Raw genomic sequence first — 55,421 nt, forward strand, 5'->3', positions numbered from 1 at the left:
CGCCGCTGCGCGATGCAGTCGCGGGGTCCAATAACCAGCCGCTGATCGCGGTGCTGCTCGGCCACGCGCTGATCGCGACCGAAGACAGCGCCAATTTCGCCGAAGCCGAGAAAGTCCTGCGCAACGCTGTGGCGCGCGATCGGGAGAATCCGTTCGCCTGGTATCAACTTGGCGTCGTCTACGAACAGCGCGGCGATATTCCACATGCGGCGCTGGCCACGGCGGAGCGCTATTCCATGCAGGGCCAGAACGAGATGGCACTGCGGAGCGCCGACGCCGCGATGCAGGGTCTCAAGGAAGGCACGACCGATTGGCTGCGCGCGCAGGATATTTCCATGGTGTCGCGCGCCGCCATCGAGTCACAGGGCAAGAAAAGACGATGAGTGAAACACCGGCGACGCTGCGGGCGGCCCTTAAAAACGGAAAGATACAAATGATGCTGGGCGGAACGGCCTTTGTTGCGGCGGCTGCGGTCGCTGCTTTCTTCATGCAGGGGGCTGCCCCCGCTGCACAAGTCGACACGAAGGACCGGGCGGCGATCGAGGCGATCGTGCGCGATTATATCCTCGAACATCCCGAAATCCTGCCGCAGGCCATGGAGCGTCTCGCGTCGAAGCGCATGGGCGCGGTAATCGATCAGAACCGCTCGAAGATCGAAACGCCCTACGCCGGCGCATGGGAAGGCGCAGAGAATGGCGACGTTACGCTGGTCGAATATTTCGACTATGCCTGCGGCTATTGCCGCGCGACCCTGCCCGAAATCGCAAAGCTGGTGACGCAGGACAGCAAGCTGAAGGTCGTGTACCGCGAACTGCCGATCCTGTCGGAGCAGAGCACTGACGCCGCCAAGGTGTCGCTGCTGGCCGCTGAAAAGGGGCAGTACATGCGCTTTCACAAGGCGCTGTATGGCGCCGGGCAAGTCACCCGGGACACGATCTTCGCCGCTGCCGCGTCCGTAGGCATCGACCGCAAGGCCGCCGAGGCCGCGATGGTCACGGCCAAGTATAACGCTGAAGTGGAGTCCAATATCCGCATTGCCCAGACGTTGCAGGCGACCGGCACGCCGACCTTCGTCGTCGGCAATCAGGTACTGAACGGTGCGGTCGGATTCGACGCGCTCAAGGCGGCGGTGGCGGCAGCGCGCGCCAGATGACGGTGAAGTGGACGCTTGTGCTGTTGTTCGCCACAGGCATCATGGCTTCACCCGGATTTGCGCAGGGCCTTCGCCCTTTATGCCCCGAGCGGCCTGGTCTTGGTACAACGCCATGCATTGTGGACAAGGGGCATGTGCTGGCGGAATTGGGGTTGGCCGATTGGACGCGCGACAAAGATGAGGCGACGAAATCCGATACTCTGATCGCAGGCGACCTGCTGATGCGCTATGGGCTGGATGCCGTGAGCGAAGTGCAGGTCGGCTGGACAGCCTATGGGCACCAGCGGAACAAAGATATCCCGAGCCGCCTTATCGATAAGTCGAGCGGCGTCGGAGATATTCTGATCGGCTATAAACGTAGCCTGTCCGAATCGGAAGGCTCCGGTTTTTCTGCCGCCATCAAGCTATCTGCGACCTTGCCCGCTGGCGAATCTGCCATAGGCGCAGGCGATTGGGCCGCAGGGTTGATCGTGCCCGTCAGCGTGGATATCGGCGCAGGTCTTTCATTGGCCGTCACACCGGAAATCGACGCGAACGTGGATGAGGATCGCGACGGTCGCCATCTCTCCTATGGCACTGTGGCGGGGTTAGGGGTGGATTTGTCGAAATCCATCAATGCTGCGTTCGAAGTCTCCGCCTTCCGGGACGATGATCCATCCGGACACACGACCGAATTGCTCGCGGCGGCTTCGCTCGCCTGGCAGGCTTCGGACAATTGTCAACTGGATGCGGGCAGCGCCTTCGGCCTCAATGCGGATAGTCCGGATGTGCGCGTCTATGCCGGAATATCGCGCCGCTTCTAATCAGCCACCGGGATGCCGCTGCGGGCCTTAAAGCCCTGCGCTACGACATACCATTCGCTCGATCCTTTGCGGCTGGCGGGCGGCTTGGCGTGCTTCACGGTGGTGAAGTGCTTCTTGAGGATCGTCAGCAACTCGCGGTCGGTGCCTCCTGCGAAGACCTTCGCCACAAACGTACCGCCGGGCTTCAACGTCTCGATCGCGAAATGCGCGGCGGCCTCGACCAGGCCCATGGTGCGCAGGTGATCGGTCTGGGCATGGCCGACGGTGTTTGCCGCCATGTCGGACATCACCAGATCGGGCGCATCGCCCAATTCCGCGCGCAGGATGTCGGGCGCCTTGTCGTCCATGAAGTCCATTTCGAGCAGCGTCACGCCCTCGATCTCATCGGTCGGCAGCAAGTCGATGCCGACCACGCGCGCCTTGGGCGATAGCTTCCGCACCACCTGCGCCCAACCTCCCGGCGCTACGCCCAAGTCGATGACGTGCCGCGCCTGCTTCACGAAATGGAACTTCTCGTCCAACTCGATCAGCTTGAAGGCCGCGCGGCTGCGCCAACCTTGTGCACGCGCCTGATGTACATATGGGTCGTTCAATTGGCGCTCCAGCCAGCGCGTCGATTGCGCTGTCCGCTTCTTCGCGGTTTTCACGCGGATATGCCCGACGCCGGTGCCTCTCGTCATGACGCGGCCCTTTGCCCGGAAATGTCGTCGCGGTCCATCAATCCGCGCAAGATGCCCTCGCGAATGCCACGATCCGCCACGCCCAGCCGCTCGGCGGGCCAGATGTCGAGGATGCTTTCCAGGATCGCGCACCCCGCCACCACCAGATCGGCGCGTTCCGACCCGATGCAGGGCAGCAATCGCCGCTCGGCTATCGCCATGCTAGCCAGCCGCGTGGAGATCGCGCGCATCGAGACCGAGGGAACGATCAGCCCGTCTATCGCAGCGCGGTCATAGCGCACCAGTTCCAGATGCAGGCTGGCCAATGTCGTGACGGTGCCCGAAGTCCCGAGCAGCCGCACCGAACCCTCCGGCGCGGGCAAACGCGCGGCGAAACCGCTGAAGGCTTCCGTCACTCGAGCGCGCATGCGCGCATAAGCAGCAATGCGTGCTTCCGCGTCATCAGGATCAAACTGTTCCGATTCCGTCAGCGACACCACACCCCACGGCGCACTCTGCCAGTCAAGGATGCGCGGCGCTGGGCCTTCTGTGTCCACCAGCACCAGCTCGGTCGATCCGCCGCCAATGTCGAAGATAAGAGCAGGGCCTTCGCCCGGCTCCAGCAGGGCATGGCAGCCAAGGACCGCCAGCCGCGCTTCCTCTTCTGCCGTGATGATATCGAGGGCAATGCCGGTTTCGCGGTAGACCCGATCGATGAAAGCAGGACCGTTGCTCGCCCGGCGGCAGGCTTCGGTGGCAACCGATCGCGCCAAAGTCACATGGCGGCGGCGCAGCTTGTCCGCGCAGATGGACAATGCGGCGATGGCGCGCTCGATCGCGACGTCGCTGATCCGGCCGCTCGCCGCCAATCCTTCGCCAAGGCGCACGATGCGGGAGAAGGCATCCACGACAATGAATCCGTCAGCCGAAGGCTTGGCGATCAGCAGACGGCAGTTGTTGGTGCCAAGGTCGATAGCGGCATAGGACTTGCGACTGGGCCAACGGCTGCCGGTCGTAGGGCGCATGGCATTAGCCCCGTCGCGGAGAGGCGAGGTCGGAGATTTGGCGGAGGACGAAGCCGCAGGGGCGCCATTGTCCCTCTGGCCGGGGTTTGGCGAAAGCTGCGGCGATGGGCGGCTGTGCTGCACCATGGCCGGGATTACTCACTGTTCTGTTTTCCGTGCGCCGCAACAGGCGCCGGTACTTGGAGCCAAGAGTAAGGCGATATGTGCAAAAGCGCAAGCTACTGACCCCGCCCGGCAAATCCAGTCGGTAAGAGTGCATGAGCATTGCATCGGTGGCACTTGGCTACGGCATTGACAGGCAGGAAGCGCCTGCCTATTTGCCGCTCTCCGGTCGCCGCGCGCAGGCATGGCGTTCTCCGGCTGATGCCCCGTCGTCTAATGGTAAGACAGCGGATTCTGACTCCGCCAATCGTGGTTCGAATCCACGCGGGGCATCCAATCTCCACCACATCCTGCAAGGCTCCCATGTGGGTGGCTGTGATAGCCCCTACGCAGCCCTACGTAATTGCTGGAGATCGCCGCGTTCAGTAGCTTTGGCCACAATCCAATGAGAATTGTGGGGGCCAAATGCTGGTGGAAGATCGTCTGCTTGACGAGACGGTGGGTGCTGGCAGACCCTTGGTCGTGGATCTGGACGGCACGTTGATCCGATCTGATCTGCTCATCGAGACGATGTTTTCCGCGATTGGCCGTGACTTCCGCCTGTTGCTGCCGATGCTCGGTGCGCTGAGGCATGGCAAGGCGGCGGTCAAGCATCACCTCGCTACCGCGACGCCATTTGACGCAGCAAGTTTGCCCTACGATCCCGACGTGCTGCGGCTCATCGGCATCGCGCGTAGCGAAGGTCGGCCCGTCTATCTCGCGTCCGGGGCATCGGAAAGCCTAGTGTCGGCCATCGCGGAGCATGTCGGCCTGTTCACAGGCTGGTTCGCATCGTGCGATCGATCGAATTGCGTGGGCGAGGTCAAGGCCGCGCGACTGATCGAAGCGTTCGGCACGGGCGGTTTCGACTATATCGGAAACGAAGCGGCGGACCTGCCGATCTGGCGCCATGCGCAGGAAGCGATCGGCATTCGCGTCCCCCGCACCGTAGCATCACGCGCCTCCCGCGCAGGCAAGCCGCTGCGCCACATCGGTGGCAGCGAGTCTCGCGCGAAGGCGTGGGTGCGGCAATTGCGTGTCCATCAATATGCGAAGAATGCTCTCGTCTTCGTGCCGATGATTACGTCCGGCCTGATCGACGCAGAGGCGCTGCTGCTTTGCGTGGTCGCCTTCGTCGCTTTTTCGATGATGGCGTCATCCATCTACATCATCAACGATCTCGTCGATCTTGGCGCAGATCGACGCCATCCGACGAAGAGCCGTCGCCCACTCGCCGCCGGTATATTGCCGATCAAGCAGGCGTTAATGGTTTCAGGGTTGCTCGGCGTCGGCGCGATTGCTGTCGCTGCCCTGACATCTTTGCCGTTTCTCGCGGTGTTGGTGGCTTACGGGGTTCTGACCACCAGCTATTCCTTTGTCCTGAAACGCAAATTCCTGATCGATGTGCTCGCTCTTTCGATGCTTTACACGATCCGGGTGATCGGCGGCGGTGTCGCGACCGGCATCGCGCTGTCGGAATGGCTGGGCGCGTTTTCGATGATGGTGTTCACCTGTCTCGCGCTGACCAAGCGCTACACCGAACTTGCGATGCGCGTGGATTCGCAGCTGCCTGAGGCGGACAATCGCAATTACCGGACGAGCGACATGGGGATGATAATGTCGATGGCGGTCGCGGCGGCTTATGTGTCGGTGACGGTGTTCGCGCTGTACCTGGCTTCGCCGGATGTCCATGCGGCGTATCGCCACCCCCTGTTTCTCTGGGCAATCTGCCCGACCTTGCTCTATTGGCTCGGGCGGATGCTGATGCTCGCGCATCGCCGCTTCATGCATGACGATCCGGTCGTGTTTGCCCTTCGTGACCGCACCAGTGCGGTGACACTCGGCCTGGTGCTGATAATCATGGTGAGTGCGCGCTGATGATGCGAAACACGGTGCCGCTCTGGTTTCTGCCGGTCTTGCTGAGCGTGCTGCTTTCCGCAGGGTCGCAGATACTGCTTAAGATCGGGGTTTCCACACCGGCAGTGCAGGCCGGGATGGCAAGCGGCGTCGGCATGGACATGTTCCGCGCCGTCGCCACCTCACCCATGGTGCTCATCGGCTTCGCGAGCTTTGGCCTCAGCGCTGTCGTCTGGCTTTCGGTTCTGTCGCGGCTGGACGTGTCGCAGGCCTACCCTTGTGTCGCGCTCGGCATCCTCATCACGTCGCTGACGGGACACCTGTTGCTGGGTGAGGCGCTGCCGCCGATGCGGATCGCAGGGATACTCACGATATTGATGGGCGTCATCCTGACGGGGCTGAGTTGAGGATGCAGCCACGCACAAATCCGGCGATTCCCGGTGCGTTAGATGCAGAAGATGGCGAAAGCGGTTCGCGCTGGCTGAACTGGTTGCCAGCTTACGCACCTGCACGCTTGTCGCGGACGGACTGGCTGGTTGCGGCAGCAGTCGGCATCGTCGCCGCGTGTATCATCCTTTGGAACCACGCAGCCATCGATCCCGCCGTATACCGCACTTACAACATCTTTTTCCAGGCTGACCCGCCCCGCGTGATATCCAACCTGACCGAACGATGGAGCCACTCGCAGAACCGCAACGTCGCGCATCCGCTCTTCTCGATCCTGGGACTGTCCGCAGTGAAGGCTGCGGGCGCGGTGGGGATTGCCCCGATGCACGCGATCGCCGTGCTGCTGGCCGCGATGGCGGCGATAAGCGCGGGCGCTTTCCTGCTGGCGATGCGCGGGTTGGGAATGGCGATGAGACCGGCGTTGGGATTCACCGCTGCTTATGTGTCGAGCGCAGCGTTTCTCCACTGGTATGCGTTTCCCGAGACCTACGCCGCAAGTGGCATGACGGTCGTTGTAATGATCGCGATACTGTCATGCGCGCGTGGATCGACGCTCTGGCTCTGGGCCTTGGGTTCCGCGGCCAGCCTGTCGATGTTGCTCACCAACTGGAGCATCGGCCTTGCCGCCAGCATAATCAGATTGCGTTGGAACAGATTTCTGGTGGTCACGATAGTCGCCTTCGCCAGCGTGGCGGCGCTGTCCTTCGTTCAGCACAAAGCGTTGCACAACGCGCGCTTCTTCCTGGACCCGGTAGGCATTGCGCGCGAGCACACCTTCTCCGGTCCGCAGATGCAGAAGCTGGGTATGCGATGGAGTCCTGTCGCAAGCTTCCGTAACGCGCTGGTGACGCCCGCGATCGTGCCGCTGCCGGAGGTCGTAACGGAACCCACAGAGTCCGGCCCGTTTACGATGGTAACCAATCAATTCGTGCCGCTTTCCAGTTTTGGCATTACAGGCGGCCTGACGTTACTTGCATGGATTATCCTGATCGCGGCAGGTACGCAGGCTGCGGTCAGCATTCCGCATCTGCGTCGGATTGGTGTCCCGCTGATCGCGTTCATCGGGTTCCAGGCCGCTTTCCATACCGTGTATGGCGAGATCGCGTTTCTCTATGCGGCTGACACGCTGCCCGCGATGATGGCGCTTGCGGCGCTGGGCTGGTTCAGTCCTGCACGGAAGATCGTCCTTGCCGCGCTGTTGCTGTTCATCGGAACAGCCTTGATCACCAACGAATTGCGCTTCCGGCAGGCAGCGGCCATGTCGCATGACATCGCATTGGATAAGGAAAAAGGCTTGGCTTTCGGCTTCTGATCGCCAGCATCTTCTTTGTTGCAGCGCAACCCAACGTGCCCAAAGCCGGCTGCCCTTAAGAATTTCCCTGAGCAATCTCCAGATGATGCGAATATGACACAGGTTGTCATTTATCTCGCTCGCGCGGAAACACTTTGCGCAACCGGCTGTTTCAGGGGGCACCGCCGAAGAAGGCGCGTTGTACGTTTGGAGTGAATACATGAAGAAGTATCTGTTGGCGGCTGCCGCCCTTGCCATCCTTCCCGCCACCGCCATGGCGCAGACCGAAACCGCGCCTGACGGCACGCCTGCTTTCGGCATCGAGCCGTATGTCGGCGTCCTTGGCGGCTACCACAGCTTCGATCGCAGCAGCGAATTCGGTTCGCCTCTTGGTGGCCGGATGAACGGCGGCCTCGTCAGCGGCGTGGCCGGTGTTAACATTCCACTTGGCCCCGTATTCGTGGGCGCGGAAGGTAACGCAACTAAGGGCTTTGGCGACATCGATTGGGAATATGGCGTGCGTGGCCGCGTCGGCGCCCGCGCTGGTGACAGCGGCATGATCTTCGCATCGGCCGGTTATCAGTGGGTCAACGGCAAGCGCTCATACAGCGACCATAAGGATTGGATCTATGGCGTTGGCGTCGAAGTCGGCCCCAAGGACATCGGTCTTGGCGGCCTGACCGGCAACTCGGGCGTGCGTCTTCGCCTGCAAGCCGAAACCTATGATTTCGACAGCATCCGTCCGATGGCTGGCGTAATCTTCCACTTTTAATAAAAGGACGGGGCAGGCTCTCGGGTCTGCCCCATTCTTTAACTTCTGCGGCTGCGGAATACCGATGCAGCCGCCCAGCCGACACCTAATATGCCGGCGATGCCGCTTCCGATCATCAGCAGCGCCCACCCGCCGGCTTCGATAAGCCCGGTGAGCAGATCGACCAATATCAGCGTCAGGTGGATCACGCCGCGTGCCTGACCGAAGAGGGACTCTGCGCTGCTACTGGTTTGACCCCGCCTTGATGTCAGGCTCCGGCGCGCCTAACTGCTTCGCTTCCTGATATTTCAGTTCCAGAAACCGGGTATGTGTGGCGAGGTCGTTCAGATTGCCCGACGCCAGTTGCTCGCTTATCCGGTCGATCTCACTCTCGATTACGCCAAGCCCCTCGATCAACTGCTTTTCGGGTACGCGCCCATTGCGCTCCTGCCGCCGCATGGGTTCAGGGATGCTCTGATACCCGGTGACGAGTTCCGGCAGATGATCCGACAGTAGTCGCCGGACTTCCAGCGCGGCGGGTTCCTGTGGGTTGAGCGTCGCCAGTTGCGGGGCCAGCGTTTCCAGCCGAATACCGATGCTGTCGATCAGTTGGACGGCGGGGGCGGGCAGGGCCTTGCGCTGGTTGTCCAACCAGATCTCGGTCTGTAGCGGCAACGCCTTGAGGTCGGTTTCGGCGAGTTTCTCCGGCTTCACTTGCCGGTCCCCCGACACCATGCCCAGCAACAGTACGGCCGCAAGGATCAGCGCCAGCACGATCATAATCCCGCTGGTGCCCAACGGCACGAACCAGCCGACGACCGCTGCACCGATCACGATCGCCAACACCGCCGCGACGATCCGCTTAAACTTCTTCATCATCGCCGCGTTGCGCCGCTGGCGCGCACGTGTGGAAAGGCTGCGGTAGCGGTCGGACGTACGGTTCAGCACGGCTTCGGCGTCGGCGAGGATTTGGTTGGAACGGGTCATTTGGGCAACCCCTCCCTCCGTTCGGGCTGAGCGAAGTCGAAGCCTTCTGCTGAACGTAGAGAAGCATGCTTCGCCTGCGGCTCAGCAGAACCCTTCGACAGGCTCAGGGCGAACGGAGGGGAGGCGTACATTTCAGCTACGCCTCGATCGCGCTCAACAACGGATTGGCCGCACTACCACCACTGGCTTGCGCCTGTGCCTGCCCCTCGGCGCGCGCGATATAGCCCTTCGACTTCTCCACTTCGCTCGACAGCGTGTTCACCGTCGTCTTCATCGACTCCAGCGCCTTCGCCTTGAAGGTGTCGATGCTGTCCATCGTGTCGTAGATATTCTGGAACGCGCGTTGCAGCGTCTCGATCGGGATGGTGCTGGACGCCGCCTGTTCGTGGATCGTCGCCGTCTGAGTCTTGAGCAGATTCCCGGTGGAATCGATCATGTTCGCGGTCGTCGTATTCAGCGCCGTGATCTGCTCCAGCACCAGCCGCTGTCCGACCAGCGCCTGCGCGACCGTCACCGCCGTACGCAAAGCCGCGACGGTCGTAGTGCTCGCCCGGTCCACGCCCTTCACTAGCTCGACATTGTTCTTCTTGACCAGATCGAGCGCCAGATAACCCTGCACCGTCACCGCCATTTGCGTCAGCAAGTCCTGCGTGCGCTGACGCACATAGAACAATGCCGTGTCGCGGATCGCCTTCGCCTTGGCCGGGTCGGTCGCGTCCAGTTCCAGCGCCTTGGCTTCCAGCCGCGCGTCCATCGTCTTGCTGATGTGGATCATCTGCTCCAGCTTGCCCATCGTCGCCCACATATTCTGGCGCTCGACGTCGATGGCCGCGTTATCCTTGATCAGCGTATCCTTGCCGCTGGCCAGGCTACCGAGAATGCCGTTGATATGGCTCTGCGCACTTTTGTAGCTGTCGAAATAATTGCGCATCTTGTTGCCGAACGGGATGATGCCGAACAGCTTGCGCGGCGCAGTCAGGTTGCCGCGCTTGCCTGGATCGAGATCCTCGACGGTGCGACGTAGCTGCGCCAGATCCGCGCCAACCTGATTATCGGAGTCCATCGCCCGCACCGGACGATCCAGAAAGCGGTTGCTGTGCCCCGCCGCTTCGGAAATCTCCTTGCGTCCCATGTTGGTCAACTGGTCGACGCGCATCCCGAATTCCGGGCTGTTCGCGTCCTGCGCTACCAGATCGTCGACGAACGCATCGACTTTCTCGTCCAGCTTCGACTTCTTTTCCTCGTCGATCGGCACAAGCCCTACGGCCCGTTCGGGCGCGAGTGCCGCCACCGGCTCGGGTGGGGTCAGCGTCAGGGGGTCGGCAGTGGTTGTCGCAGTCGAAGCCATAGTATCTCCTCTGGTGTCATATTAGAATAAAACACCTGTGCTGCAAGAGCGCTCTGCCGAGTATAGGCGGCAGCCGCGTCAATGCCAGTCGAAGATGCATTTAACCGTCCGCTTCACACACCAGTTTGCTGCGAAGGTTGCGGGATTGGCAAGTTTCCGTTATGGGGCCGCGACACCCGGACCGGCTTCATGTCGGCGGAACCCTAATCCCAAAGGCATCTCATGTCCCTGCGTAATATCGCCATCATCGCGCACGTCGATCATGGCAAGACCACTCTCGTTGACCAATTGTTCCGCCAATCGGGCACTTTCCGCGACAATCAGCGCGTGGAAGAGCGCGCGATGGACAGCAACGACCTGGAAAAAGAGCGCGGGATCACCATCCTTGCCAAGCCAACCTCAATTGAGTGGGAAGGCACGCGCATCAACATTGTCGATACGCCGGGCCACGCCGACTTCGGCGGCGAAGTGGAGCGCATCCTCTCGATGGTCGACGGCGTTATCCTGCTGGTCGACTCTTCGGAAGGCGCGATGCCGCAGACCAAGTTCGTGACCGGCAAGGCGCTGGCGCTGGGCCTGCGCCCGATCGTCGTGGTCAACAAGGTCGATCGCCCGGACGAGCGCATTCAGGAAGTTCTGGACGAAGTGTTCGACCTGTTCGTCAGTCTGGAAGCGACCGACGAGCAGCTCGATTTCCCCGTGCTCTACGCCTCGGGCCGTAACGGCTATGCCAGCGAAGATCCGCAGGCGCGCTCCGGCACGCTGACGCCGATGTTCCAGAAGATCGTCGACCATGTGCCCGCGCCGTCGGCCGATCCCGATGGTCCGTTCAAGTTCCTCGTGACGCTGCTCGACCGCGACAACTTCCTGGGCCGCGTCCTCACCGGTCTGGTGTTCTCGGGTTCGGTGAAGACCAACCAGGCGATCCACGCGCTCGACAATGATGGCAAGATCATCGAAACCGGCCGTGCGTCGAAGATCATGTCGTTCCGTGGTCTGGAGCGCGTACCCGTCGATGAAGCCAAGGCAGGCGACATCATCTCGCTCGCAGGCCTCACCGTCGCGACTGTGTCGAACACCATATGCGACCCGCAGGTGACCGAGCCGCTGCACGCGCAGCCGATCGATCCGCCGACGCTCTCGATGCGCTTTGCCGTGAACGATTCGCCAATGGCGGGCCGCGAAGGCACCAAGGTGACGAGCCGCATGATCCGCGACCGTCTGGCCCGCGAAGCCGAATCAAACGTCGCGATCAAGGTGACCGAGAGCGCCGACAAGGACAGCTTCGAAGTCGCAGGCCGTGGCGAATTGCAGTTGGGCGTGCTCATCGAAACGATGCGTCGCGAAGGCTTCGAACTCGGCATCAGCCGCCCGCGCGTGCTGTTCCGCGATGGTGAAACGGGTCTGGAAGAGCCTTATGAAACCGTCGTCATCGACGTGGACGAGGAATATTCGGGCACCGTCGTCGACAAGATGGCGATCCGCAAGGCGGAACTGACCGACATGCGCCCCTCCGGTGGCAACAAGACGCGCATCACCTTCTCCGCGCCTTCACGCGGTCTGATCGGCTATCATGGTGAATTCCTGTCCGACACGCGCGGCACTGGCATCATGAACCGCCTGTTCGAAAAGTACGGCCCGCATAAGGGCAAGATCGAAGGCCGCAAGAATGGCGTGCTGATCTCCAACGGGTCGGGCGAAGCCAACGCCTATGCGCTGGGTCCGTTGGAAGAGCGCGGCATCCTGATGGTCGGCGTGGGCGAAGCACTCTACGAAGGCATGATCATCGGCGAGAACGCGAAGCCCGACGACCTTGAAGTCAACCCGATGAAGAGCAAGGCGCTCACCAACTTCCGCGCCAGCGGCAAGGATGACGCCGTCCGCCTGACGCCGCCCAAGAAGCTGACGCTGGAGCAGGCGATCGCCTACATCGACGACGATGAAATGGTCGAAGTCACGCCTAAGTCGATCCGCCTGCGCAAGCGCTGGCTCGACCCGAACGAGCGTAAGAAGCAGGCGCGCTCGAAAGCGGCGGCATAAGATTTTAGAAGGCCCGGTGAGCGATCATTGGGCCTTTTTTCCAATTTTCAAATAATATACTCCGTTCGCCCTGAGCTTGTCGAAAGGCTCTGCTGAGCCGCAGGCGAAGCATACTTCACCTCGTTCAGTAGAAGGCTTCGACAGGCTCAGCCCGAACGGTTTGTGGGCTTATCTGCACTGGGCAACACGTTCACCCCTTCGCCCGCAACGCCTTCTCCGCATCCGCCATATAATCCCGCGTAATCGGCAGCGTCCTACGATCCCGGCAATATTGCAGCTGGAAATTCACCATGCCCCCACTCTCGAACGCGGCGGTCGCCCCCGCCAGATAAAAGCTCCACATCCGGAAGAACCGCGCATCGTACAGCGCTTCTATCTCCGCCCGCTTGTCCTGCACACGCTCGTACCACTCGCGCAGCGTGTAGGCATAATGCAGCCGCAGCACTTCCACATCCGTAATCATCAGCTTGTTGCGCTCACTCGCCTTCATCACCTCGCTCAAGGAAGGGCTGTAGCCGCCGGGAAAGATATATTTCCTTGTCCAAGCGTCCGTTGTACCCGGCTTGTTGATGCGGCCAATGGTGTGCAGCAGCATCACGCCCTGTGGCGTCAGCTTGTTGTGGCAGGTCCGGAAGAACTCGCGATAATGGGCAGGACCGACATGCTCGAACATGCCTACCGACACGATCCGGTCGAACCGTCCCTGCACGTCGCGATAGTCGATAAGCGCGAACTTGACGCGATCCGACACCCCCGCCGCCTCGGCACGCGCGCGCGCGACTTTCAGTTGCTCCTCCGACAGCGTGATGCCCAGCACATCGACGTCGCAGGTCCGATTGAGATACAGCGCCATTCCGCCCCATCCGCAGCCGATATCGAGCACGGTCTGCCCCGGCGATAGATGAAGCTTCGCGGCGATGTGCCCCAGCTTTTCGGTCTGCGCCTGCTCCAGCGTATTGGCGGGATCGGTCCAATAGGCGCAACTATATTGTCGGTCGCGGTCGAGGAAAAGGTCGTAAAGCCGATCCGAGAGATCGTAATGATGCGCAACGTTGGCCTTGGACGTGCGGCGCTGATTGAAGCGATTGACGCGGCCGACAAGGGCTGCACCCGCACGCGCCGCCATGCCTTTACGTTCCAAGGCCGAACTGCCGCTCTCCCACGGCCTGTTAGCCCGCACAAACGTCACGAAGTCGAGAATGTCTCCGCCCTCGATGGAGTAGCGCCCGTCCATATATGCCTCTCCGGCTCCCAAGCGCGGGTCACGTACAATGTCTCGTGCAACTTGGGCATCGTGGAGGCGCATGGTGAGGGCGGGCCATGCCGGATCGCCGTCTCCGTAGGATGAGGACTGGCCATCATGCGTGATGACGGTGAGACGACCTTTGCGAATGAGCTTGGGAAGCAAACGATTGAACAGCCACATAGGGAGGACTTAGGACGCAGCTAAAGGTAGGTCAAATACCTGCGTACCATTCATAACCTGCGACATCTTCCCAGTAGCCGCCTTTACCGCCATGAATGTCTTTCAGGCTGTCCACTGCCTCTATCTCCATCAGATATTTGGCGTGTTTGTACCCAAGATGCCGTTCAACCCGCAGCCGGAGCGGTGCGCCGTTTGCAACGAACAGCGGCTTGTCATTAAGCGCATAGGCAAGGATCGTCTGCGGGTGAAAGGCGTCGATCATGTCGATGCTCTCATAATAAGGCCGCGCGCCGCCGTTCGTGTCGGCGCAATGGAACACAAGGTATTTCGCGTTGGTCTTTAAATCGGCAGTGCCCAGGATGCTGTGCAAAGGCACCCCACGCCATTTGCCGATCGCGCTCCAGCCCTCGACGCAATCGTGCCGCGTGATTTGTTCGCGATGGGGCATGGCCTGCAGTTGCGGCAAGGAGAGTGCCAGCGGCCGATTGACGAGGCCCGTGATCTTCAGCCGCCAATCAGCGAAGTTGTTGGCCGAGATCGCGGCATATTCCGGCGTGCTGGGATTGCGTGTTCCGTTCGGACGGAAGTAGGGCGACATCTGATCCGGAGAAAATTCCTGTGCGAGCGCATTGCGGTTCGTCAAAGCACGTTGCGTCCAGCGATGAACGTTTTCCGCGCTGAATAGCGCATCGCGGAACGTTTCGTTCTTGGCCAGCCTGTCGCAACCCGTGAGCAATCCTCCGGCGGCGAGCGCTAAGCCTTTGACCAGAGACCGGCGCGTGAGCATAGTCATCGGTCGTGCCCTCCGGTTTGACGGGGATGCGGGAGGCGATACCAGCCAGTAATGATCGAGCGCAGTTCATTGATTGGCCCTGCCAGCAACACCATTACGATGTGGACGAAAAAGAAGGCGACGATCGCGAAAGCCAGAATGAAGTGGATCGACCGCGCCGACTGCCGCCCGCCGAACGCTTCAGTCAGCCATGACAAGGCGGCATTCATGCCCGGCGACATGGTTAGACCGGTCAGAATCAGACCAGGGATCAGAATGAAGATTACCCCGATATAGCTCGCCTTTTGCAAGACACTATATTGCAGCGCCGCCGTGCCCGTGGGGAAGCGCAGCCGCGCGTGATCCTTGATATCCTGCCAGATGTGCCGTGGTGCGATTTCTTGCCCGCGGAAGGCAAGGTCGCGGCTGATGTGGCGGTTGATGAGGCTCCAGATCATATAGAACAGCGTCGCGAACGCAAATATCAACGCAAACGCCAGATGCCATTGCCGCGACATGGCCAAGCTGTAGCTGCCGGGCAGGGTGATCCAGCCGGGAAAGCGGCTGAGTTCGAGCCAGGGTGTGTCGAAGTTCGCGCCATATTCTCCCCAGTAAAGCCGAGGATGCGCATTGAAGATGCCGAGGCCACTCATAAAAAGCGTGGCAATGGCAACCGCATTGACCCAATGCCAAAGTCGCGTCGAAAGGCGGTGCCGCTTGACCAAAGTGCCCGCTGTCAGTTCGCCTTCAATGACTAGCCCAGTCTTCATGGAAAGCCGCCTGTCCACAGGGTCGCCGCCGAGAATGGCAGGCCGACCGAAGGTACGAAGGAAAAGGTCTTAAAGATCACGAGCAGCAAAAATAAGAAAGGATGGGGGAGAGCCGCTGACTGGATCGGGCTCGATCCCCCATGCCACAGCCTCGCCTTGCCGGTCTTACCGGCGGCACCGCTCCAAATTATTTTATTCGGCGCGACAGCAGCGAGCACGTCATAGATGAAGCTCCGCCTAAAAAAAAGGGCTGATCCGAAGACCAGCCCGAAAAGTTTTAGGAGAGGATGCCTGAAAGGCACAGTCCTTATGGCTGACACCGGTGTTTGCTGCAAGTGCGAACGACGACAGAGTGGATGCAAAAATTGCAATCGCCTGAAAAGCCTTAAAATTTCAGAAGGGTAGCGGCTGTAAATCAGGAGCGGTCCAGCTTTTTAGCGCTGTTGTGCTCATCAGCAATTCGGTCGACCAATATCTTAAGAGCCAATCCTTTTGGCCGCAATTTCCCTCCATAAGCCAAGCGTGAATGATGTGGAGAGGCGTATTTTGCCTGCTTTTATCCATAAAATGCCGGGTAGCCTGAATGGAGGCCAGCGTAATTGTCTCATGATACCCCGTCGAGTCGCTGTTCACACCGCCTGTCGATCCGTTGTACGCTCGGATCATATCTGGCATGTCTCGTTCCGCTATCAAATCCTCCCGGCAACGAAGCAGCCACAGGCAAGCTGCGAAATGCGCGGCGTGCGTCCACTGCGCCTTGGGCAAGGTCCGGTCAGCAAAGCCGGTCCCTATCGCGAGAATCGCCGCTTCGTCAGGGTAGACGAGCAAGGGGTCAGCCAAGCGCTGCCTGCTTCTCCTCAGCCAGCCGGTCGAGTTCGGCACGGCTCTTCTTTTCCGATGCGGATTTCAACTGCCCGCACGCCGCCATGATGTCGCGCCCGCGTGGCGTCCGGATTGGCGCAGAGATGCCGGACGCGAACACCAGATTGCTGAACGCGCGGATGCGTTCGGGCGTCGAACATTCATAGGCCGCACCGGGCCAAGGATTGAACGGGATCAGGTTCACCTTGGCGGGAAGCTTGTAATGCTTGATCAGGCGGACGAGTTCGCGTGCATCGTCGTCGCTGTCGTTCTTGTCCTTCAACATCACATATTCGAAGGTGATGCGGCGTGCATTGTTCGCCTTCGGGTAATCGGCGCAGGCCTGTAGCAGTTCCTCGATCCCGTACTTCCGGTTGATCGGCACGATCTCGTCGCGCACTTCCTTGGTGACGGCATGGAGGGATACCGCCAGGTTTACGCCGATCTCTTCTGCCGCGCGGGCCATCAGCGGCACCACGCCGCTCGTCGACAGCGTGATCCGGCGCTTGGAGAGCGCAAGTCCGTCGCCGTCCATTACGACCTTCAACGCGTCGCGCACATTTTCGAAATTATAGAGCGGCTCACCCATGCCCATCATCACGATGTTGGTTAGCATTCGCCCGTCGGTGGTGTAGAGCGGCGCGTCTTCGTCCTCATCTTCATCGTCGATCGTCGCTGCCATATTGCCCTTGGGCCATTCGCCGAGCGAATCGCGGGCGAGCATAACCTGTCCCACGATCTCACCCGGCGTCAGGTTGCGCACCAGCCGCATAGTGCCCGTGTAGCAGAACCGGCAATTGAGCGTGCAGCCGACCTGACTGGAAATGCAGAGCGTTCCGCGATCCGCGTCGGGGATGAACACCATCTCATAATCCTGCCCATCGTCGGAGCGGAGCAGCCATTTACGCGTGCCGTCGCTGGAAACTTGCGCCTCCACGACTTCGGGACGTCCGACGACGAAGCGCTCCGCCATCCAGAGGCGCATCGGCTTGGCGAGATCGGTCATCGCCGCAAAGTCGGTTTCGCCACGATGATAGAGCCAGTGGAACAACTGCTTGGACCGCAGCTTGGCTTGCTTGAGGTCCAGCCCCGCCTCCTGCAACGCGCCCTGAATCTGCGCCTTGTTCAGGCCCAGCAGATCGACGCGGCCGTCGGCACGGGGTGTCACGGTGCGCGGAACCGGCACCGGATCGATATGTCCGGGAATTTGCATGGCGCGCATATAGGGCGAAATGTCTGAAAATGCCAGCGCCCAGGCTCAGCGGCGGGCGCATCCCAATGCGGCAGCGTCGATAGCGGTGGCCGCGCCACGCAGCGCATAGACATCGGCAAAGCCGCGCCCGCTGTTGGCGACTGTCTGCACGCTCATGCTCGTGCCCGATCGCATGGCTGCAATGATAGCCGCATCGACGCGCTTGTCCGGTGCCCATGCATCGGCATTGCCTGCCACCAGCGCGAAATGCTGTTCCCCGATGCTGAGCGATACCGCGCTGCCGGTGCGGCGGGATTGGCTGAGGCGGATGTGCAATTGCCCCCGCACGCCCTGCCGCGGCCATGTCGCGACGGAGGCGAACGCTTGCCATCCGGCACGTCGGCTGCCCCGCGCAGGTTCGGCAATCGCGTAACAGCGCGGCACAGTCGGATCGCGGAACGCCCCCCAGCTTTCGAATATGCCAAGCGAATCGCGCGCCGCCGCTGGAAAGGGCTGGGCGCCGATCAGCGTACAGGCGATTAGTCCAAGGAGGTGCGTGCGCTTCATCATTGCCCGGCAAAGCGTACCCCACGCATTTTTGCAAGCGGCGCGCTTGCCCATCGTTGCATAGTCGGTAATGAAGGAGCGGCATCTTGCCCGACCGTCCGGACTCGGGCGGCACCCATACAGGCAAGCAGAACAGAGCGGGACCAGGGAATGAAGGCCACTATCGAACGCGCAACGCTCCTGAAAAGTCTGGGCCATGTCCAGTCGGTGGTCGAGCGTCGCAATACCATTCCGATTCTGTCCAACGTGCTGATCGAAGCGACGGCGGATGGATCGATAAAGCTGATGGCTACCGATCTCGACTTGCAGGTTGTCGAAAGCGTGCAGGCTCAGGTGGAGACGGCTGGCGCGACGACGATTTCGGCGCATACCTTGTTCGATATTGCCCGGAAGCTGCCCGAAGGTAGCCAGGTTTCGCTGCATGCGTCGGAAGGCAAGATGCTGATCCAGGCAGGACGTGCGAAATTCAACCTGTCCACATTGCCGCGTGACGATTTCCCGGTGATCGCGGAAGGCGATTTGCCGACGAGCTTCGAATTGCCTGCTTCGACGCTGATCCAGATCATCGACAAGACGCGTTTTGCGATCTCGACCGAAGAGACGCGCTATTATCTGAACGGCATCTTCCTGCATGTGTCGGACGATCCGCAGCCGGTGCTGAAAGCCGCCGCAACCGATGGGCATCGGCTGGCGCGCGTCACTGTCGCACGTCCCGATGGCGCGGAGGGCATGCCCGACATCATCGTGCCGCGTAAGTGCATCGCCGAACTGCGCAAGCTGCTCGATGAAGTCGACGGCAGCGTGCAGGTTTCGCTTTCGGCGGGCAAGATCCGCTTTGGCATCGGCAGTGCGATCCTGACCAGCAAGCTGATCGACGGTACCTTCCCGGATTACAGCCGCGTTATCCCGACCGGCAACGACAAGCTGCTGCGCATCGACCCTCGCGGGTTCGAGGAGGGCGTCGATCGCGTTGCGACCATTGCGACGGAGAAGACGCGCGCGGTCAAGATGGCGCTCGACAAGGACAAGATCACGCTGTCTGTCACCAGCCCCGAAAACGGCACGGCGGCGGAAGAAGTCTCCGGCGATTACGCTGGCGACAATTTCGAGATCGGCTTCAACGCGCGGTATCTGCTCGACATTCTGGGGCAGGTCGATGGCGACATCGTGGAACTGCACCTCGCCGACGCGGCTGCTCCGACGCTGATCCGCGAGAACGACAAGAGCGCGGCGCTGTACGTGCTCATGCCGATGCGAGTTTAGTTGGCGGTCAAGTGGTAGTGTAGGTCAAGAACTCAACAATCCGTTCGGGCTGAGCTTGTCGAAGCCCCCCACTGAACGAAGTGAAGTGTGCTTCGCCTGCGGCTCAGCAGAACCCCCGACAAGCTCAGGGCGAACGGGGTTGGGGTGTTTTGCCTCCGATAGAGGCGGCGCTATCCCTTCCGCTCATCCCGCACCATGTCCGGCGCCAAGTCCAGCCCTGCCGCACCCCCAGCCGCCGTATGCGAGGGCGCGTGCGGGCGCTCTACATATTCCGGCTCTTCGACCTCCAGCATCCCCTCCCATTTCGTCACCACGGACGTAGCGATGGCATTGCCGACCACGTTGGTCGCCGTCCGGCCCATGTCGAGGAACTGGTCGATGGCGAGGATGAACGCGACCCCCTCAACCGGCAGATTGAATTGCGCCAGCGTCGCGGCGACCACCACCAAAGAAGCGCGCGGCACGGCGGCGATGCCCTTGCTGGTTATCATCAGCACCAGCAGGATCGTGATCTGCGTCGCCAGCGGCAAGTGGATATTATAGGCCTGCGCTATGAAGATCGTCGCGAAGGACGCGTACATCATCGACCCGTCCAGATTGAAGCTGTAGCCCAAAGGCAGCACGAAGCTGGAAATGCGGCGCGGTACGCCGAAGCGGTCGAGTTGCTCCAGCAGCTTGGGATAAGCGGCTTCCGACGATGCGGTAGAGTAAGCGATCAGCAGCGGCTCCCGCACATAGCGCGCCAGCGTGAACACCCGCCGCCCCAGCACGAGAAAGCCCGCAAAGCCGAGGATGATCCATAGGGTCAGTAGCGCCAGATAGAACTCGCCGATCAACTGCCCGAAGGTGATGAGCACGCCCAGACCCTGCACCGTCACCACCGAGGCGATTGCCCCGAACACCGCAAACGGCGCGACTTTCATCACGTAGCTGGTGACTTGCAGCATCAGTTCGACCAGCGATTCCACGACCGCGAGGATTGGCTTGCCGCGCTCGCCGATGGCAGTGAGGCCGACGCCGATGAACAGCGAGAACACCACGATCTGCAAGATGGCGTTGGTCGCCATCGCGTCGACCATCGAAGTCGGGAAGACGTGCAGGACAAAGTCGCGGAAATTGAGCGCCTTGGTGTCGACGCCCGCATCCGCGCCGCTCTGCACGAGGTTGAGGCCGACGCCCGGCTCGAAAAAGTTGACGAATATGAGGCCGAGGCTGAGCGAGATGAGGCTGGCGGTGATGAACCACAATAGCGCTCGCCCGCCGATCCGTCCCAGCGCGGCGCTATCGCCCATGTTCGCGATGCCGGACACAAGCGTGGCGAACACCAGCGGCGCGATAATCATCTTGATGAGGTGGAGGAAGATGTCGGCGAGCAAGTGGAAATAGCCTGCGACGTCCTTTGCCTGATCCTTGTCCGCGCCGATCCACTGGTTCGCGATGAAGCCAGTGATGACGCCGAGAATCATGGCGATCAGGATGATGGAAGTAAGGCGCTTGGCCATGCGGTCCCCCGGAAATATGTTCGAGGGATTGACCCCGATGCTGTTGCCTACTGACTATCAGGGCAGAACGGTCGGGGCAACGCAAGCCGCCACTGGCACGCGATGGGGCGAGAAATGAGCCATGTTGGGCCGGAAGGTCACGAAAGTCACGCTACGTCACCCCCCACTTGGCTTCCGCGGCCTTCTGGTAGATCTGAATAGAAGTGCGAGAGGGGGCGTGAGAGCATAGGGGACACGCGGGCCAGCCGACCCCCGGATACGTGTGCAGCTATGAGGGGCTGCGCCCAATTTCCACCCACAGCCTTTGCCGTCAGTGCAATGATGCCGCCATGTGTCGCTCCGGCTGGTCGTCCCGAAATGGGTCGAGGGGATCGCGGCATGGACGTGCTTGCGGGACGTTCGGCTTGAGGTAGGGCGCGACTGTAGCGGCGGGGAGAGCGTGTAGGACAGCGCAATCTGCATACCTAATAAACAAAAAGGCGGCGAGTGGACGCCGCCTTCCTGTAAAATTTGCCTCTGAATTAGAAGCGATAGCCCAGACCGATTACCGTCTGATACAGTTCGCCGTCGGCTTCATAGTTGCCGTAACGTGTTTCGATATTTGCATAGAGGTTGCCGAACTTCTGCTCGACGCCAAGGCCGACCTTCACGCCGTCCAGCGAGCCGGAAAAGCCGTTCGCGTCCAGGTTGGTATAGCCGAGCGTGCCATAAACCAGCGTCCGCGGCGTAGCCTTGAAGCCTGCACGGGCGGCGAGCGTCAGGTCGCGGAAGTCGGAATTGTCGTCGTCGAAGAGACCAGTATATGAGCCGGTCACGCCAACAACGGTGTTGCCAAGATCGAAATCATAACCAGCGTTGATACCATAGGTTGCTTCGTCGGTGCCGGCGAAATCATCGTCAACGGCACCGAGTTCGACGCCAACGCGCGCGCCGGAAAATTCTTGAGCGAAAGCCGGCGTGGCGGTCAGAGCGGCCACAGCAAATACGGCAAAAAAGCGCTTCATTGTAAAAACAGTCCTTTCATTCCGTCGCCGATACGAGGCGACGGGAGGCCCTCTACTGCCAACCATTTCCAGTTTCACCTCAATTATGACAATGACTGTCACATCTCTCGGAGGTGTAGCTTTTTGGCAACAGAAACTGTTGCAGGGCGTTTAAAAAGAAGATGAGATTGAACGCATGGATTTCTAATAGTGGCGGTAATCAGCCAAAAACAGCGTCGTTGGCTCGCGTCGCCAAAGCACAAATCACCATGAAATTGTTGTATATCTGCATCGAGGTATTACGAAAGGCTTCCACATTGTGCCCGATGAAGGAGACATTGGTCCGCCAACACCAGAGCCATCATCGCCTCCACGACCGGAACGCCGCGGATGCCGACGCAGGGATCATGGCGGCCTTTGGTGATGATGTCCGCGGCTTCGCCTTCGCGGGTGATCGTATCGACGGGGATCAGGATGGAACTGGTCGGCTTGAAGGCGACCCGGACCTTGATCGGTTGGCCGGTAGCGATGCCGCCCGCTATGCCGCCCGCGTGATTGGCCATGAAGACGGGCTTGCCGTCTTCGCCGGGGCGCATGGGGTCGGCATTGTCTTCACCGCGAAGGCGCGCGGCGGCGAAACCGTCGCCAATCTCGACGCCCTTGACCGCGTTGATGCTCATGCACGCAGCGGCAAGTTCGCTGTCGAGTTTGGCATAGAGGGGCGCGCCCCAGCCTGCGGGCACGCCGATGGCAATGCACTCGACCACCGCGCCGAGGGATGAGCCATCCTTGCGGGCGCTGTCGACCAGAACTTCCCAGCGCTTTGCGGCTTCCGGATCGGGGCAAAAGAAGGGATTCTCTTCGATCTGCGCGGCGTCGAAACGAGCCAGGTCGATGGCGTCGCCGCCGATCTCGCTGACATAGGCGAAGATGTCCACGTCCGGGATGACCAGCCGCGCCACGGCCCCCGCCGCCACGCGCGAGGCAGTTTCGCGCGCGCTCGAACGCCCGCCGCCGCGATAATCGCGAAAGCCATATTTCGCGTCATAGGCATAGTCGGCATGGCCGGGGCGATACGCCTTGGCGACGTCGGAATAATCCTTGGAACGCTGGTCGACATTCTCGATCATCAGGCTGATCGGGGTGCCGGTGGTGCGGCCTTCGAACACGCCGGAGAGGATGCGGACCTGGTCCGGCTCCTGCCGCTGCGTCGTATATTTGGATGTGCCGGGGCGGCGCTTGTCGAGGAACGGCTGAATGTCGCTCTCGTCCAGCGACAGGCCGGGAGGGCAGCCGTCCACTACTGCGCCGATGGCGGGGCCGTGGCTTTCGCCCCAGGTCGTGAAGCGAAATACGCGGCCGAAGGTGTTGAAACTCATGCGCCTACTTGTCGAGGCCGATGTCGGGTGCATCCTCGGCCTTCATGCCGATGACGTTATAGCCTGCGTCGACATGGTGGATTTCGCCGGTGACGCCGCTGGCGAGGTCGCTCAGCAGGTAGAGCCCTGCGCCGCCGACATCGTCGATGGTGACGTTGCGGCGCATCGGCGAGTTATATTCGTTCCACTTCAGGATGTAGCGGAAGTCGCCGATGCCGCTGGCGGCCAACGTCTTGATCGGTCCGGCGGAAATGGCGTTCACGCGGATATTTTCCGGCCCCATGTCCATGGCGAGATATTTGACGCTGGTTTCCAGTGCGGCCTTCGCGACGCCCATCACGTTGTAGTGCGGGATCACCTTTTCCGCGCCGTAGTAGGACAGCGTCAGCAGTGCGCCGCCGTCCGGCATCAGTTCGCGCGCGCGCTTGGCGACGGCGACGAAGCTGTAGGCGGAGATGTTCATCGTCATCAGGAAGTTGTCGAGCGTGGTGTCGTAGAATTTGCCCCGAAGCTCGTTCTTGTCGGAAAAGCCGATGGCGTGGACGATGAAGTCGATGGTGCCCCAGCGTTCCTTGAGCGCGTCGAACGTCGCGTCGAGCAACGCCATGTCCGACACGTCGCATGGGATCAGGAAGTCCGAGCCGACTTGCTCGGCCAAGGGGCGGACGCGCTTTTCCAGCGCTTCGCCCTGATAGGAGAAGGCAAGTTCCGCACCTTGGGCATGGAGCGCCTTCGCAATGCCCCAGGCGAGCGACTTATCGTTCGCAAGGCCCATGATGAGACCGCGTTTCCCCTTCATCAGGGTGCCCGTTATCCCGTCAGTCATGCCTTTTTTATCCTTTTATTCTTGTGTGACGGGGGCGGTATCCCCGTCCGGAAATTCCGCCAGCGCCGCATTGAGTTCGGCGCCAATTACCACGCCAAGCCCGACTAGGAAGAAAAAAATGAGGGTAATCATGACGCCTGCAAGGCTGCCATAGGTCAGATCGTAGCTGGTGAGGTGCGACAATGCGGCGGGCAGGAGGATAAGCGTGCCATACCACCATGCCGCCGTCAGCAGCGCGCCGGGCCATTTGGGGAACTGCGATCCCCGGTATTTGCTGGGCGTGAGCGACACGAACAGCGAGTAGAGCGCGAGGGTAAGGACTGCCATCGGCACGACCTTGCTGGTGGTAACGATGCCGATTGCCTCGTCTGCGAAGGGCAGGACGCGGACGAGAAATTCCTCCGCGCCTTGGAGCATCAACTGGATCGAGAAAGCGAACATCGCGGCGAACACGCTGACGATGATGATGCCGATCGAGCCGAGCCGGTACTGCCAGAAGGCGCGGCCGCTGCGGGTGCCGTAGGCCCGGCGCAATATGTCGCGGATCGTTTCAATGAGGCTGCCGACCGACCACAGGCCGACGATCCCGCCGAGCCACAGGACGCCGCTGGAAAGGCGGGCGTTGATGACCTGCTCGATCGGGCCGCGCAGCACATCGGCGACGCTGGGCGGCACTGTCAGCAGGAAGCCGTTCACGGCGGCAAGGCCGTCCTGCGTGCGGCCGAAAATGCTGGTTATCGCGGCCGCGACGATGAAGAACGGGAACAGCGTGAGCAACGACATATAGGCCAGGTTGCCCGCGTGAATGAAGCCGTCGGTGTATACGCCGATCGCCACCCGCTTCATTACCTGTATTGCGTTAGCGCCGGGTTTGAAGCGCGAGAGCCGGAAGCGGTGCGCATGTTCCGGCTCCGCGAGCAGACGCTGCCGCCGTGCCTCGGGCGATTCGGGGGAGACGTCTCTCATGCAGGGATCAACGCCTCAGACGCCGAGATGCCCCCGGACGGTGCGCTTGTCCTGCCAGCTTTCCACGAACGCTTTCAACGCGGCGTCGTCGGCGGGCACGTCGATCATCAGCGTGACGAGTTGATCGCCGCGCGTGCCGCCCTTGCCGGTGAAGCCGCGATCCTTGAGGCGAAGCGTCTTGCCGGACGCCGATCCGGGGGTAATGGCGAGCATCACCGGGCCTTCGACGGTCGGCACCTTCACCTTCGCACCGTTGACTGCCTCGTCTAGCGTGATCGGCAGGTTCAGGCGCACATTGTCGCCGTCGCGTGTGAAGAAGGGGTGATTGCCCACTTCGATGGTGATGATGGCGTCGCCCGGACCAGCCGCGCCCGGCGCGCCTTTGCCGGCGAGGCGCATCTGCGTGCCGGTCTCGACGCCTGCGGGCAGCTTTACGTCGATGGTTTTGCCGTCTTGCAGGGTGATCCGCTGCGGCGCGCCGATGGCAGCGTCGATGAACGACACGGCGAGGCGATAGGCGACGTTCGCGCCTTTGGCTGGAGGTGCGCCGCGACCGCCGCGCCCGAAACCGCCAAAGCCGCCACCGCCCGCCGCCGCGCCACGTCCGCCGCCGAACAGTCCTTCGAAGATGTCGCCGAAGTCGCCGCCGCCCTGGCTGAACTCGAAATCGCCCGGAGCGCCGCGTCCACCACCGGGATGGCCACGACCGCCGCCATAGCCGAACGGCATCGCCGGATTGCCATCGCCGTCGATCTCGCCGCGATCGAATTGCGCGCGCTTGTCCTTGTCGGTCAGCAGATCATAGGCGCGCGTGACGTCCGAGAATTTCTCGGCAGCCTTGGGATTGTCTTTGTTGCGATCGGGATGGAGCGTCTTGGCCAGCGTGCGATAGGCCTTTTTGATCTCGGCTTCGCTCGCGCCGCGCGCCACGCCCAATGTGCTGTAGGGGTCCGCCATTTTTACCTTTTGCATGTCCGTAACAAATTCAACGAAGTTGAAGGTCAGCTATCATGTGGAAAGCATCCTGTCGCGCTTCAAGCGCGTGCGAACGCAAGAAGGCCAGGTTTCCGGTGCGCCTCGACAGTGTGGCCTATGGTCCCTAAACAGCGGACATGACCGATGAAACGCCCGATGCCGACATCCACGATCCCTTCCTGCTGTTCGACCATTGGTATGCAGCGGCACGCGAGAGCGAGATCAATGACAGCAACGCGATGGCGCTGGCAACGGCCGATGCGGCGGGGCATCCGTCGGTGCGCATGGTGCTGCTGAAGGGGCACGGGCCGGAGGGGTTTACCTTCTACACCAATCTGGAAGGGCGCAAGGCATCGCAGATCTTCGCCAATCCGCATGTCGCGCTGCTGCTCCACTGGAAGTCGCTGCGGCGGCAGATCCGGATCGAGGGTGCGGTGGAGCGCGTCGATGACGCGACGGCCGACGCCTATTTCGCGACGCGCGGGCGGGATTCGCAGCTTGGCGCCTGGGCATCGGACCAGTCGCGCCCGCTGGCATCGCGCGAAGTGTTCATGGATCGCTTCGAGGCGATGCAGACGAAGTTCGAAGGCGGCGACGTGACGCGCCCGCCGCATTGGTCGGGCTTCCGCGTCGTCCCTGAACAGATCGAATTCTGGCAGGATCGCGCGCATCGCTTGCATGAGCGCCGCCTGTTCGCACGATCGGGCGATGGCTGGGCGGAATGCCTGCTCTACCCGTGAGCGGCACTATCGCGCAGCGCGCCGCGCTCGCCAGTGTAGGCGTGGCGTCGGTGCTGCTGGTGCTGAAGGTGATGGCGGTGTCGCGCACCGGATCGGCGGCGATGCTGGGGTCGCTGGCAGATACTGGACTGGACTTGATTGCCAGCCTCGTCACCCTGCTGGGCGTGCGCGTGGCGGCGACGCCGGCCGACCACAACCACCGTTTCGGCCATGGCAAGGCGGAGGCGTTGGCCTCACTGTTCCAAGTGGCGTTGATCGCCGTCGCGGCGGTGGCGATCGGCTGGCGCTCGCTCAATCACTTCTCCGGCGCGCATCAGGTCGCGTCGGCGGATTACGGCATCGGCGTATCGGTCGTCGCGATGGTGCTGAGCATCGGCCTGATCGCCTATCAGCGCCGAGCCATTGCGCAGACCGGATCGCTCGCGATCGGCACCGACAGCCTGCATTATCAATCGGATCTGGTCCTGAACCTGTCCGTCATCGCGGCGCTGGCGCTGGAGCAATATGCGGGCATATCTGGCGCGGACCCGGTGTTCGGCGTCGGGATCGCGCTGTGGCTGGCATGGGGAGCATGGAGATCGGCAAACGCCGCCATCGATCAACTGATGGACCACGAATGGCCCGTCGCCGAGCGGCAGCACTTCCTGAAGATCGTGGCGCAACATCCTGAATTGAAAGGCATTCATGACGTGCGCACCCGATCGAGCGGCGCGCAGCGCTTCGTGCAGTTCCATGTCTGGGTCGACCCCGAGATGACGGTCGCCGAGGCGCATCGGGTGATGGATGAAGTCGAGGCGCGGCTGGAGAAGGAATTCCCCGGCGTCGAAATTCTGATCCATCCCGATCCCGAAGGCCATGTCGATCCCGATGTTAAGTCCGTGGCCATTTCGCACTGAGCGGCCCTTTGCGGCGCGCGGAGGCCATGGCATCAGCGGCGCCATCGTTTCTCATCAGGATGTGAGCCATGCCCGCCATTCCCTTCTACCAGGTCGATGCGTTCGCCGACGCGTCCTTCACTGGCAATCCGGCGGCGGTGATGCCGCTCGACGCGTGGTTGCCCGACGACATGCTACAGGCGATCGCGGCGGAGAATAATCTGGCGGAGACGGCATTCACTGTGCCCGATCTGACCGGAGAAGCGGATTACGAACTGCGCTGGTTCACGCCGATGGTGGAAGTCGCGCTGTGCGGTCATGCGACGCTGGCGAGCGGGCATGTGCTGATCGAGGGTGATGCGATCCGTTTCCGCACGCGCAAGGCAGGCGTGCTTGAAGTGCGGCGCGACGGCGAAGGCTATGCGCTCGACTTGCCCGCATGGGAGATGGTCGGCAGGGACTTGCCGGAGATCGTGGCGGGCATGGGCGGCGCGCCGGTCGAAACCTATTGGCGCGATGGCGGCTACAGCCTGCTCGTCTATGGCAGCGCCGCCGAGATATTGGCGCTGACGCCAGACTTTCACGGCCTGCGTGCGATCGATCCCGGCGACATCCTCTACATCGCGACAGCGCCGGGCGACGACACCGACATCATAAGCCGCGTCTTCGCACCGGGCGCAGGGATCAACGAAGACCCGGTGACGGGTTCCGCGCACGCGTTGCTCACGGCCTATTGGGCGAAGCGGCTGGGGCGGGACAGCTTCACCGCGTTCCAGGCGAGCCAGCGCGGCGGGCGATTGACATGTCGACTGGCGGGCGGCCGCGCGGTGTTGGGCGGGCGATGCGCGACGGTGATCGAGGGCGTTTTCCGGGTATGAAGCGGTAGGTACGACACTCATCTTCGCCCGTTTTCATGCCGCCCTGGCCAGAAATATTCGTCACCGATCATGAGCGTCAACATCTGTTCGATGACGCCGTTGCCGAATATGACCGTCTAGTCACGGGGTACAAAGATTTGAGGTATGAGGTGAAGATCTTGCCGAAGGTCGCGGTGGAGGATCGGGTTGCGTTCGTCCTTCGTCATCTGTGCTGACTATTACGATAATGAAGTCGCGCCTCAGCGAGCGGAAGACGGGCTAAGACGGCTTTGTGATTACCACAGTCTCTGTCTTGGGCGTTGTCGCTGCCGGCGGTGTAGTGGCGGCGGGAGGCGTTGCGCCGGCGGGCTCGCGAAGCCGCATGCATTCCGCCTTGTTTCCACGCGGCGTGCGCGCGCAGTTCCACAGCGCCCGCTGCAACCCGCTCGCCGCGTCGTGGATATAGCTGAATGCCATGCTCGACAGCACGGTCTCGGATATGGGGAACCCCTTCGGTACGATCGCCCGGTCATTCCATGCGAGGATGCGGCATCGGGGTCGTCCGGTGCAGAACACTGCGGCCATGTTCGCATAGGTCTCCGGCTTCTTCGGATCGAGCAGCAGGATGAAGGCCGTCGCACCCGGCTCGACTGCCATCAGCGTCACGCCGGACAGTCCGTCCGCGCCCATGCTTGGGCTGATGAGGCGTGCCGTGCCTGCCGCCATCGTTGCGGGGGAAAGCAGGCCAAGGCCACTGCCCGGCAGCATCGCCAACGCTCCACCCGCACCCTGATGCGCGGGCGATAGGCGCGCGATCTGCACCACCGCCGGTTCATTGCCATCCACTGCCCGGCGGAACGCAGGCGGCGTGCCCCACCATCCTGTCCAGCGGAAGAACAGATGCGTCTTCACCGCCGCCACCTTGTCCAGGCTGCTGCTCCAATAGGGCACCACCCAATCAGTGTGATAATGCGTCGAATAGCCGACCTTGCGATAGACCGATCCCGCCAAAGCCGCCCGCGCCACATCCTGCGCCCGGCTCCATGCGGCGGCGGATGGCGTGCGCGCCAGCGCCCCGTCGCACGTAAACGTGAACTGGCACCCGGTCTTCCGCTCGGCCCCCTGAAACACCACGCCGCACACCGTCTTGGGGAAGGCGGGATGCCGCAGCCGGTTCAGCACCACTTGCGCCACCGCCTTCTGGCCCGTAGTGTCGTCGCCCGCCTCATAATAGCCCGCCGCCGCCAGACAATCGATTGCCCGCGCCAGTGAGTCGGGCGATCCGGCAAAGATGAACGGCCGCGCCGCCGGATTGGGCAGGCGGGAGAAGGGCACCCCCGCGTTGATCTCCTGCGCTTCCTCGGGTTTGACTTCGCGCACTACCAGCGGCTCGACAGGAGGCGGCGGGGAAGGGGGGCGCACCAATGGTTCGCGCGGATGCGCCTCGGTCGATACGCCGGAAGCAACGCGCGCCGAATCGAACTGCGCGACCGCCCCCGGCAGCCCCGCGAACACCAGCAGACCGCCGATCGCGGCCACCCAGTTTTTCAAGCCATCACGCATGCCGGAACCGCCGTTCGCCTACTCCGGCAGGAAGTCCGGCACCGAGAGATAACGCTCACCCGTATCATAATTGAAGCCCAGCACCTTCGCGCCCGCAGGCAACTCCGGCAGCTTCTGCGCAATCGCCGCCAAAGTCGCGCCCGAAGAAATGCCGACGAATATGCCTTCCTCGGTCGCCGACCGGCGCGCATAATCCTTGGCAACCGCAGGGTCGACCTGGATTACGCCATCGAGCAACTGCGTATGCAGGTTCGTCGGAATGAAGCCCGCGCCGATACCCTGAATGGGATGCGGCCCCGGCTGCCCGCCGCTGATGACGGGAGAGAGCGTCGGCTCCACCGCAAACACCTTCAACGCAGGCCATTGCCCTTTCAGCACTTGCGCAACCCCGGTGATATGCCCGCCCGTGCCGACGCCGGTGACGATGGCGTCCAGCGGCGTCTCGGCAAAATCGGCAAGGATTTCCAGCGCGGTCGTGCGGACATGCACGTCGATGTTCGCCGGATTCTCGAACTGCTGCGGCATCCACGAGTTCGGCGTCTGGTCGATCAGTTCCAGCGCGCGCTCGATCGCGCCCTTCATGCCCTTCTCGCGCGGCGTGAGGTCGAACGACGCGCCATAAGCGAGCATCAGCCGCCGCCGCTCGATCGACATGCTCTCGGGCATGACGAGGACCAGCTTATAGCCCTTCACCGCCGCCACCATAGCCAGGCCCACGCCGGTATTGCCCGATGTCGGCTCGATGATCGTGCCGCCAGGCTTCAGGTCGCCCGTTGCCTCGGCCGCTTCGATCATGGCCAGCGCGATGCGATCCTTGATCGACCCGCCGGGGTTCGACCGCTCCGACTTGATCCACACTTCAGCGTCGCCGAACAGGCGGTTCACGCGGATATGGGGCGTGTTGCCGATGGTCTCCAATATGCTGGATGCCTTCATGTCGTCGTCTCCTTGACCTGCTTTACGGATGGTTCGGGTGATGCTCCGGTCGGCCGTATGTCGGGTGGGTCGAAGCTGCGTGCAAGCCTGATTTCGGGGAAGAGCCGCGACCATGCAAGCGTTATGATGATCGCGCCGATCCCGCCCGCGATCACCGCCGCAACCGGCCCGATCAGCGCAGCGAGAAAGCCCGACTCCGCTTCACCCAGTTCATTGGAGGCGGAGATGGTGAGTTGCGACAGGCTTCCGACGCGTCCACGCATCTCGTCCGGCGTATGCAACTGGATGAGGGAGGTGCGGACATAGACGGAAATCATGTCCGAACAGCCGAGCACGAGGAGAGCGCCCAGCGCCACCTCAGTTGCAATGTCATTGGGGAGAAATGCGGTCAGGCCGAACACGATGGTGGAGGCACCGAATACGACGACAGCGATGAGCATCTTCAGGCCCACTTCCCGCTGCATGGGTCTAAACGCAAACCACAAAGCGGTCAGGGCCGCGCCGACGGCCGGCGCTGCGGCCAGATGGCCCAGTCCCCTGGAGCCGACGTGCAATATGTCGCGGGCATAGATCGGCAGTAGCGCTGTCGCTCCCGCCAGCAACACCGCGAAGAGATCCAGTGTGATCGTCGCAAACAAAAAGCGATTCTGCCGAACATAGGTTAACCCGTCGATCATCTGCCGGATGGGATGCCGCGTCGTGTCTCGCGCAGCCTGCGGCACCTTGCCGATCATCAGCATGGCGATGAGGGCCACGCCATAAAGCGCTGCGCTCAAGGCATAGGCACCCCAGGGTGCCGCTGCATAAGCATAGCCACCAACGGCCGGACCGATGATCTGGCCCGACTGCCACGCGACGCTGGATAGGGCGATGGCGCGCGGCAACGTCGCCTTGGGCACCAGATTGGGGGCAAGCGCGCCAAAGGCGGGCCCGTTGAACGCCCGGGCAATGCCCACGATCACGGCGATCCCGAAGATGAGTGGCAGCGATACCCAGCCCTCGTACGTCGCGAAACTCAGCAGCCCCGCGCCCGTGACGAGCAGCAGCAGCGTACATCGCACGATCATGCGCCGGTCGAAATGATCCGCAACCCATCCCGTCACCGGCGTCAGGAAGAACAGGGGCAGGAACTGCGCCAGCCCTATCAACCCCAGTTGCGCCGCCGCGCCCTGCGTCCCCATGGTTTCGCGCGCAATGTTATACGCCTGCCAACCGAGCACGATCATCATCGCATATTGTGCCAGCACCGCGCACACACGGCCGATCAGGTAAGCGCGAAAATTGGCGAAACGCAGCGGATGGTCGGGGGACATCAAGGCCATGTCGCCCCTCTAGGCGGTGCACTCGGTGGGGAGCAACATGCTTATGCTTTGCGCCGGCACGAATCCACTTACATCAGATATCGTCCAGTGAAGCTCTGACTGCCCCTGTCGCTTCCCGGAGAATGTGGCATGGTGTGGTAATACACCCGAATCATCTTACTCCGGAGATACCGATTGATGCGCCGCCTGCCCGTCGCCCTGTTCCTTGCCGCCGCCACCTTGTCCTTGCCTCTCGTCTCCGCCTGCGCCGAGGCTCCCGCCAATCAGCAGGCCGTGACCGTCACCGACGCGGGCGCCGCCGACCCGGCATGGGCCGCCTTCTCGCAAAGCTTCCTCGACGGCTATTTCAAGCGTGATCCGTTCTTCGCCATCTATCAGGGCCGCCATGAATATGACGGCAAGCTGCCCGACTGGAGCGACGCGGGCCTCTCCGCATCGGCGACCTATCTGAAGGACAGCATCGCCAAAGCCGAAGCGTTCGACCCTAAGAAACTATCCAAGGAGCAGACGTTCGAGCGCGCTTATCTTATCGCCGTTGCGCGCGGCAAGCTGTTCTGGCTGGCCGACGCGGATCAGCCGCACACTAACCCGGCCTACTATATCGGCAACGGCCTCGACCCCAATGTCTACATCGCGCGGCCCTATGCCGATGCCACGACCCGGATGAAGGCGTTCATCGCCTTCGCCCGCAACGTGCCGACGGCAGCGGCGCAGATCAAAGCCAATCTCAAAATGCCGATGCCCCTGAGCTTCATCGACTATGGCAAGGCCGGGTTCGCTGGACTGGCGAGCTACTATAAGGGTGACGCAAAGACCGCATTCGCGTCCGTGAAAGACCCTGAACTCCAGAAGCAGTTCGACGAAGCCGCCGCCGCCGCCTCCAAATCGATGAGCGACCTTGCCGACTGGCTCGAAAGCGGCCGCGCCAAGGCTACGCAGGATTTCGCGCTAGGCCCGGATCGCTTCGCCAAGATGGTGCGCGACACCGAAATGGTTGACGTGTCGCTCGACGAACTCGAACGCATCGGTCAGGCCGACCTCAAGCGCAATCAGGATGCGCTGAAAGCTGCCTGCGCCCAATATGCGCCGGGCGCGACCATCCCGGCGTGCTTCGCAAAGATGAATACGCACAAGCCCGAAGGCGGCGTAGTCGAAGCCGCGCGCAAGCAATTGCCCGGCCTCAAAGCCTTCATTGCGGAGAAGGATCTCGTCTCCATCCCCGGCACCGAAGAAGCGCAGGTTGAGGAGTCCCCGCCCTATAATCGCCAGAACAGCGCCTATATCGATATCCCCGGCCCCTATGAGAAAGGGTTGCCCTCGGTCTATTATATCTCGCCGCCGGACCCGAGCTGGTCGAAGGCAGTGCGGGATGGCTATATCCCCGGCGAGAAGGACTTGATGTTCACCTCCGTCCACGAAGTCTGGCCGGGTCACTTCCTGAACTTCCTCCACGCCAACCGCTCCAAATTCACCTTCGGCAAGGTGTTCGTCGGCTATGCCTTCGCGGAGGGCTGGGCGCATTATACCGAGGAGATGATGTGGGAAGCGGGCCTCAACAATGGCGACCCGGAGACGCACATCGGCCAGCTCAGCAACGCGCTGCTGCGCAATTGCCGGTTCCTCTCCGCCATAGGCCTGCACGCACGCGGGATGACGCAGGAGCAGTCGCGCAAGATGTTCGTCGAGCAATGCTATCAGGATGAAGGCAATGCCCGGCAGCAGGCGGCGCGCGGTACTTATGATCCGGCCTATCTCAATTACACGATGGGCAAGCTGATGATCCGCAAGCTTCGCGAAGACTGGACCAAGGACAAGGGCGGTCGCGCGGCCTGGAAGACGTTCCACGACCAGTTCCTGAGCTACGGCGGTCCCCCGATCCCCCTCGTCCGCGCACAGATGATGGGCGGCGATCCGAAGGCAGTGTTCTAAAGCCTTGAACCCTCTTCCGTTTTCGCGGGAGAGGGTACACTGTCTACAACAGCCCCAAGGTCCGAAAGCTGCTGTGGCCCTGGCTGCCGATGATGATGTGGTCGTGCACCTGGATATTCAGCCGCTTGCCCGCTTCCACGATATGTTTCGTGATCTCGATATCCTGACGGCTGGGTTCCGGCGCGCCGCTTGGGTGGTTATGCACCACGCAAGCGCGGTTTCCAAGTGGTTAACTTTTTTGGATAATTTGCTGTGCTCGTCGAAAGTGGTGCCGGTAACCGGGGGCTGCTTTAGATGTCCCATCGTGATCATCACGCTCGATCACTCACCGTATCCGACAGTCGCCTTGATGCACGGCAAGGCACCTTATTCGTTTCGTCCCACGCATCAAGGGCATCAATAGGGTACAGGACGGCTTTACCAACTTTGACGAAGGACGGGCCAAGACGCATTGCGCGCCAATTTCTGAGTGTTCCGACTGAGATGCCGCCACGGTAGCGCTCAGCGACCTCTTCCGGCGTAAGGAATTTGTTTTCTGCCATTGCAGCCTCCCTCGGCAGCGACGGCCAAAGTCGATGTGCCGATTATTACTTAATCGTTGATCGCGGGGCAGTTGACGTCTGAACACGTCACCTGCGAGCACCACTTCGATCGCGGAGGCCTGTTGCCTCACGGTCCTGCATGGACGTGATGCTATGCAATTTGGGTCTGCGAAAGACGTTTCAGGCACGCGTCGGGAAAATGGATACGAAGGGCGGCACATTGGTGGATTTACCTTGTTCGCTGGTTTCGATCACCTGCGATGCTAGGTGCGCCCTAGGTGCTGCCGAATCCGTGCAGGAGAATTTTTCGCCACACGATTGAAAAGCGATGATGGGCCCGCCGTAGTCGAAAGGCACCTCCCGACCTGAACAGCAAAAGCGAAACCGCAAGGACCAATCGCATGAATTCGATATCGATGGGCTCTCTCCGGGGCACCGGGCGTGCACTGACGGCGATCCTGCCATCGATTACGTAGCGGACCTTATCGCTTATGAAATGCAGGAGATGCGCTCTGCAATCCATGATCGTCTTTTGGATCAAGGGCGAAGATAATTCACCTGCAATGGGATAGTTTCGTTCCATCAGCGAGACGCTGCGTTCAAATCCAGGCACTGCCGCGCCTTTCATGGGCGGGTTATCTCTTGGATATGGGACGCGCTTCGATCGATGGTCGATCTTGGTTGGCGCGTCACCTTTCCGAAGGACTATTCGCCATGAAAGATATCTGGACCCCCATCACCGTTGGCCGCATGAGCCTGCCGCATCGGCTTGCCATGGCCCCCATGACCCGAAGCCGCGCCAAGGTCGACGGCACGCCCGGTGCTCTCGCGGCGCAATACTATCAGCAGCGCGCTTCTATGGGCCTGCTCATCACCGAGGGCACGCAGCCCTCGGACGACGGCCAAGGCTATCTGACCACGCCGGGCATCTACACCGACGCGCACGTCAAGGGCTGGCGTGAAGTCGCGGACACGGTGCACGCCGGGGGCGGCAAGCTGGCCATCCAGCTCATGCATGTGGGCCGCATGTCGCACCCCAGCAACACGCCGCACGGTCGCCAGCCCGTTGCGCCTTCGGCCATCGCGCCCGGAGTCGAAATGTTCACTGCGAGCGGTATGCTCGACATTCCCGAGCCGCGTGCACTGGAGACCAAGGAGGTCGGGCAGACCATCGCAGATTTCGTTTTCGCCGCGCGCCGCGCGATCGAAGCCGGCGCCGACGCGGTCGAGATCCACGGCGCGAACGGCTATATCGTGCACCAATTTCTCGCGCCGAACGCCAACGCCCGTTCCGATGTCTATGGCGGCTCGATCGAAAACCGCGCGCGCTTCGCAGTCGAGGTCGCACAGGCGATCGCTGATGCGATAGGCGCCGATCGGAGCGGTATCCGCCTCTCGCCCGGCATCCCGATGGGCGGCATCGAAGAGGGTAGCGGAAACGACGAGGTCTATCGCTACCTCGCCGAGCAGCTGAACAAGATCGGCCTCGCCTATATCCACTTGCTGCACGGCGGCAACGAGCAGCTGCTATCCGACATTCGAGATCGGTTCTCCGGCACCCTGATCGTCAATCGGCCGAGCCGTACGCGCGAGCAGGTCGGCAGCGATATCGCCGCCGGCACGGCCGATATGGAGTCGATTGGCGTGATGAGCCTGTCGAACCCCGATCTGGTCGCTCGCCTCAAGACCGGCGCTCCGCTCAATGAGGTAAAGTACGACAAGTTCTACGGCGCCGGCGCCGAAGGCTACGTCGATTATCCCGTGCTGAAGGACGCCTGATCCCGCGGCGGGGCTGAGTCCGGCCTGGCCCCGCCTCCGCTTCTGCCTGCGAGATCCCGGTCAGAGGGGGTTACGCCTCGTGCCGACCAGTCTTTGAGCCCGGGGCAACTTCCTCATCACGAACATGATCGGACAACTCCGATGACATACCATTTCAAACCCGCCGATGCCGCTCTGCTACTGGTCGATTATCAGGTCGGCACGCTGCAACTGGCGAACGCCACTCCGGCCTACGAGGCCCTCCGCAATGCGGTCGTGCTTGCCAAGGCAGCCAAGGTGCTGGGCATGCCAATTGTGCTGACCGCGAGTCAGGAAGACCATGTGCAGGGCCCCACGCACGACTGGTTCTCGCGGGTGCTCCCCGAGGAATTCGAGCAGCGTGTTCTGCGCAGCGGGGTCATCAATGCTTGGCAAGATCGAGCCTGCCGCGGCGCTGTCGAGAAAACGGGTCGCAAGCAGCTCATCATCGGCGCAATCACCACCGATATCTGCCTCGTCTTGCCTGCGATCAGCGCGCACGAAGCGGAATACGAGGTGCAGGCCGTGATGGACGCCTCCAGCTCACCCTACAGGATCAACGAGGAGATCTCGCGGCACCGGCTCGACCGCGGAGGCGTCGAGATGACGGTCACGAACACGATCGTGGCCGAGCTGACGCAGGACTGATCGACGCCGGAAGGTCAGCAGATCGCACAGATCCTGCCGACTGCGTATTTGATGCGCCCTGTTGATTAAGAGCATGGCCGCGACGAGGTGGCTCGGCAATGCCGTTCCGCCTCGCTTTCTTCAGTTGCTGGAGGTTGTGCGAGGCGTGTCTTACCAGTTCTCGCGGTAGGGTCGCACCTCGACTTCGAAGCTCCACGCTTGGCGATCCTGCGAATGCAGCGCCCAGGCCGTTTGCGCGACGCCATCGGGTGACACGAAAAAGTCGTCCGGTTTATCGCGCATCATCGATCGCGCGGCCGGCTGATCGACCACGCCGTCGACGATCAGCAGCCCGATGTGAACTCCCAGCGGCCAGAGTGATTTGGCCATGGATTGGGCGAGACTTCGCTGCGCCGCCTTTGCGGGTGCAAAGGCGGTGGTTTTCTGTGATCCGCGCAGGGACGCCGTCGCGCCGGTGACGATGATCGAACCGGAACCCTTCTCGGTCATCGCCGGGATGACCTGTTGCGCGCACAGCAAGAGACCCATTGCGTTGATCCGCCAAGAAGTCTCGAAGTCCGCCGGCGACAATTCCTGAATGGTGGCGAACACCCCCGATCCGGCGTTGTAGAGCAGCACTTCGACGGGTCCCATCGTGTCGCGGATCTGCGCGAATGCTCGCGCAATCGAATCCGCATCCTCCACGTCGCATGTGAAAGCTCGCGAATGCGCGATCTGCGACACCATCGCATGCAGTTTCTCGGCTCCCCGCGCGAGCAGGGCCACCTGATAGCCGCTCTGGCTGAAGCGTTCCGCCAGCGCAGCACCGTTGCCCGCGCCGGCCCCGACCACCACGGCCACCGGTCTTTGTTCATCCGCCATATTGCGCTTTCCTTTGTTCGAGGCGTGCTCTGAAGAACATGAATTGCACCCGTCGCTTGACCTAGCGAAACTCACGTAACATATAAAGAGGCATGAGACGCGATAGTAGGATGTCGGGTGTGCTGCATGTTCTGCTGCACATGGCCGAGATAGATGGTCCGGTCACATCGGAGACGATGGCGATGATCATGAGCACCAATGCCGTCGTCATGCGGAGGACGATGGCTGGCCTTCGCGATGCCGGTCTGGTCAGATCCGAAAAGGGTCATGGCGGCGGCTGGACGATCAAGCGTGATCTTTCGAAGGTCACCCTGCGGGACATCTACACCGCGCTCGACAGTCCGGAACTCTTCGCCATGGGCAACCGCACCGATGCCCCCGGTTGCCTAGTCGAACAAGCTGTCAATACGGCGCTCGGCAGCGCCTTCGATGCGGCGCAATCCCTGCTGCTCGATCGCTTTGCCGCCGTGACGCTGGCCGAACTGAGCGCTGATTTTCATCGTCGCATGCTCGCCAGCGGCAAGTCCGAAGATAGGGAAATCACTCATGCATTTTGACGCCATCGTAGTCGGTGGAAGTTATGCGGGCCTGTCGGCCGCGATCCACATCGCGCGTGCGCGGCGGGCCGTCTGCGTCATCGACTCCGGCTCTCCGCGCAACCGCTTCGCCGATGCCTCGCATGGGTTCTTCGGTCAGGACGGAGCCGAGCCGCTAGCAATGATAGCCGGTGCGAAAACGCAGGTTGAAGCGTATCCCGGCGTACGGATGATCAAAGGCGAGGTGACCGACGTCTCCGGCGCCGATGGCGAGTTCGAGGTGACCCTGGCTGGAGCGGAGACGCTCACGGGCAGGAAGCTGGTGCTGGCATTCGGCATCGCAGATATCCTGCCCGACGTACCCGGCTTGGCCGAGCGTTGGGGAAGCAGCGTGCTCCATTGCCCATATTGCCACGGCTACGAGCATGGCGGGGGTAAGCTGGGCGTGTTGTGGACCGCGCCCCTGTCGGCGCACCAGGCGGCCCTGATCGCCGACTGGGGGGCAACCACGCTCTACCTCAACGGCAATGCGGTACCCGATACGGAGGCACGTGCCATACTCGATGGACGCGGCGTAGCGATCGAATCCGCGCCGATCCTCGGGGTGCAGGGCGCCGGAGAAGCGCTGTCCTCACTGCAGCTAGAGGATGGGCGCGAGGTTGCGATCGACGCACTGTTCCTCGCCCCGCGTTCGAAGTTGAACAGCCCGATCGCCGAGCGGCTCGGCTGCACGCTCGACGATGGCCCGTTCGGGCCCGTCGTCCGCACGGACGCCGGCAAGCTGACCAGCGTGCCGGGAGTGTATGCAGCGGGTGATATAGCCCGAGTACCGCACAATGCGAGCTGGGCTGCAGCGGACGGTGTGACGGCGGGCATCTCGCTCCACCAGTCGCTCGTGTTCGCGCCACTCGCCGCTGAGGCTGCACGATAATGATAACGCTCTATAACTCGCTTGGGGACTCTATCCTCGCCGCGTCGGCATCTACCTTGTAGAAAATGGGATTACCAAGATCGGCCAAGTTGCGTCCAATCTTATGGAGGGCTCGCCGCCGCCGGAGCTGGAACGATTGAGTCCGCTCGCCACTGTGCCGATCCTGCAGACCGACGACGGCACGCTGATCCGGTCTTCGATTGCGATCCTTGAATATCTGGAAGAGCACTGGCCAGCGCCAAGCCTGCTGTGCGAGACGCCGCAGGCCCGTGCACGGACACGTGAACTGGTTGCGGTGATCGACGAGGCCACGCTTCAATTCGGCATCTGGTGTCACAAGGGCAGTCCTGCCTTTGTCGGGCGCGAACCGCAAAGAATCGAAGCGGCAACGTCCGCGGCGAACGCCTATCATGGTCGCTTGGGAATGCTCGATAGGCTGGCCGGCGAGACGGAGGGCCGTTCCTAGCCGGGAACCACGTTACCATTGCCGACTGTATCGCCATGCCCACGCTACAGTTCGCCGAAGGGCTGTACGGCGTTCCAGTACCTCCGAACTGTCCGGTCCTGACCCGATGGTATGCGATGTTCCGGGAAGGCCGAGTGCGACGCCCGTGCCGTTCCCCGCACCGCTGCTGGCGGTCGCGCAGGGTCTCTGCGACGTGTGTCCACCGTCGAACGGGTAAAAGCGCGCTGCCCGCGCCTCCCGTCGCAGCTGATCCGACGAGAGACGTTGGGGCGTGCGGAGCCGATTAGAATTGCCGCTTGAGAAACTCGGCAGTTCCATCGAGCGCATGAGCCGATGCCTTCAGCATCGCGACATTGGTCGGGAAGACATGAACCATGCCTTTCCAGACATGGGTTTCGACTTGGCGGCCAGCTTCGCCCGCTACCGCTTCGAAACGCAGCGAATCATCGAGCAGGATCTCGTCGCCGCCGACATCGATCCGCACGGGTGGCAGCTTGGCGAAATTGGCCTTCAACGCGTTGACGCGAGGATCGCTGGGATCCGCACCAGCAAGATACTGCCGTGCTCCATCGGTCAGAGACTGCCGGTTCAAAATCGGATCCACATCGCCAAGGCCCTCGACGCTCTCCCCTTCGAGAGCGGGATCGACCCACGGGGAGTATACGACGATCGCAACGGGTGCAGGAATTGCTTCGGCGCGGTTCATCGCGACCGAGAGCACCGCGCCGCCGCCTGCCGAGTCGCCCATCAGAGCAACTTTGCCGCCGGTGGTGCTTGCGAGCTCTGCGTAGGCCGTGCTCACGTCGTCGTAGGCTGCCGGGAACGGATTTTCCGGGGCGAGCGCATAGTCGATGACAAAGATCGGGCGACCGGCGCGAATGGCGATCTGGCTTGCCAGTCCGCGATATGCCTCGGCGCTGCCCAGAACATATCCTCCCCCATGAACGTAGAGAATGGCGCCGTCTTCGACATGCGTGCCGGCGGGCGAAACCCACCAACCGGGCATCCCGGCGACTTTGCCTGGGTATGTCTCGATACCATCGGCGATCTTCGTGCGGGAGATCAGCTGGTCGTACGCCTCGCGCGCGCCCGGTTCTATCGAGAAGCTGCCGGAAAGGCCCATCATGGCCCGCATCGCCAGCATGGCGGCACGGTCGCGGAATGCCTCGTCGTGATGGATGATGCTCATGATATTATCCTTCGGTTGGTAACTGCCACCGAAGGTAGCGTCCCGCTGCCACCAGCGGCAGGGCATCAATCTGAACGCAGTGTTCCACCAGTGGGACTAAGCTGGCTTGCGCGACATCAGCGCACGAAGGCGGCCAGTTCGTCAGCCGATCCCGTGGGGAAGGTGAGTTTGAGATGGTCGAGGAACGCGGAGACGCGCGAGCTCAGCAGGCGCCGCGACGGGTAGAGCGCCCACAGCTCTGTACCCGGCGTGTCGAGCTCGCCCCAGAGAACCAGAGTGCCCCGTTCAACCTCGTTATGGACAAGCGAATAGGGCAGGGCCGCCGCTGCATTGGTCTGGCGCAAGGCATCGCGCACCATGACCAGCGAAGATAGCGAGAGGATCGGCTCGATCTCCAGCTTCTCGATCCCGTCGCCGCCGTGGCGCAGACGCCAGTTGGTCTGCTTCCAGTCGGTGCCGCGCACGATCGCCGGTACGCTCTTGCGTGAAGAAGGTCGCGCCAGACCGGCACGAGCGACCACGACTTGATAGTCTCGCAGGAAAACTCGCCCGATGAGGTTGTCGTCGGCAGCGGGGTTGATCCGGATGACGAGGTCGATTCCTTCCTCGACCATGTTCACCGCCCGGTCCTCGGTGGTGATCTCAAGCTGGACCTCGGGATAGGCGGCGCAGAACCGGGCCGCGACCTCGCCCATCGCGATCTGGCAGAAAAGCAGCGGCGCACTGATCTTCATGTGCCCGCGCGGCGTCTCGCCGCCCGAGGCGATCGCCGCGACGGTCTCGTCGAGATCGGTCAGCAGCTTGGCACTGCGTTCGTGGAGTGCGCGCCCCTCCTCGGTGAGCTTGAGATCGCGGCCGCCCCGCTCGAACAGGCGCAGGCCCAAGCCCGCCTCGAACTCCGCCACCCGGCGCGACAGCGTTGCCTTGGGGCGATTTGCGGCGCGGGCAGCCTTACTGAAGCCGCCGTGGCGGGCAACGAGGTTGAAATCGGCAAGCGCCACGAGATCCATGTTTCACCTGCAGGACAGTCGAACGGATAGCTGCACACTTCGCCTCGCTCGCGAAACAGTCAATACCGAAGGCGATGTTCGTCGAGACCGTTTCGAGGCTCATGATCTTTCCTAAGAAGCGAAGGGCGAGGTAGATCCCAGCGCCTCCGATAGGCGCCGGTCGCCGATCACTCGCCGGTGAAGGTGTAGTTGCAGATCTTGATACCTGCCGGATCTCGAAGATAGGAGGCATAGGCACCGGGCAGATGACTGCGCGGACCTGCAGCGCCTTCAACGGTGCCGCTGTTTGCAATGCCCGCTGCATGAAAAGCATGCACCTCAGCCTTCGTCTGCGCAGCAAAGCCAACGGTGGTGCCGTTGCTCGAGGGCGCCTCGCCATTACTGCGCTTGGCAATGACGAACGCCGGCTTGTCCCGACCGTACAGGATCCAGTCGCCGAACGGTCCGAGATTTTTGATGTCGAGCGTACCCAGTACGGCGTCATTAGAACTTGGTCGAGGCGTCCATGTCCTTCGCCCTGATGAACATGTGCGAGAAGACGTTGTCACCTGAAATCAATGCGTCAGCCATGAAAACTCTACTTACTATGTGAGATGTTCGTTAGAAGACCACGACCGAGCGAATAGACTTGCCCTGGTGCATGAGGTCGAACGCGGTGTTTATCTCTTCCAGCCCCATGACATGGGTTATCATCGGATCGATCTCGATCTTGCCGGTCATGTACATGTCGACGATCTTCGGTACGTCGGTGCGGCCCTTGGCGCCGCCGAACGCGGTGCCGCACCAGTTGCGTCCGGTGACGAGCTGGAAGGGGCGCGTGGCGATTTCCTTGCCGGCCTCGGCGACGCCGATGATGATCGAGGTACCCCAGCCGCGGTGGCAGGCCTCGAGCGCGGTACGCATCACTTCGGTGTTGCCGGTTGCGTCGAAGCTATAGTCAGCGCCGCCGTCGGTCATCAGCACGAGCTTGGCGACGACATCCTCGCGGCTCATTCTCATGCTGTTGAGGAAGTCGGTCATGCCGAACTTGCGGCCCCACGCCTCGCGGTCGGGATTGATGTCGACCCCGATGATCTTGTTGGCGCCCGCGAGGCGTGCGCCCTGGATCACGTTGAGGCCGATGCCCCCCAGACCGAAGATCACGACATTGTCGCCGACTTGGACCTTCGCGGTGTTGATCACCGCGCCGACGCCCGTCGTCACGCCGCAGCCGATATAGCAGCTGCTCTGGAAAGGCGCGTCCATCCGGATTTTCGCCACCGCGATTTCAGGCAGGACGGTGAAGTTCGAGAAGGTCGAGCAGCCCATATAATGGAAGATGGTCCGGCCATTGTAACTGAAGCGCGATGTGCCGTCGGGCATCAGCCCCTGCCCCTGGGTCGCGCGGATCGCGGTGCACAGGTTGGTCTTGCCGGAAAGGCAACTTTTGCACCGGCGGCATTCAGGCGTGTAGAGCGGGATCACATGATCGCCCGACTCCACGCTGGTGACGCCGGCGCCGACCTCGCGCACGATGCCAGCCCCCTCATGGCCAAGGATCGATGGGAAGATTCCTTCGCTGTCGAAGCCGTCCAGCGTATAGGCGTCGGTATGGCAGATCCCGGTCGCCATGATCTCGACGAGCACCTCGCCGACTTTCGGCCCCTCCAGGTCGATCTCAACAATTTCAAGCGGTGTCTTTGGCGCGAAGGCCACAGCGGCTCGGGTCTTCATATACTCTCAAACTCCATCTATTTTTCTATTAGCACTCTAGTTGCGGTTGATAATCCCGGCTATTTGCAAGACATTATTACTCTGTGGGAATAATCACTGATGGATCGGTGGGATGGAATCGAGGAATTTGTCGCTGTCGCCACTGCGGGGAGTTTCGTTGGCGCGGCGCGAACTCTCGGCGTTTCGCCTGCGCATATCAGCCGCTCTATCGCGCGCCTGGAAGCCAAGCTCCAAAGCCAGATCCTCCTGCGTACGACTCGTTCGGTTCGCCTAACCGGCACAGGTCAAACCTTGCTCGACCATTGCCGAAGGATCATCACCGAACGCGACGAGGCCTTCGCGATGGTCGGTGCCAGCGGGGAACCGCAGGGCGAGCTGAGGATCACATGCTCCGCGACGATGGGTGAGCGGTTCCTCGCCCCTATCGTCCGCCGTTTTTGCGAGCGGCATCCAAGGATTAGTGTGACGATCGAGTTGAGCAGTCGCATCGTAGATCTCGTCGGCGAAGGCTTCGACCTCGCAGTGCGAACTGGGGTACTGGCCGACTCGCGCCTTATCGCAAGCCGTATCGCGTCTCGCGCGCATTACACATGCGCCTCGCCCGATTATCTGAGCCGCCGTGGGACCCCCCTCCATGTGAGCGACCTCGGCCAGCACGAATGTCTCACGGGAACTGCGGCCGCATGGCATTTTAAGGTCGCGGGCGAGGAATATTTTCACCGGCCACGCGGACGGTGGCGCTGCAACAGTGGAATGGCTGTCATTGACGCGGCTCTCGCCGGGATAGGCATCTGTCAGCTGCCGGAATTCTATGTGCTTCCCTACCTCAAGTCCGGCGCACTACAGTCGATACTGCGATCGAGCCAGCCGGTCGAAGAGCCAATATGGGCGGTCTACCCGCAGCGCCGCCACCTGCTTCCCAAGATCAGCCGCCTCGTCGAACATCTGCACGCAGAGTGGCCCCTGGCTATGGCGAGTGGCTCGGATGGACGGTCATAGGGCGGGCGCGCAGTTCGCGGGTTTCTTATCGATATCGCTTATAGATGGGTTCCATGCGTGTTTGGCTGACGGCGATGTGGTGTCGCATGGCATCGGCGGCGGCGTTGGCATCACCGGCAGCCATTGCCGTCCAGATGGCGGCATGCTCCTTGACGGCGGCCTCCGTGACGGCGGTCTGATGCCCGAGGCGGATGAGGTGCATATGGGCGTAGATGCGTCCCAGCGCCTCGATGATATTCTCGTTGCCACAGGCTTCGGCGATGATTTCGTGGAAGCGCGCGTCGAGGATCGCGAAGCGGCCATAGCTCGGATCGCCGGGCTCGGCGAGGCAGGCTTCCATGGCGGTGATCATCGCGGTGAGTTCGGCGCGCTGGGCCTCATTCATGCGCTCGGTGGCGAGCGCGGCCGCCGCAGGCTCGAGCATCATCCTGAACTCATACATGCCGCGGAAGCGCTCGCCCGATGGGATGGGCGCGGCGCTGTAGCCCGCATTATGCTTGCGCAGGACGAGCCCCTCGGTCTCGAGCCGGATCAGCGCCGCCCGGATCGGCGTCTGCGACACGCCGAAATCGCGCACGAGGGCATCGACCGAGATCCGCTCACCTGGCGCAATGCGCAAGGTGATGAGCTGGGTCAGAAGGGCTTCATAGACATCGTCGCCCACCGCATTTCTGCGGGGCAGGGCGAACTCCTCGCTAGGGGAGCCTGACAAGCTGAGCTGGCTGAATCGAGACATGAGCTCTCCTTAGCAGGTTGACGCAGATTTACATCCCTTATATACGATATCCGATCGGATTCGGATCAATGGGCGCATCTCAAGGTGCCCCTCGACATTCGAACATCGGCCTTTCCATGGGCCTGCGGGGAGGCAATATTGAGTCAACAAGCTGCCGTAACCGTGTCTTCGCTGGCGAGAGGTTCGCTTCGCTTCTCGACGGGCGACGGGCATCGTGTTCCGATTGCCCTTGTGGAGGAGGTATGCGTTGAGGCGCTAACCCTTGCCGGAGTTCCACGAGCCCACGCGGAGCAACAGACTTCGTTGCTCATGGAGGCAGAACTTAAGGGTCATCATTCCCACGGTCTGCTGAGATTGCCGAGGGTCATAGAGCGGATCGCGAACGGAGTGACAGATCCGGTGACGGCGGGCGAACACCAATGGTCAGGCAACATACTAAGGGTAAATGGCCGCAATGGGCTCGGCCCCGTAGTGGCTTTGACCGCGCTCGATCTGATTTCGAAGCGGGCGCGTGAGAGCGGGGTCGCTATTGCGGCCATCCGCGACTGCAATCACCTTGGCATGCTCGCCTGGTATGCGGAGAAGACGACGCGCGAAGGCCTAGTCTTTCTCGGTTTAACGATCAGCGAAGCGCTGGTCCATCCCTGGGGTGGCCGACGAGCCATGCTCGGCACTAACCCTATCGCCATAGGCGTCCCTGCTGAGCCTACTCCGTTCATTCTGGACATGGCCACCAGTACCGTTTCTATGGGAAAAATCCATGATCATGCCAATCGTGGCGAGCCCATCCCGGCAGGCTGGGCGCTAGATACCGATGGAGAACCAACGACTGACGCGATGGCGGCCAAAGGCGGTGCCATCGCGCCATTCGGAGGAGCCAAGGGATACGCGCTTGGTCTAGCCTTCGAGGTGCTTGTCACCAGCCTGACCGGTGCAGCCATCGGCCGGCAGGTGACGGGCACACTGGACTCCGACACGGAGTGCAACAAGGGTGACGTCTTCATCGTCGCCGAGCCATCGCAGAATGTTGGGCCATTGGTTTCAGGATTTCTCGATGAACTCCGGGCCTCGCCCCCGGCGGATCCAAAGCGCAGTGTGTCGATACCAGGCGACCGTGCCTCGATGGCAGTGGCCGCGCGGCAGTCAGGCGACATCGAAATTCTCGCCAAGGTCTGGACTCAGATATGTGACCTCGCTCGCCGCCCCGACCTCGTCCCAACTCATTCCGGGTGCTGATATGCAATTTGAACTGGGCGTAACGCGCGCACCCTCTCGGCTCCTGTTCGGCGCGGGACAGCGGCATGCGATTGGGATGGCCGCAGCCAGCCTCGGTACGCGGGCGCTGATATGCACCGACTCCAGGCTCGCGGACGCCCCGCTGATGGCGGAAATTTCTGCTGATTTGCGCGCCCATGGCCTTGAAGTCGAGATATTCGGCGACACCCAGCCCGAACTGCCGGCTGACGGCATTTACGCCTGTGTCGAACGCTACACGGCCTTCGATCCAGATGTTCTGATTGGCATTGGCGGCGGAAGCTGTCTTGATCTCGCAAAGCTGGTAAGCCTTTTGCTGTCCCATGGCGGACCGCTCTCGAACTATTATGGCGAGTTTAAGGTGCCAAGCGCCATCAGGCCATTGATCCTTGTGCCGACTACGTCGGGCACGGGATCGGAAGTGACGCCTGTGGCCGTCATTGGTGATCCTCAGCGGGAGATGAAGGTCGGGATCTCCAGCCCTGAGCTGATCCCGCATACCGCGATCTGCGATCCCGAACTCACGCTAACCTGCCCGTCATCACTCACCGCGATCTCGGGTGCTGATGCTTTGGGGCACGCCATAGAAGCCTTCGCCGCGGTCCGCCGGCCACCTGATCCGGACATCGCTTTCAAGCGGGTCTTTATCGGTAAAAATATTCTGAGCGATCACTACGCCCGATCAGCAATCCGACTGCTCTTCCGCTGGCTTCCCACGGCTGTCCGCGAGGGAGGAGATATTGAGGCGCGGAGCGCGGTCATGCTCGCCTCGACACTCGCCGGCTTAGCTTTTGGCACCGCTGGCACCGGGGCGGCGCACGCCATCCAATATCCGGTAGGCGCTCTCACCCACACCGCTCACGGTCTCGGCATCGGCGTTCTCCTTCCTTACACGATGTCGTTCAACGTGTCGGTCGCCAGAGAAATATATGAGGAAATCGCCGACCTTGTAGAAGACAGCGTGACCGACGGCGACAAAGCCGGAGCCGCAATAACTGCCGTCAGAAAACTGTTCGCCGACATCGGCATACCCGTTGGTATCGATGCGCTGGGCGTGTCCGAGGCGGATGTCGAGTGGCTCGCGGAGCGGTCTATCCTGGCAACGAGGCTTGTCGAGAATAATCGTCGCGATCTCGATCTGGCCGGAGCTGCCTCGATCCTGCGTGACGCGCTGAGCGCGTCGCATCACTTTAAGTCGGAGTGACCGCGTGCAATCTGCCTCGAAATCCATCCAAGATATTCCGTACGCGCAATTTAACAACCTGCTGATCGGAAGCGCATGGCAACAGGGCGGCCAAACTGGCCGCATTTCCGTGGAGGACCCATCGACGGGCGAGCACATCAACGACGTCGCCGACGCGACAGTCGCCGACGCTGCCGCCGCGGTTGACGCAGCTGCAGCCGCCGCAGAAGGCTGGGCCGCTACGGCGCCTCGCGAACGTGGCGAGATCCTGCGCCGATGCTTTGAACTCATGATCCGGGATGCGGATCAGCTGGCGCGATTGATTTCGCTCGAGAACGGCAAGGCACTCAAGGATGCGCGTAGCGAGGTGCTCTATGCGGCCGAGTTTTTCCGCTGGTTCGCCGAAGAGGCTGTGCGGATCAGCGGTGACCTTGCGATCGCTCCAGGCGGTGCGAACCGGATCCTGGTTCAATACCAGCCCATAGGCGTGTCCTTGCTGATCACGCCCTGGAATTTTCCTGCCGCTATGGCGACCCGGAAGATCGCGCCGGCGCTCGCGGCCGGATGCACATGCATCCTCAAGCCGGCGACCGAGACGCCGCTAACCGCCTACGCCATGGGCGCATTGTGCCTCGAGGCGGGAGTGCCCGCCGGTGTTATCAATATCATAACCTCATCGGCAACGAGCGAAGTCGTCAACGCTTTACTGAGCGACAAACGAGTGCGCAAATTGTCCTTCACCGGTTCAACAGAAGTCGGCCGCATCCTCCTGCGCAAGGCGGCTGATCAAGTCATAAACTGCTCAATGGAACTCGGCGGCAATGCGCCCTTCATCGTTTTTGACGATGCCGATATTGAAAAGGCCGTCGCGGGCGGGATGATCGCAAAGATGCGTAACGGGGGTGAGGCATGCACAGCGGCCAATCGCTTCTATGTGCAACGGGGCGCGGCAGACAAGTTCAGTCGGCGCTTTGCAGAGGCGATGGAGGGGCTGCGGGTCGGGCCGGGCGCCGATCCTTCCACGGATTGCGGACCGCTCGTAAACGCCAAGGCCGTCAGCAAGGTTGACGAGCTCGTCAAGGATGCCGTGCGACGCAGCGCTCGTATTGTCTGCGGCGGCAGCCCGATTGATGGCGCCGGATACTTCTACGCACCGACGGTCCTACTCGACATGCCCGCCGATGCCGACATTACGCGCGAGGAAATATTCGGCCCAGTTGCACCAATCTATATCTTCGATACGGAAGAAGAGGCGATCCAACTCGCCAATGACACCGAATATGGCCTCGTATCCTATGTGTACACGGAGGACCTGCGACGAGGGCTTCGCGTCTCGGAAAAGCTTGAGGCGGGAATGATCGCGATCAATCGCGGCCTTGTTTCAGACCCGGCGGCTCCGTTTGGAGGGGTGAAGCAGAGCGGGCTGGGTCGCGAGGGCGCGCATCACGGCATCCTTGAATTCATGGAAGCGAAGTATATCGCGACCGACTGGTGACGTCCCGCTCGTCCCATGCGGCTGAAGGATGCGTTCGCCATCGCGCCGTCACCATTCCCTACGGAGCCGATCGCATATGACAAAGCCACTTGCGCCCGCAGGCCGGTTATCGCGGACGATTTGCGTGGGCTGGGGCCTAGGCACGCTGGCTCCAGCGATGGTACTCATGGCATGCAACGTGCTCTTGTTGCGCTACCTAACCGATCAGGTCGGGGTGGCGGCCGCGCTCGCGTCGACGCTGATCGCCGTCTCCAAGCTGGTCGATGCCATTCTCGATCCTTTGATGGGATATGCGTCAGACAGAACGAAGAATAAAAGAGGCAGGCGTAGACCCTATTTGATTCTGGGGGGCGTGCTCTTGGCGATGTCGGTCGTCGGTTTGTTTACGATCCCGTCGTTCACCGACGCGGATTTGCGTGCAGTGTATGTCGGTGGGGTCCTCCTATTCTACGCTATTGCTTATACCGTCTTCAATATTCCATACCTCGCGATGCCCGCGGAAATGACCACCGACTACCATGAGCGCTCGTATCTCATGAGCTTTCGTGTCTATGCCCTTGGGTTGGGCGCGATCGCGGGAGCCGTCATCGGCCCTATGCTTCTGGCGGCACTCGGCGGTGGATCGAAGGCCTATCTCGCAATGGCCCTGGTGTTCGTCCCGCTCATCCTCGCCTCGGCCTGGGCGAGCTTTTACTATACTCGAAATGCGCCGTTCGCACCGTCGGAACCGGGTTCGCGCCTGCCAATAGCCGAACAAATTCACTCGATTCTTTCCAATCGCCCGTTCGTGGTGCTGATTGCAGCGAAATTCCTAACACTACTGTTGATGGGCATTCAGTCAGTGTTCGCTTTCTATTTTACCTATGTACTCAAGCTATCGGACGCTTATCTCGGCCAGTATTTCCTTGCATTTTCGCTAGGGACGATAGTTTCGCAGCCACTCTGGCTCAAGGTTGCACGCTGGACAGGTAGCAAGCGGAACACGTTCATCGCAGCACTATTGCTCGGCATCCCTGCCTATCTTTCCTGGCTGGCTGCAACACCCGGCGAATCGTCGGTATTCATTCTCTTGCGAGCGCTCGTCATAGGCGCATCGGGCGGCGGTGCGGTGTTGATGGGACAATCCCTTCTACCCGACACAATGGAATATGACTACCGCAGGACCGGTCAACGCCGCGAGGGCATCTACGCAGGATTCTTCACGACCGCCGAAAAACTCTCGGGCGCGCTGGGGATCGCGCTGGTTGGCGCGATCCTAGGCGCAGCGGGATACGTCCAGTCGCAGGGTAGGCCCGTGGCGCAGCCACAATCGGCCATCGAGGCAATTTATGCCATCATGGCTTTGCTGCCCGTGCTGATCAACATTCTCACGATCCTTTGCCTCAGCTTCTACTCGCTCAGCGAAGAGCGTCTCAAGACAACGGGCCGGCTGGTCTCGAACCACGAGGCCTAGCGCCGTTCTCGGCAATCCGTCTTTCTCCCGCTGATACGACGGGGCTGTCAGGCGCGTTCCGAAGGCATGAGGAAGCGCGCCAGAAGCCTGCTGAAGGACGCGATATAGGCTGGGCCATCCCGACGCGCTTCGCCCAAAGCGAGGGTTTTTGATCCCTCCAACACGCTCATCAACATTCGTGCAGTCACGTCGAGGTCGAGTGACTGCTCGACCTCGCCTTGCCGCTGACCATGACGCAGGAGATCGACGAGGAGAGCGCTCAGCTTGCGATGATGGTTGTGCAGTAGGCGTGCGATCCCGGCGGTTCGGCCCGACTCTGCGAGCATGTCGAAATACAGAAGAGTGCCGAAATGACCAGGACGTGCAAGGCTCCACTCGAGCTGGGAGACAAGCGTACTGATCACCGATCCACCCGACGCTGCCTCCGCGAACCGCTCCGCCGCACGGTCGACGACCGTATCGGCTATGGCTTCGACGATATCCTCCTTGCTCTCAAAATAATGATACAGGTGTCCAGGACTGATCCCCGCTTCGCCGCAGATGCTTGCGATGGACGCCCCGCGAAAGCCATGGCGCGCGAAACAGTGGGCCGCGGCGGCGAGGATATCTTCCCGTTTCTGTCTATGTTGATCTGGATTTATTTTTCTCACTGACGACGCGACCTCGGCATTGCATCGTTCCAGATGGCGTTATGCTGGGTCCCTGTCCAGCGCCAGCATTCTGGCTTGCACGAGTGGGGCAGGGTCCCGCCGATTGAGAATTGCTCCAGCCATCCACGCGACCCAGCCAGCGGTGACGCGCTGGCCTGAAAATCCGAACGCAGCACGAGTTCCTTAGCGCTACGCTTGGAGCATGCTTCAGGCGAGTGTTGGAGGGCGCCTCTTCCGGCGCGCCGCGGCAAACACGGCAAGGGCGAGCATCGCTACGAAGATGGCGGCGAGCTGTGGATTGAACCAGACCATTGTCACGATCGTGACCGAGGCCATCAGAAGCGCGAACGCCGGAAAGGCTGGATAGAAGGGCGCTACGAAAGGACGATCGAGGTCCGGCTCAGATTTCCGAAGTTTGAACAGCGCTGCCATGGAAATGATGTAGAGTATGAGGGCGCCGAACACCGAGAGCGTCACGATGCTTGCTGTTAGGGATTGACCTGCGATCTGGACGAAATTGTCGCTGTAGATCGCTCCAATACCCACCAGTCCACCCGCGATGGTTGCAATATGAGGCGTCTTGAACCTCGGATGCAATCGCGCGAACACCAGCGGCAGCAGGCCCGCCCGCGCCAGGGCGAAGATCTGGCGCGCATAGCCCATGATGATGCCATGAAATGACGCTATCAGGCCGAAAAGACCTAACCAGACGAGCATATGCAGCCAGCCGCTCGATTCTCCAACCGCACGCTTCATTGCCTGTGGTAGCGGGTCATTGACGCTCGCTAACGCCGCCCAGTCCCCGGAACCGCCCACGAAAATCATCACGCCAAAGGCGAGGACCGTCAGCGTGAGAATACCGGTAATATAGGCCCGGGGTATGGTACGGCCAGGATCTTTCGCTTCCTCGGCGGCCATCGCGACGCCCTCGATCGCCAGAAAGAACCAGATCGCGAAAGGTAGGGCCGCGAAAATCCCGCTGATCGCGGCAGGCGTGAAGTGATCCGCCCCGGACCAGCCTCCCGAAACGAAGCTTTTAAGCTCGAAAATTGGAGCTGTTACGCCCATGAAGACGAGCAACTCGGCGACCGCTACCAGGGTGACGACCAATTCGAACGTCGCGGCGATCTCTATCCCTGCAATATTCACGGCCATGAAGAGAATATAGGCCGCGACAGAGGCCAGCTTGGGGTCGATCTGGGGAAACTGCATGTGGAGATAGGCGCCAATCGCGAGGGCGATTGCCGGAGGTGCGAACAGAAACTCGATGAGTGTCGCGAACCCGGCGATCGCGCCGCCCCAGAGGCCGAAAGCACGCGTCGCATACGCAAACGGTCCGCCGGCGTTGGGAATTGCGGCGGTCAATTCGGTGTAAGAGAAGATAAATGTGAGATACATCGCCGCCACCGCGACGGTGGAAACGAGAAAGCCTAGCGTTCCAGCTGTCGCCCAGCCAAAGCTCCAGCCAAAATATTCGCCTGATATGACGAGGCCAACCGCTATGCCCCACAAATGGAAGGTGCCAAGGCGTCTTTGCAGGTGGCTTTTTGATTTGTGCTCCATGGTTCCCCCGTTCAGTTCTGTTCGGCGCCCCTTGTCAGCCTCTCGTGCTTCATCCCTCCCTCTTTTATCAGGGATGGTTGGTCGTCCTTCAAATTGACCCCGGACAGCTGCAAACGAAACGCCTGCTTGATGAGCCGCGCCAAAGACGCCGCCGCCACATCCTGCGGTGTCCCGCCGCGGCCGTGGATATTGGATATACAGTTTCGCTCCGAATCCCTCCGACCACGTTGCGGCGCAAAGGTGAGATAGATCCCAAGGCTGTCCGCGATCGTAAGGCCTGGCCGCTCCCCGATGATCATCACGCTAAGGGCCGCATTTAGGCGCTCACCTATCGGATCTGCCAATGCCACCCGAGCCTGCTCGGCAAGAATGACGGGACCGATTGCGAAGTCCGATAGCTGGGCGATGCAGGCTTTGACCAGCGACGCACCCCTATCCTCAACGGCTTTCGCGGAGAGGCCATCGCCAACGATGAAAAGGATGTCGCAGCTCTCGTCAGACGGCAGTCCCGCGAGAGAAACTTCGGACAGCTGCCGCCCCAGATCGGGCCGGCGCAGATAGGTCGCACGATCTGCGGCCGCGCTGCGCACGTGCAGGACGGGCAGGGGCGCAAGTTCCAGCGCTAGGGATTTCGTATCAAGGCCCGACTGAACCGCGTCGCGCGCGCGCGCGTGCGCTAACTGAAAGTCGAGCAGCGCATCGAGAGGGGGGACTGCACCCACCCGGCCCAGCCCGATCCGGGCGGGGGTCGCGTCACGCAGCCTGCGCCAGAATTCCTCCTGCTCCTGTGCCTCGGACGGAATGAGGCTGGCGCTAGGCTCCGATCGTTCCCCCATAGCGCGCGTCACCGAAGCCGGCGGGCTGGCGGCGATCCGGCCTGAGCCCGTATCGCGCCCAGCGGTCCCACAACGCCCATCCTTTCGAGCCAGTCTTCAAACTCGGGCGCCGCGCGCACGCCGAGCTGTTCGCGAAGGAACACAGCGTCATGGTTCGACAGGCTTTGATAGCCCAGCATGATGTCGTCGCTTCCTGGGACGGCGATGAGAAATGTGCACCCCGCGAGCGTCAGCACCGTCATCAAAATGTCCATGTCATCCTGATCGGCTTCAGCATGGTTGGTATAACAAGCGTCGCAACCCATTGGCAGCCCCAGCAGCTTGCCGCAAAAATGATCTTCCAAGGCCGCCCTGATGATTTGCTTCCCGTCGTACAGATATTCCGGCCCGATAAAACCGACCACCGTGTTCACCAGGAGCGGGGAAAACGTGCGTGCGACGGCATATGCCCGCGTTTCCATGGTTTGCTGATCCACGCCGTGGTGGGCGTCCGCAGAAAGCGCCGCGCCCTGGCCAGTTTCGAAATACATGACGTTTTGTTCACCGCGTCTCAGGGCAAGGGCGGCCTCCTGCGCCTCACGAAGGATTCCAAGATCCACGCCAAAACCCCGGTTGGCCATTTCGCTTCCCGCGATAGATTGAAAAACAAGATCGACCGGCGCCCGTCGGTTCATCATCTCAATCGCATTGGTGACATGCGTGAGAACGCATGTCTGTGTGGGTATATCATAGCTGTCGCGAAGTTCGTCGAGCATCTGGAGAATTGCGATCGCGTTCGGCACGTTGTCGGTCGCCGGATTGACCCCGATCACCGCGTCGCCGACACCGTAGAGAAGACCATCGAGGACACTGGCCGCTATCCCCTCGAGATCGTCTGCCGGGTGGTTTGGCTGCAAACGCGTCGACAGGCGGCCCTCAAGGCCGATGGTCGATCGAAACGCCGTGACCACATTGCATTTGCTGCCGACCGCAATGAGGTCCTGATTTCGCATCAGCTTTGACACGGCCGCGACCATCTCGGGGGTCAGGCCAGCCGAGACTTTCGCAAGATCATCCGTCGATGTGTCGGAGTGCAGCAGCCAGTCCCGCAACTCCCCAACGGTCAATGAAGCCACTGTCGAATAGGCGGCCTGATCATGGCTGTCTATGATGAGCCTAGTGACTTCATCGTCTTCGTACGGCACGACCGTTTCATTGAGGAACGTGTTAAGCGGAAGGTCCGCGAGAATATCGCGGGCCGCGATGCGTTCGGTGGCGCTCCTCGCCGCAATCCCGGCAAGCTCGTCACCCGAGCGCGGCGGTGAAGCCGCGCCTAAGACCTGACGCAGATCGACAAAATTATGCCGCTCTCCG

General features: G+C 61.5%; 53 protein-coding genes, 1 tRNA gene and 3 pseudogenes (2 of these 57 only partly in view). 26 read left to right on the forward strand and 31 right to left on the reverse strand.

What is annotated here, in order from left to right; translation table 11 throughout:
- The 3 genes in view from C1T17_RS06105 to C1T17_RS06115 are tightly spaced (each overlapping or abutting the next) and all read left to right on the forward strand, a layout consistent with a single transcriptional unit that may run on beyond the window.
- On the forward strand, nucleotides 1-383 hold the 3' end of the coding sequence (locus C1T17_RS06105; protein ID WP_223262830.1) for a M48 family metalloprotease. The gene continues 982 nt to the left of window position 1, outside the view; only the last 383 of its 1,365 coding nucleotides appear in the window; the start codon falls outside the window, past its left edge; it ends in the stop codon at nucleotides 381-383.
- Entirely contained in the window at nucleotides 380-1,153 is a 774-nt protein-coding gene (locus tag C1T17_RS06110) for a DsbA family protein (protein ID WP_223262831.1), read from the forward strand. The genes C1T17_RS06105 and C1T17_RS06110 overlap by 4 nt, the downstream gene beginning before the upstream one ends.
- Nucleotides 1,150-1,956, forward strand: a complete 807-nt coding sequence (locus C1T17_RS06115) for a transporter (protein WP_223262832.1) — start codon at nucleotides 1,150-1,152, stop codon at nucleotides 1,954-1,956. Before C1T17_RS06110 ends, C1T17_RS06115 begins: the two co-directional genes overlap by 4 nt.
- Here C1T17_RS06115 and C1T17_RS06120 read toward each other — a convergent pair.
- Together C1T17_RS06120 and C1T17_RS06125 are read right to left on the reverse strand one after the other, a co-directional pair.
- A complete protein-coding gene (locus tag C1T17_RS06120; protein ID WP_104952683.1) occupies nucleotides 1,953-2,636 on the reverse strand; it encodes an RlmE family RNA methyltransferase in 684 nt (227 codons plus the stop codon). The two genes, C1T17_RS06115 and C1T17_RS06120, sit on opposite strands and share 4 nt — an antisense overlap.
- Nucleotides 2,633-3,640, reverse strand: a complete 1,008-nt coding sequence (locus C1T17_RS06125; RefSeq protein WP_411269215.1) for a Ppx/GppA phosphatase family protein — start codon at nucleotides 3,638-3,640, stop codon at nucleotides 2,633-2,635. Before C1T17_RS06125 ends, C1T17_RS06120 begins: the two co-directional genes overlap by 4 nt.
- 364 nt (nucleotides 3,641-4,004) lie before the next feature.
- Between C1T17_RS06125 and C1T17_RS06130 the strand changes: the two genes are divergently transcribed.
- From C1T17_RS06130 to C1T17_RS06150, 5 genes are all read left to right on the forward strand, one after another.
- Nucleotides 4,005-4,078 (forward strand) — tRNA-Gln (locus tag C1T17_RS06130).
- A 129-nt stretch (nucleotides 4,079-4,207) separates the two neighbouring features.
- Entirely contained in the window at nucleotides 4,208-5,659 is a 1,452-nt protein-coding gene (locus tag C1T17_RS06135) for a UbiA family prenyltransferase (protein ID WP_104952685.1), read from the forward strand.
- Nucleotides 5,659-6,045 (forward strand): EamA family transporter, encoded by a 387-nt coding sequence (locus tag C1T17_RS06140; RefSeq protein WP_104952686.1) that lies wholly within the window; start codon nucleotides 5,659-5,661, stop codon nucleotides 6,043-6,045. Before C1T17_RS06135 ends, C1T17_RS06140 begins: the two co-directional genes overlap by 1 nt.
- A 2-nt stretch (nucleotides 6,046-6,047) precedes the next feature.
- Nucleotides 6,048-7,397, forward strand: a complete 1,350-nt coding sequence (locus C1T17_RS06145) for a hypothetical protein (protein ID WP_104952687.1) — start codon at nucleotides 6,048-6,050, stop codon at nucleotides 7,395-7,397.
- 199 nt (nucleotides 7,398-7,596) lie between these two features.
- Complete coding sequence (locus C1T17_RS06150; RefSeq protein WP_104952688.1) at nucleotides 7,597-8,148, forward strand: opacity protein; 552 nt, start codon at nucleotides 7,597-7,599, stop codon at nucleotides 8,146-8,148.
- Nucleotides 8,149-8,186: 38 nt separating this feature from the next.
- Here the strand turns inward: C1T17_RS06150 and C1T17_RS21205 are convergent, their stop codons facing one another.
- The 3 genes from C1T17_RS21205 to C1T17_RS06160 all read right to left on the reverse strand — a co-directional run bounded on the left by C1T17_RS21205 (nucleotide 8,187) and on the right by C1T17_RS06160 (nucleotide 10,462).
- The gene (locus tag C1T17_RS21205) at nucleotides 8,187-8,336 is read right to left on the reverse strand and encodes a hypothetical protein (RefSeq protein WP_189338511.1); all 150 of its coding nucleotides are present in this window, start codon (nucleotides 8,334-8,336) and stop codon (nucleotides 8,187-8,189) included.
- A 34-nt stretch (nucleotides 8,337-8,370) separates the two neighbouring features.
- The gene (locus C1T17_RS06155) at nucleotides 8,371-9,114 is read right to left on the reverse strand and encodes a hypothetical protein (RefSeq protein WP_104952689.1); all 744 of its coding nucleotides are present in this window, start codon (nucleotides 9,112-9,114) and stop codon (nucleotides 8,371-8,373) included.
- A 136-nt stretch (nucleotides 9,115-9,250) separates the two neighbouring features.
- Nucleotides 9,251-10,462 carry a toxic anion resistance protein gene (locus tag C1T17_RS06160; protein ID WP_104952690.1) on the reverse strand — a complete coding sequence of 404 codons (1,212 nt, stop codon included), beginning with the start codon at nucleotides 10,460-10,462 and terminating at the stop codon, nucleotides 9,251-9,253.
- A gap of 222 nt (nucleotides 10,463-10,684) precedes the next feature.
- Between C1T17_RS06160 and typA the strand changes: the two genes are divergently transcribed.
- Nucleotides 10,685-12,502, forward strand: a complete 1,818-nt coding sequence (gene typA, locus C1T17_RS06165; protein WP_104952691.1) for a translational GTPase TypA — start codon at nucleotides 10,685-10,687, stop codon at nucleotides 12,500-12,502.
- Nucleotides 12,503-12,692: 190 nt separating this feature from the next.
- Here typA and C1T17_RS06170 read toward each other — a convergent pair whose 3' ends face one another.
- The 5 genes from C1T17_RS06170 to C1T17_RS06200 form a co-directional block, all read right to left on the reverse strand.
- Entirely contained in the window at nucleotides 12,693-13,928 is a 1,236-nt protein-coding gene (locus tag C1T17_RS06170; protein ID WP_104952692.1) for an SAM-dependent methyltransferase, read from the reverse strand.
- A 31-nt stretch (nucleotides 13,929-13,959) separates the two neighbouring features.
- On the reverse strand, nucleotides 13,960-14,715 hold the full coding sequence (locus C1T17_RS06175; protein ID WP_411269232.1) for a molybdopterin-binding protein: 756 nt from the start codon (nucleotides 14,713-14,715) through the stop codon (nucleotides 13,960-13,962).
- 2 nt (nucleotides 14,716-14,717) lie between these two features.
- A complete protein-coding gene (locus C1T17_RS06180) occupies nucleotides 14,718-15,470 on the reverse strand; it encodes a cytochrome b/b6 domain-containing protein (RefSeq protein WP_104952694.1) in 753 nt (250 codons plus the stop codon).
- Nucleotides 15,471-16,302: 832 nt separating this feature from the next.
- Nucleotides 16,303-17,553 carry a 23S rRNA (adenine(2503)-C(2))-methyltransferase RlmN gene (gene rlmN, locus C1T17_RS06195; protein WP_104952696.1) on the reverse strand — a complete coding sequence of 417 codons (1,251 nt, stop codon included), beginning with the start codon at nucleotides 17,551-17,553 and terminating at the stop codon, nucleotides 16,303-16,305.
- 36 nt (nucleotides 17,554-17,589) lie between these two features.
- Entirely contained in the window at nucleotides 17,590-18,090 is a 501-nt protein-coding gene (locus C1T17_RS06200) for an invasion associated locus B family protein (RefSeq protein ID WP_104955038.1), read from the reverse strand.
- Nucleotides 18,091-18,240: 150 nt separating this feature from the next.
- On the opposite strand from C1T17_RS06200, the gene dnaN reads away from it, so the two are divergent.
- Nucleotides 18,241-19,353, forward strand: coding sequence for a DNA polymerase III subunit beta (dnaN, locus tag C1T17_RS06205; RefSeq protein WP_104952697.1), 1,113 nt, complete (start codon nucleotides 18,241-18,243; stop codon nucleotides 19,351-19,353).
- A gap of 170 nt (nucleotides 19,354-19,523) precedes the next feature.
- Here dnaN and C1T17_RS06210 read toward each other — a convergent pair whose 3' ends face one another.
- The 6 genes from C1T17_RS06210 to C1T17_RS06235 form a co-directional block, all read right to left on the reverse strand.
- Nucleotides 19,524-20,855, reverse strand: a complete 1,332-nt coding sequence (locus C1T17_RS06210; protein WP_104952698.1) for a dicarboxylate/amino acid:cation symporter — start codon at nucleotides 20,853-20,855, stop codon at nucleotides 19,524-19,526.
- Between the two features lie 521 nt (nucleotides 20,856-21,376).
- Nucleotides 21,377-21,859, reverse strand: coding sequence for an outer membrane protein (locus C1T17_RS06215; RefSeq protein WP_189338512.1), 483 nt, complete (start codon nucleotides 21,857-21,859; stop codon nucleotides 21,377-21,379).
- Between the two features lie 278 nt (nucleotides 21,860-22,137).
- Nucleotides 22,138-23,217 carry a chorismate synthase gene (gene aroC, locus C1T17_RS06220; protein ID WP_104952700.1) on the reverse strand — a complete coding sequence of 360 codons (1,080 nt, stop codon included), beginning with the start codon at nucleotides 23,215-23,217 and terminating at the stop codon, nucleotides 22,138-22,140.
- 4 nt (nucleotides 23,218-23,221) lie between these two features.
- Nucleotides 23,222-24,016 carry an enoyl-ACP reductase FabI gene (gene fabI, locus C1T17_RS06225; RefSeq protein WP_104955039.1) on the reverse strand — a complete coding sequence of 265 codons (795 nt, stop codon included), beginning with the start codon at nucleotides 24,014-24,016 and terminating at the stop codon, nucleotides 23,222-23,224.
- A gap of 42 nt (nucleotides 24,017-24,058) precedes the next feature.
- Nucleotides 24,059-25,009, reverse strand: a complete 951-nt coding sequence (locus tag C1T17_RS06230; RefSeq protein WP_104952701.1) for a YihY/virulence factor BrkB family protein — start codon at nucleotides 25,007-25,009, stop codon at nucleotides 24,059-24,061.
- A 15-nt stretch (nucleotides 25,010-25,024) separates the two neighbouring features.
- The gene (locus tag C1T17_RS06235) at nucleotides 25,025-25,966 is read right to left on the reverse strand and encodes a DnaJ C-terminal domain-containing protein (protein WP_104952702.1); all 942 of its coding nucleotides are present in this window, start codon (nucleotides 25,964-25,966) and stop codon (nucleotides 25,025-25,027) included.
- Between the two features lie 182 nt (nucleotides 25,967-26,148).
- Between C1T17_RS06235 and pdxH the strand changes: the two genes are divergently transcribed.
- The 4 genes from pdxH to C1T17_RS22090 all read left to right on the forward strand — a co-directional run bounded on the left by pdxH (nucleotide 26,149) and on the right by C1T17_RS22090 (nucleotide 28,692).
- Complete coding sequence (pdxH, locus tag C1T17_RS06240) at nucleotides 26,149-26,724, forward strand: pyridoxamine 5'-phosphate oxidase (RefSeq protein WP_104955040.1); 576 nt, start codon at nucleotides 26,149-26,151, stop codon at nucleotides 26,722-26,724.
- Nucleotides 26,706-27,620: a cation diffusion facilitator family transporter gene (locus tag C1T17_RS06245; protein ID WP_104952703.1), complete on the forward strand. Its 915-nt coding sequence runs from the start codon at nucleotides 26,706-26,708 to the stop codon at nucleotides 27,618-27,620. The genes pdxH and C1T17_RS06245 overlap by 19 nt, the downstream gene beginning before the upstream one ends.
- 68 nt (nucleotides 27,621-27,688) lie before the next feature.
- On the forward strand, nucleotides 27,689-28,477 hold the full coding sequence (locus tag C1T17_RS06250; RefSeq protein ID WP_104952704.1) for a PhzF family phenazine biosynthesis protein: 789 nt from the start codon (nucleotides 27,689-27,691) through the stop codon (nucleotides 28,475-28,477).
- Nucleotides 28,478-28,512: 35 nt separating this feature from the next.
- A complete protein-coding gene (locus C1T17_RS22090; protein WP_104952705.1) occupies nucleotides 28,513-28,692 on the forward strand; it encodes an AAA family ATPase in 180 nt (59 codons plus the stop codon).
- Between the two features lie 43 nt (nucleotides 28,693-28,735).
- Here C1T17_RS22090 and C1T17_RS06260 read toward each other — a convergent pair whose 3' ends face one another.
- From C1T17_RS06260 to C1T17_RS06270, 3 genes are read right to left on the reverse strand one after another with little or no spacing between them, the layout of a single operon-like run.
- On the reverse strand, nucleotides 28,736-30,019 hold the full coding sequence (locus C1T17_RS06260) for a cell wall hydrolase (protein ID WP_104952706.1): 1,284 nt from the start codon (nucleotides 30,017-30,019) through the stop codon (nucleotides 28,736-28,738).
- Nucleotides 30,020-30,037: 18 nt separating this feature from the next.
- Complete coding sequence (cysK, locus tag C1T17_RS06265) at nucleotides 30,038-30,955, reverse strand: cysteine synthase A (RefSeq protein ID WP_104952707.1); 918 nt, start codon at nucleotides 30,953-30,955, stop codon at nucleotides 30,038-30,040.
- Complete coding sequence (locus C1T17_RS06270; RefSeq protein WP_104952708.1) at nucleotides 30,952-32,277, reverse strand: MFS transporter; 1,326 nt, start codon at nucleotides 32,275-32,277, stop codon at nucleotides 30,952-30,954. Before C1T17_RS06270 ends, cysK begins: the two co-directional genes overlap by 4 nt.
- Nucleotides 32,278-32,454: 177 nt before the next feature.
- On the opposite strand from C1T17_RS06270, the gene C1T17_RS06275 reads away from it, so the two are divergent.
- Entirely contained in the window at nucleotides 32,455-34,206 is a 1,752-nt protein-coding gene (locus C1T17_RS06275) for a DUF885 domain-containing protein (RefSeq protein ID WP_104952709.1), read from the forward strand.
- A gap of 43 nt (nucleotides 34,207-34,249) precedes the next feature.
- On the opposite strand, the pseudogene C1T17_RS20965 reads toward C1T17_RS06275, so the two are convergent.
- Nucleotides 34,250-34,414: pseudogene (locus tag C1T17_RS20965) on the reverse strand (JAB domain-containing protein); the annotation flags it as partial.
- A 103-nt stretch (nucleotides 34,415-34,517) separates the two neighbouring features.
- Nucleotides 34,518-34,748 (reverse strand): helix-turn-helix transcriptional regulator, encoded by a 231-nt coding sequence (locus tag C1T17_RS06285; RefSeq protein ID WP_104952710.1) that lies wholly within the window; start codon nucleotides 34,746-34,748, stop codon nucleotides 34,518-34,520.
- Nucleotides 34,749-35,462: 714 nt separating this feature from the next.
- Here C1T17_RS06285 and C1T17_RS06295 point away from each other — a divergent pair.
- On the forward strand, nucleotides 35,463-36,527 hold the full coding sequence (locus C1T17_RS06295) for an alkene reductase (protein ID WP_104955041.1): 1,065 nt from the start codon (nucleotides 35,463-35,465) through the stop codon (nucleotides 36,525-36,527).
- A 141-nt stretch (nucleotides 36,528-36,668) separates the two neighbouring features.
- Nucleotides 36,669-37,193: an isochorismatase family protein gene (locus C1T17_RS06300; RefSeq protein ID WP_104952712.1), complete on the forward strand. Its 525-nt coding sequence runs from the start codon at nucleotides 36,669-36,671 to the stop codon at nucleotides 37,191-37,193.
- Nucleotides 37,194-37,343: 150 nt separating this feature from the next.
- On the opposite strand, the gene C1T17_RS06305 is transcribed toward C1T17_RS06300, so the two are convergent.
- Nucleotides 37,344-38,054: an SDR family NAD(P)-dependent oxidoreductase gene (locus C1T17_RS06305; protein ID WP_104952713.1), complete on the reverse strand. Its 711-nt coding sequence runs from the start codon at nucleotides 38,052-38,054 to the stop codon at nucleotides 37,344-37,346.
- A gap of 92 nt (nucleotides 38,055-38,146) precedes the next feature.
- Here C1T17_RS06305 and C1T17_RS06310 point away from each other — a divergent pair, with 92 nt between their 5' ends.
- The 4 genes and pseudogenes from C1T17_RS06310 (at nucleotide 38,147) to C1T17_RS22095 (ending at nucleotide 40,274) form a co-directional block, all read left to right on the forward strand.
- Nucleotides 38,147-38,611: an Rrf2 family transcriptional regulator gene (locus tag C1T17_RS06310; RefSeq protein WP_104952714.1), complete on the forward strand. Its 465-nt coding sequence runs from the start codon at nucleotides 38,147-38,149 to the stop codon at nucleotides 38,609-38,611.
- The gene (locus tag C1T17_RS06315) at nucleotides 38,601-39,521 is read left to right on the forward strand and encodes an NAD(P)/FAD-dependent oxidoreductase (RefSeq protein WP_104952715.1); all 921 of its coding nucleotides are present in this window, start codon (nucleotides 38,601-38,603) and stop codon (nucleotides 39,519-39,521) included. The genes C1T17_RS06310 and C1T17_RS06315 overlap by 11 nt, the downstream gene beginning before the upstream one ends.
- A gap of 40 nt (nucleotides 39,522-39,561) precedes the next feature.
- Nucleotides 39,562-39,987 (forward strand): annotated as a pseudogene (locus C1T17_RS06320) (glutathione S-transferase family protein); the annotation flags it as partial.
- A gap of 35 nt (nucleotides 39,988-40,022) precedes the next feature.
- A complete protein-coding gene (locus C1T17_RS22095; protein WP_223262833.1) occupies nucleotides 40,023-40,274 on the forward strand; it encodes a hypothetical protein in 252 nt (83 codons plus the stop codon).
- On the opposite strand, the gene C1T17_RS06325 is transcribed toward C1T17_RS22095, so the two are convergent.
- The 4 genes and pseudogenes from C1T17_RS06325 to C1T17_RS06340 form a co-directional block, all read right to left on the reverse strand.
- The gene (locus C1T17_RS06325; protein WP_189338513.1) at nucleotides 40,271-41,176 is read right to left on the reverse strand and encodes an alpha/beta hydrolase; all 906 of its coding nucleotides are present in this window, start codon (nucleotides 41,174-41,176) and stop codon (nucleotides 40,271-40,273) included. The two genes, C1T17_RS22095 and C1T17_RS06325, sit on opposite strands and share 4 nt — an antisense overlap.
- Before the next feature lie 116 nt (nucleotides 41,177-41,292).
- Complete coding sequence (locus C1T17_RS06330; RefSeq protein WP_104952718.1) at nucleotides 41,293-42,186, reverse strand: LysR family transcriptional regulator; 894 nt, start codon at nucleotides 42,184-42,186, stop codon at nucleotides 41,293-41,295.
- A 167-nt stretch (nucleotides 42,187-42,353) separates the two neighbouring features.
- Nucleotides 42,354-42,756 (reverse strand): annotated as a pseudogene (locus tag C1T17_RS06335) (VOC family protein).
- Nucleotides 42,757-42,786: 30 nt separating this feature from the next.
- Nucleotides 42,787-43,899: an S-(hydroxymethyl)glutathione dehydrogenase/class III alcohol dehydrogenase gene (locus C1T17_RS06340; RefSeq protein ID WP_104952719.1), complete on the reverse strand. Its 1,113-nt coding sequence runs from the start codon at nucleotides 43,897-43,899 to the stop codon at nucleotides 42,787-42,789.
- 99 nt (nucleotides 43,900-43,998) lie between these two features.
- Between C1T17_RS06340 and C1T17_RS06345 the strand changes: the two genes are divergently transcribed.
- Nucleotides 43,999-44,898 carry a LysR family transcriptional regulator gene (locus C1T17_RS06345; RefSeq protein ID WP_104952720.1) on the forward strand — a complete coding sequence of 300 codons (900 nt, stop codon included), beginning with the start codon at nucleotides 43,999-44,001 and terminating at the stop codon, nucleotides 44,896-44,898.
- 25 nt (nucleotides 44,899-44,923) lie between these two features.
- Here C1T17_RS06345 and C1T17_RS06350 read toward each other — a convergent pair whose 3' ends face one another.
- The gene (locus tag C1T17_RS06350; protein WP_104952721.1) at nucleotides 44,924-45,634 is read right to left on the reverse strand and encodes a GntR family transcriptional regulator; all 711 of its coding nucleotides are present in this window, start codon (nucleotides 45,632-45,634) and stop codon (nucleotides 44,924-44,926) included.
- 138 nt (nucleotides 45,635-45,772) lie between these two features.
- Here C1T17_RS06350 and C1T17_RS06355 point away from each other — a divergent pair, with 138 nt between their 5' ends.
- From C1T17_RS06355 to C1T17_RS06370, 4 genes are all read left to right on the forward strand, one after another.
- Nucleotides 45,773-46,870 carry an Ldh family oxidoreductase gene (locus C1T17_RS06355; RefSeq protein WP_223262834.1) on the forward strand — a complete coding sequence of 366 codons (1,098 nt, stop codon included), beginning with the start codon at nucleotides 45,773-45,775 and terminating at the stop codon, nucleotides 46,868-46,870.
- Between the two features lies 1 nt (nucleotide 46,871).
- Nucleotides 46,872-48,092 (forward strand): iron-containing alcohol dehydrogenase, encoded by a 1,221-nt coding sequence (locus C1T17_RS06360; protein WP_104952722.1) that lies wholly within the window; start codon nucleotides 46,872-46,874, stop codon nucleotides 48,090-48,092.
- 4 nt (nucleotides 48,093-48,096) lie between these two features.
- Nucleotides 48,097-49,566 (forward strand): NAD-dependent succinate-semialdehyde dehydrogenase, encoded by a 1,470-nt coding sequence (locus C1T17_RS06365; protein WP_104952723.1) that lies wholly within the window; start codon nucleotides 48,097-48,099, stop codon nucleotides 49,564-49,566.
- Nucleotides 49,567-49,642: 76 nt separating this feature from the next.
- Nucleotides 49,643-51,019, forward strand: a complete 1,377-nt coding sequence (locus tag C1T17_RS06370; RefSeq protein WP_189338514.1) for an MFS transporter — start codon at nucleotides 49,643-49,645, stop codon at nucleotides 51,017-51,019.
- 47 nt (nucleotides 51,020-51,066) lie between these two features.
- On the opposite strand, the gene C1T17_RS06375 is transcribed toward C1T17_RS06370, so the two are convergent.
- The 4 genes from C1T17_RS06375 to C1T17_RS06390 form a co-directional block, all read right to left on the reverse strand.
- Entirely contained in the window at nucleotides 51,067-51,669 is a 603-nt protein-coding gene (locus C1T17_RS06375; protein ID WP_145958962.1) for a TetR/AcrR family transcriptional regulator, read from the reverse strand.
- A gap of 207 nt (nucleotides 51,670-51,876) precedes the next feature.
- Nucleotides 51,877-53,232, reverse strand: a complete 1,356-nt coding sequence (gene eat, locus C1T17_RS06380; RefSeq protein ID WP_104952726.1) for an ethanolamine permease — start codon at nucleotides 53,230-53,232, stop codon at nucleotides 51,877-51,879.
- An 11-nt stretch (nucleotides 53,233-53,243) separates the two neighbouring features.
- Nucleotides 53,244-54,080, reverse strand: coding sequence for an ethanolamine ammonia-lyase subunit EutC (eutC, locus tag C1T17_RS06385; RefSeq protein WP_223262835.1), 837 nt, complete (start codon nucleotides 54,078-54,080; stop codon nucleotides 53,244-53,246).
- Nucleotides 54,077-55,421: the 3' portion of an ethanolamine ammonia-lyase subunit EutB gene (locus C1T17_RS06390; protein WP_104952728.1), read on the reverse strand. 23 nt of this gene lie beyond the right edge of the window; the window shows 1,345 of its 1,368 coding nt (coding positions 24-1,368); its start codon lies off the right edge, out of view; its stop codon occupies nucleotides 54,077-54,079. Before C1T17_RS06390 ends, eutC begins: the two co-directional genes overlap by 4 nt.

This window comes from Sphingobium sp. SCG-1 (assembly GCF_002953135.1).
In the GTDB taxonomy this organism is placed as follows: Bacteria; Pseudomonadota; Alphaproteobacteria; order Sphingomonadales; family Sphingomonadaceae; genus Sphingobium.

What these genes read in the sequence shown, in the direction of transcription:
- C1T17_RS06270 (WP_104952708.1), bottom strand. Translation starts at nt 32,277, where the DNA reads ATGGCCTTGATGTCCCCCGACCATCCGCTGCGTTTCGCCAATTTTCGC.
- C1T17_RS06305 (WP_104952713.1), bottom strand. Translation starts at nt 38,054, where the DNA reads ATGGCGGATGAACAAAGACCGGTGGCCGTGGTGGTCGGGGCCGGCGCG.
- C1T17_RS06340 (WP_104952719.1), bottom strand. Translation starts at nt 43,899, where the DNA reads ATGAAGACCCGAGCCGCTGTGGCCTTCGCGCCAAAGACACCGCTTGAA.
- C1T17_RS06110 (WP_223262831.1), top strand. Translation starts at nt 380, where the DNA reads ATGAGTGAAACACCGGCGACGCTGCGGGCGGCCCTTAAAAACGGAAAG.
- C1T17_RS06140 (WP_104952686.1), top strand. Translation starts at nt 5,659, where the DNA reads ATGATGCGAAACACGGTGCCGCTCTGGTTTCTGCCGGTCTTGCTGAGC.
- C1T17_RS06260 (WP_104952706.1), bottom strand. Translation starts at nt 30,019, where the DNA reads ATGCGTGATGGCTTGAAAAACTGGGTGGCCGCGATCGGCGGTCTGCTG.
- C1T17_RS06345 (WP_104952720.1), top strand. Translation starts at nt 43,999, where the DNA reads ATGGATCGGTGGGATGGAATCGAGGAATTTGTCGCTGTCGCCACTGCG.
- C1T17_RS22095 (WP_223262833.1), top strand. Translation starts at nt 40,023, where the DNA reads ATGCCCACGCTACAGTTCGCCGAAGGGCTGTACGGCGTTCCAGTACCT.
- C1T17_RS06360 (WP_104952722.1), top strand. Translation starts at nt 46,872, where the DNA reads ATGCAATTTGAACTGGGCGTAACGCGCGCACCCTCTCGGCTCCTGTTC.
- typA (WP_104952691.1), top strand. Translation starts at nt 10,685, where the DNA reads ATGTCCCTGCGTAATATCGCCATCATCGCGCACGTCGATCATGGCAAG.
- C1T17_RS06170 (WP_104952692.1), bottom strand. Translation starts at nt 13,928, where the DNA reads ATGTGGCTGTTCAATCGTTTGCTTCCCAAGCTCATTCGCAAAGGTCGT.
- C1T17_RS06115 (WP_223262832.1), top strand. Translation starts at nt 1,150, where the DNA reads ATGACGGTGAAGTGGACGCTTGTGCTGTTGTTCGCCACAGGCATCATG.
- C1T17_RS06230 (WP_104952701.1), bottom strand. Translation starts at nt 25,009, where the DNA reads ATGAGAGACGTCTCCCCCGAATCGCCCGAGGCACGGCGGCAGCGTCTG.
- aroC (WP_104952700.1), bottom strand. Translation starts at nt 23,217, where the DNA reads ATGAGTTTCAACACCTTCGGCCGCGTATTTCGCTTCACGACCTGGGGC.
- C1T17_RS06330 (WP_104952718.1), bottom strand. Translation starts at nt 42,186, where the DNA reads ATGGATCTCGTGGCGCTTGCCGATTTCAACCTCGTTGCCCGCCACGGC.
- C1T17_RS06180 (WP_104952694.1), bottom strand. Translation starts at nt 15,470, where the DNA reads ATGAAGACTGGGCTAGTCATTGAAGGCGAACTGACAGCGGGCACTTTG.
- C1T17_RS06310 (WP_104952714.1), top strand. Translation starts at nt 38,147, where the DNA reads ATGAGACGCGATAGTAGGATGTCGGGTGTGCTGCATGTTCTGCTGCAC.
- C1T17_RS06250 (WP_104952704.1), top strand. Translation starts at nt 27,689, where the DNA reads ATGCCCGCCATTCCCTTCTACCAGGTCGATGCGTTCGCCGACGCGTCC.
- eat (WP_104952726.1), bottom strand. Translation starts at nt 53,232, where the DNA reads ATGGAGCACAAATCAAAAAGCCACCTGCAAAGACGCCTTGGCACCTTC.
- dnaN (WP_104952697.1), top strand. Translation starts at nt 18,241, where the DNA reads ATGAAGGCCACTATCGAACGCGCAACGCTCCTGAAAAGTCTGGGCCAT.
- C1T17_RS06235 (WP_104952702.1), bottom strand. Translation starts at nt 25,966, where the DNA reads ATGGCGGACCCCTACAGCACATTGGGCGTGGCGCGCGGCGCGAGCGAA.
- C1T17_RS06120 (WP_104952683.1), bottom strand. Translation starts at nt 2,636, where the DNA reads ATGACGAGAGGCACCGGCGTCGGGCATATCCGCGTGAAAACCGCGAAG.
- C1T17_RS06275 (WP_104952709.1), top strand. Translation starts at nt 32,455, where the DNA reads ATGCGCCGCCTGCCCGTCGCCCTGTTCCTTGCCGCCGCCACCTTGTCC.
- C1T17_RS06150 (WP_104952688.1), top strand. Translation starts at nt 7,597, where the DNA reads ATGAAGAAGTATCTGTTGGCGGCTGCCGCCCTTGCCATCCTTCCCGCC.
- rlmN (WP_104952696.1), bottom strand. Translation starts at nt 17,553, where the DNA reads ATGCGCGCCATGCAAATTCCCGGACATATCGATCCGGTGCCGGTTCCG.
- cysK (WP_104952707.1), bottom strand. Translation starts at nt 30,955, where the DNA reads ATGAAGGCATCCAGCATATTGGAGACCATCGGCAACACGCCCCATATC.
- C1T17_RS06210 (WP_104952698.1), bottom strand. Translation starts at nt 20,855, where the DNA reads ATGGCCAAGCGCCTTACTTCCATCATCCTGATCGCCATGATTCTCGGC.
- C1T17_RS06200 (WP_104955038.1), bottom strand. Translation starts at nt 18,090, where the DNA reads ATGAAGCGCACGCACCTCCTTGGACTAATCGCCTGTACGCTGATCGGC.
- C1T17_RS06285 (WP_104952710.1), bottom strand. Translation starts at nt 34,748, where the DNA reads ATGGCAGAAAACAAATTCCTTACGCCGGAAGAGGTCGCTGAGCGCTAC.
- C1T17_RS06295 (WP_104955041.1), top strand. Translation starts at nt 35,463, where the DNA reads ATGAAAGATATCTGGACCCCCATCACCGTTGGCCGCATGAGCCTGCCG.
- C1T17_RS06135 (WP_104952685.1), top strand. Translation starts at nt 4,208, where the DNA reads ATGCTGGTGGAAGATCGTCTGCTTGACGAGACGGTGGGTGCTGGCAGA.
- C1T17_RS06245 (WP_104952703.1), top strand. Translation starts at nt 26,706, where the DNA reads ATGCCTGCTCTACCCGTGAGCGGCACTATCGCGCAGCGCGCCGCGCTC.
- C1T17_RS06300 (WP_104952712.1), top strand. Translation starts at nt 36,669, where the DNA reads ATGACATACCATTTCAAACCCGCCGATGCCGCTCTGCTACTGGTCGAT.
- C1T17_RS06145 (WP_104952687.1), top strand. Translation starts at nt 6,048, where the DNA reads ATGCAGCCACGCACAAATCCGGCGATTCCCGGTGCGTTAGATGCAGAA.
- C1T17_RS06125 (WP_411269215.1), bottom strand. Translation starts at nt 3,640, where the DNA reads ATGCGCCCTACGACCGGCAGCCGTTGGCCCAGTCGCAAGTCCTATGCC.
- C1T17_RS06155 (WP_104952689.1), bottom strand. Translation starts at nt 9,114, where the DNA reads ATGACCCGTTCCAACCAAATCCTCGCCGACGCCGAAGCCGTGCTGAAC.
- C1T17_RS06370 (WP_189338514.1), top strand. Translation starts at nt 49,643, where the DNA reads ATGACAAAGCCACTTGCGCCCGCAGGCCGGTTATCGCGGACGATTTGC.
- C1T17_RS06175 (WP_411269232.1), bottom strand. Translation starts at nt 14,715, where the DNA reads ATGCTCACGCGCCGGTCTCTGGTCAAAGGCTTAGCGCTCGCCGCCGGA.
- C1T17_RS06325 (WP_189338513.1), bottom strand. Translation starts at nt 41,176, where the DNA reads ATGAGCATCATCCATCACGACGAGGCATTCCGCGACCGTGCCGCCATG.
- C1T17_RS22090 (WP_104952705.1), top strand. Translation starts at nt 28,513, where the DNA reads ATGCCGCCCTGGCCAGAAATATTCGTCACCGATCATGAGCGTCAACAT.
- C1T17_RS06160 (WP_104952690.1), bottom strand. Translation starts at nt 10,462, where the DNA reads ATGGCTTCGACTGCGACAACCACTGCCGACCCCCTGACGCTGACCCCA.
- C1T17_RS06215 (WP_189338512.1), bottom strand. Translation starts at nt 21,859, where the DNA reads ATGAAGCGCTTTTTTGCCGTATTTGCTGTGGCCGCTCTGACCGCCACG.
- fabI (WP_104955039.1), bottom strand. Translation starts at nt 24,016, where the DNA reads ATGAAGGGGAAACGCGGTCTCATCATGGGCCTTGCGAACGATAAGTCG.
- C1T17_RS06350 (WP_104952721.1), bottom strand. Translation starts at nt 45,634, where the DNA reads ATGTCTCGATTCAGCCAGCTCAGCTTGTCAGGCTCCCCTAGCGAGGAG.
- C1T17_RS06315 (WP_104952715.1), top strand. Translation starts at nt 38,601, where the DNA reads ATGCATTTTGACGCCATCGTAGTCGGTGGAAGTTATGCGGGCCTGTCG.